Source organism: Deinococcus murrayi DSM 11303, assembly GCF_000482805.1.
GTDB lineage: Bacteria > Deinococcota > Deinococci > Deinococcales > Deinococcaceae > Deinococcus > Deinococcus murrayi.
This window is the reverse complement of sequence record NZ_AXWT01000016.1, coordinates 1-56,296: the sequence shown is the minus strand read 5'-3', so window position 1 is coordinate 56,296 and position 56,296 is coordinate 1. Positions and strand designations below refer to the sequence as shown.

Annotated in this window: 49 protein-coding genes, 1 tRNA gene, 3 pseudogenes and 1 riboswitch (1 of these 54 cut by a window edge); of the genes and pseudogenes, 21 read left to right on the top strand and 32 right to left on the bottom strand. The window is 69.1% G+C overall.

Annotated features, from left to right (window positions below):
• Nucleotides 1–2,034, top strand: the 3' portion of a protein-coding gene (gene lon / locus H565_RS0102375) for an endopeptidase La (RefSeq protein ID WP_027459630.1). It extends 414 nt beyond the left edge of the window; 2,034 of the gene's 2,448 nt are visible here — the last part of the coding sequence; its start codon lies beyond the left edge, outside the window; the stop codon is at nt 2,032–2,034.
• A gap of 82 nt (nt 2,035–2,116) precedes the next feature.
• On the opposite strand, the gene H565_RS0102370 is transcribed toward lon, so the two are convergent.
• Nucleotides 2,117–2,542 (bottom strand): thioesterase family protein, encoded by a 426-nt coding sequence (locus H565_RS0102370; protein WP_027459629.1) that lies wholly within the window; start codon nt 2,540–2,542, stop codon nt 2,117–2,119.
• A 101-nt stretch (nt 2,543–2,643) separates the two neighbouring features.
• Between H565_RS0102370 and H565_RS0102365 the strand changes: the two genes are divergently transcribed.
• Nucleotides 2,644–3,825: a YihY/virulence factor BrkB family protein gene (locus tag H565_RS0102365; RefSeq protein WP_027459628.1), complete on the top strand. Its 1,182-nt coding sequence runs from the start codon at nt 2,644–2,646 to the stop codon at nt 3,823–3,825.
• A 65-nt stretch (nt 3,826–3,890) separates the two neighbouring features.
• On the opposite strand, the gene hisA is transcribed toward H565_RS0102365, so the two are convergent.
• Nucleotides 3,891–4,625 carry a 1-(5-phosphoribosyl)-5-[(5-phosphoribosylamino)methylideneamino]imidazole-4-carboxamide isomerase gene (gene hisA, locus H565_RS0102360; RefSeq protein WP_027459627.1) on the bottom strand — a complete coding sequence of 245 codons (735 nt, stop codon included), beginning with the start codon at nt 4,623–4,625 and terminating at the stop codon, nt 3,891–3,893.
• Between the two features lie 54 nt (nt 4,626–4,679).
• On the opposite strand from hisA, the gene H565_RS0102355 reads away from it, so the two are divergent.
• A complete protein-coding gene (locus H565_RS0102355; RefSeq protein WP_027459626.1) occupies nt 4,680–5,855 on the top strand; it encodes a glycosyltransferase family 4 protein in 1,176 nt (391 codons plus the stop codon).
• A gap of 54 nt (nt 5,856–5,909) precedes the next feature.
• Here H565_RS0102355 and H565_RS0102350 read toward each other — a convergent pair.
• From H565_RS0102350 to H565_RS0102335, 4 genes are all read right to left on the bottom strand, one after another.
• Nucleotides 5,910–5,994: transfer RNA gene (locus tag H565_RS0102350), tRNA-Leu, on the bottom strand.
• A gap of 49 nt (nt 5,995–6,043) precedes the next feature.
• Nucleotides 6,044–8,137, bottom strand: coding sequence for a prolyl oligopeptidase family serine peptidase (locus tag H565_RS14055; protein WP_084542866.1), 2,094 nt, complete (start codon nt 8,135–8,137; stop codon nt 6,044–6,046).
• An 87-nt stretch (nt 8,138–8,224) separates the two neighbouring features.
• Nucleotides 8,225–9,217, bottom strand: a complete 993-nt coding sequence (locus tag H565_RS0102340; protein WP_027459625.1) for a malate dehydrogenase — start codon at nt 9,215–9,217, stop codon at nt 8,225–8,227.
• A 134-nt stretch (nt 9,218–9,351) separates the two neighbouring features.
• A complete protein-coding gene (locus tag H565_RS0102335) occupies nt 9,352–10,188 on the bottom strand; it encodes an enoyl-CoA hydratase/isomerase family protein (RefSeq protein ID WP_027459624.1) in 837 nt (278 codons plus the stop codon).
• Between the two features lie 92 nt (nt 10,189–10,280).
• Between H565_RS0102335 and H565_RS0102330 the strand changes: the two genes are divergently transcribed.
• Entirely contained in the window at nt 10,281–10,898 is a 618-nt protein-coding gene (locus H565_RS0102330) for a CAP domain-containing protein (protein ID WP_027459623.1), read from the top strand.
• A 7-nt stretch (nt 10,899–10,905) separates the two neighbouring features.
• Here H565_RS0102330 and H565_RS0102325 read toward each other — a convergent pair whose 3' ends face one another.
• From H565_RS0102325 to H565_RS0102295, 7 genes are read right to left on the bottom strand one after another with little or no spacing between them, the layout of a single operon-like run.
• Nucleotides 10,906–11,502, bottom strand: a complete 597-nt coding sequence (locus H565_RS0102325; RefSeq protein WP_027459622.1) for a hypothetical protein — start codon at nt 11,500–11,502, stop codon at nt 10,906–10,908.
• Nucleotides 11,503–11,530: 28 nt separating this feature from the next.
• Complete coding sequence (locus H565_RS0102320; RefSeq protein WP_027459621.1) at nt 11,531–12,187, bottom strand: hypothetical protein; 657 nt, start codon at nt 12,185–12,187, stop codon at nt 11,531–11,533.
• A gap of 18 nt (nt 12,188–12,205) precedes the next feature.
• Entirely contained in the window at nt 12,206–12,844 is a 639-nt protein-coding gene (locus H565_RS0102315) for a hypothetical protein (RefSeq protein ID WP_027459620.1), read from the bottom strand.
• On the bottom strand, nt 12,841–13,440 hold the full coding sequence (locus H565_RS0102310) for a DUF1700 domain-containing protein (protein WP_027459619.1): 600 nt from the start codon (nt 13,438–13,440) through the stop codon (nt 12,841–12,843). The genes H565_RS0102315 and H565_RS0102310 overlap by 4 nt, the downstream gene beginning before the upstream one ends.
• Complete coding sequence (locus tag H565_RS15605) at nt 13,437–14,087, bottom strand: hypothetical protein (RefSeq protein WP_051363368.1); 651 nt, start codon at nt 14,085–14,087, stop codon at nt 13,437–13,439. The genes H565_RS0102310 and H565_RS15605 overlap by 4 nt, the downstream gene beginning before the upstream one ends.
• Nucleotides 14,084–14,662: a hypothetical protein gene (locus H565_RS0102300; protein ID WP_027459618.1), complete on the bottom strand. Its 579-nt coding sequence runs from the start codon at nt 14,660–14,662 to the stop codon at nt 14,084–14,086. The genes H565_RS15605 and H565_RS0102300 overlap by 4 nt, the downstream gene beginning before the upstream one ends.
• Nucleotides 14,659–14,973 carry a helix-turn-helix transcriptional regulator gene (locus H565_RS0102295; protein ID WP_027459617.1) on the bottom strand — a complete coding sequence of 105 codons (315 nt, stop codon included), beginning with the start codon at nt 14,971–14,973 and terminating at the stop codon, nt 14,659–14,661. The genes H565_RS0102300 and H565_RS0102295 overlap by 4 nt, the downstream gene beginning before the upstream one ends.
• A gap of 66 nt (nt 14,974–15,039) precedes the next feature.
• Here H565_RS0102295 and H565_RS0102290 point away from each other — a divergent pair, with 66 nt between their 5' ends.
• A complete protein-coding gene (locus H565_RS0102290) occupies nt 15,040–15,555 on the top strand; it encodes a DinB family protein (protein ID WP_027459616.1) in 516 nt (171 codons plus the stop codon).
• A gap of 3 nt (nt 15,556–15,558) precedes the next feature.
• On the opposite strand, the gene H565_RS0102285 is transcribed toward H565_RS0102290, so the two are convergent.
• Together H565_RS0102285 and H565_RS14045 are read right to left on the bottom strand one after the other, a co-directional pair.
• Entirely contained in the window at nt 15,559–16,146 is a 588-nt protein-coding gene (locus H565_RS0102285) for a histidine phosphatase family protein (protein WP_027459615.1), read from the bottom strand.
• Nucleotides 16,147–16,187: 41 nt separating this feature from the next.
• On the bottom strand, nt 16,188–16,655 hold the full coding sequence (locus H565_RS14045) for an acyl-CoA thioesterase (protein WP_034403432.1): 468 nt from the start codon (nt 16,653–16,655) through the stop codon (nt 16,188–16,190).
• Nucleotides 16,656–16,846: 191 nt separating this feature from the next.
• On the opposite strand from H565_RS14045, the gene H565_RS0102275 reads away from it, so the two are divergent.
• The 6 genes from H565_RS0102275 to sugE all read left to right on the top strand — a co-directional run bounded on the left by H565_RS0102275 (nt 16,847) and on the right by sugE (nt 22,008).
• Nucleotides 16,847–17,983 (top strand): ABC transporter substrate-binding protein, encoded by a 1,137-nt coding sequence (locus H565_RS0102275; RefSeq protein ID WP_027459614.1) that lies wholly within the window; start codon nt 16,847–16,849, stop codon nt 17,981–17,983.
• 134 nt (nt 17,984–18,117) lie between these two features.
• Complete coding sequence (locus tag H565_RS0102270) at nt 18,118–18,978, top strand: branched-chain amino acid ABC transporter permease (protein WP_027459613.1); 861 nt, start codon at nt 18,118–18,120, stop codon at nt 18,976–18,978.
• Nucleotides 18,979–19,015: 37 nt separating this feature from the next.
• Nucleotides 19,016–19,999 (top strand): branched-chain amino acid ABC transporter permease, encoded by a 984-nt coding sequence (locus H565_RS0102265; RefSeq protein ID WP_027459612.1) that lies wholly within the window; start codon nt 19,016–19,018, stop codon nt 19,997–19,999.
• Nucleotides 19,992–20,804, top strand: coding sequence for an ABC transporter ATP-binding protein (locus H565_RS0102260; RefSeq protein ID WP_027459611.1), 813 nt, complete (start codon nt 19,992–19,994; stop codon nt 20,802–20,804). The genes H565_RS0102265 and H565_RS0102260 overlap by 8 nt, the downstream gene beginning before the upstream one ends.
• Nucleotides 20,797–21,504, top strand: a complete 708-nt coding sequence (locus tag H565_RS0102255) for an ABC transporter ATP-binding protein (RefSeq protein ID WP_027459610.1) — start codon at nt 20,797–20,799, stop codon at nt 21,502–21,504. Before H565_RS0102260 ends, H565_RS0102255 begins: the two co-directional genes overlap by 8 nt.
• A 105-nt stretch (nt 21,505–21,609) precedes the next feature.
• A riboswitch (guanidine-III (ykkC-III) riboswitch) is annotated at nt 21,610–21,676 on the top strand.
• 11 nt (nt 21,677–21,687) lie between these two features.
• Nucleotides 21,688–22,008 carry a quaternary ammonium compound efflux SMR transporter SugE gene (gene sugE, locus H565_RS0102250; RefSeq protein ID WP_027459609.1) on the top strand — a complete coding sequence of 107 codons (321 nt, stop codon included), beginning with the start codon at nt 21,688–21,690 and terminating at the stop codon, nt 22,006–22,008.
• On the opposite strand, the gene H565_RS14040 is transcribed toward sugE, so the two are convergent.
• The 6 genes from H565_RS14040 to ftsH all read right to left on the bottom strand — a co-directional run bounded on the left by H565_RS14040 (nt 21,938) and on the right by ftsH (nt 29,271).
• Nucleotides 21,938–23,374 (bottom strand): flavin monoamine oxidase family protein, encoded by a 1,437-nt coding sequence (locus H565_RS14040; RefSeq protein WP_051363367.1) that lies wholly within the window; start codon nt 23,372–23,374, stop codon nt 21,938–21,940. The genes sugE and H565_RS14040 overlap by 71 nt on opposite strands.
• Nucleotides 23,375–23,542: 168 nt before the next feature.
• Nucleotides 23,543–24,490, bottom strand: coding sequence for an acetyl-CoA carboxylase carboxyltransferase subunit alpha (locus tag H565_RS0102240; RefSeq protein ID WP_034408099.1), 948 nt, complete (start codon nt 24,488–24,490; stop codon nt 23,543–23,545).
• Complete coding sequence (accD, locus tag H565_RS0102235) at nt 24,487–25,350, bottom strand: acetyl-CoA carboxylase, carboxyltransferase subunit beta (protein WP_027459607.1); 864 nt, start codon at nt 25,348–25,350, stop codon at nt 24,487–24,489. Before accD ends, H565_RS0102240 begins: the two co-directional genes overlap by 4 nt.
• A 108-nt stretch (nt 25,351–25,458) precedes the next feature.
• On the bottom strand, nt 25,459–25,917 hold the full coding sequence (locus tag H565_RS0102230) for a hypothetical protein (protein ID WP_027459606.1): 459 nt from the start codon (nt 25,915–25,917) through the stop codon (nt 25,459–25,461).
• A 62-nt stretch (nt 25,918–25,979) separates the two neighbouring features.
• Entirely contained in the window at nt 25,980–27,287 is a 1,308-nt protein-coding gene (locus H565_RS0102225; protein WP_027459605.1) for a thymidine phosphorylase, read from the bottom strand.
• Nucleotides 27,288–27,402: 115 nt separating this feature from the next.
• Nucleotides 27,403–29,271 carry an ATP-dependent zinc metalloprotease FtsH gene (gene ftsH, locus H565_RS0102220; RefSeq protein ID WP_027459604.1) on the bottom strand — a complete coding sequence of 623 codons (1,869 nt, stop codon included), beginning with the start codon at nt 29,269–29,271 and terminating at the stop codon, nt 27,403–27,405.
• A gap of 165 nt (nt 29,272–29,436) precedes the next feature.
• On the opposite strand from ftsH, the gene H565_RS0102215 reads away from it, so the two are divergent.
• On the top strand, nt 29,437–30,840 hold the full coding sequence (locus H565_RS0102215) for a tetratricopeptide repeat protein (protein WP_027459603.1): 1,404 nt from the start codon (nt 29,437–29,439) through the stop codon (nt 30,838–30,840).
• A gap of 63 nt (nt 30,841–30,903) precedes the next feature.
• Here H565_RS0102215 and H565_RS0102210 read toward each other — a convergent pair whose 3' ends face one another.
• Nucleotides 30,904–31,665, bottom strand: a complete 762-nt coding sequence (locus H565_RS0102210) for an ABC transporter substrate-binding protein (protein ID WP_027459602.1) — start codon at nt 31,663–31,665, stop codon at nt 30,904–30,906.
• Between the two features lie 66 nt (nt 31,666–31,731).
• On the bottom strand, nt 31,732–34,128 hold the full coding sequence (locus H565_RS14035; protein ID WP_034408096.1) for a glutamine--tRNA ligase/YqeY domain fusion protein: 2,397 nt from the start codon (nt 34,126–34,128) through the stop codon (nt 31,732–31,734).
• A gap of 73 nt (nt 34,129–34,201) precedes the next feature.
• Here H565_RS14035 and H565_RS14030 point away from each other — a divergent pair, with 73 nt between their 5' ends.
• The 8 genes and pseudogenes from H565_RS14030 to H565_RS17005 all read left to right on the top strand — a co-directional run bounded on the left by H565_RS14030 (nt 34,202) and on the right by H565_RS17005 (nt 42,912).
• Complete coding sequence (locus H565_RS14030; protein WP_034408094.1) at nt 34,202–34,891, top strand: GNAT family N-acetyltransferase; 690 nt, start codon at nt 34,202–34,204, stop codon at nt 34,889–34,891.
• Between the two features lie 32 nt (nt 34,892–34,923).
• Nucleotides 34,924–36,024 carry an ISAs1 family transposase gene (locus H565_RS16225; protein ID WP_157468853.1) on the top strand — a complete coding sequence of 367 codons (1,101 nt, stop codon included), beginning with the start codon at nt 34,924–34,926 and terminating at the stop codon, nt 36,022–36,024.
• 12 nt (nt 36,025–36,036) lie between these two features.
• Nucleotides 36,037–36,837: pseudogene (hutI, locus tag H565_RS16220) on the top strand (imidazolonepropionase); the annotation flags it as partial.
• Entirely contained in the window at nt 36,834–38,375 is a 1,542-nt protein-coding gene (gene hutH, locus H565_RS0102190) for a histidine ammonia-lyase (RefSeq protein WP_027459601.1), read from the top strand. The pseudogene hutI and the gene hutH, both read left to right, overlap by 4 nt.
• 112 nt (nt 38,376–38,487) lie before the next feature.
• A complete protein-coding gene (locus H565_RS0102185; protein WP_027459600.1) occupies nt 38,488–40,056 on the top strand; it encodes a catalase in 1,569 nt (522 codons plus the stop codon).
• Between the two features lie 52 nt (nt 40,057–40,108).
• A complete protein-coding gene (locus H565_RS0102180) occupies nt 40,109–41,362 on the top strand; it encodes a glycerate kinase type-2 family protein (RefSeq protein ID WP_027459599.1) in 1,254 nt (417 codons plus the stop codon).
• 37 nt (nt 41,363–41,399) lie between these two features.
• Nucleotides 41,400–41,849, top strand: a pseudogene (locus H565_RS17010) (GAF domain-containing protein); the annotation flags it as partial.
• A gap of 523 nt (nt 41,850–42,372) precedes the next feature.
• A complete protein-coding gene (locus H565_RS17005; protein WP_027459597.1) occupies nt 42,373–42,912 on the top strand; it encodes a GGDEF domain-containing protein in 540 nt (179 codons plus the stop codon).
• On the opposite strand, the gene H565_RS14020 is transcribed toward H565_RS17005, so the two are convergent.
• The 9 genes from H565_RS14020 to H565_RS14010 form a co-directional block, all read right to left on the bottom strand.
• Nucleotides 42,894–44,633, bottom strand: a complete 1,740-nt coding sequence (locus tag H565_RS14020; protein ID WP_245576150.1) for an HD domain-containing phosphohydrolase — start codon at nt 44,631–44,633, stop codon at nt 42,894–42,896. The two genes, H565_RS17005 and H565_RS14020, sit on opposite strands and share 19 nt — an antisense overlap.
• A 331-nt stretch (nt 44,634–44,964) precedes the next feature.
• On the bottom strand, nt 44,965–46,257 hold the full coding sequence (locus tag H565_RS0102160; RefSeq protein WP_027459596.1) for a S8 family serine peptidase: 1,293 nt from the start codon (nt 46,255–46,257) through the stop codon (nt 44,965–44,967).
• 502 nt (nt 46,258–46,759) lie between these two features.
• Nucleotides 46,760–48,943, bottom strand: a complete 2,184-nt coding sequence (locus H565_RS0102155; protein ID WP_027459595.1) for an APC family permease — start codon at nt 48,941–48,943, stop codon at nt 46,760–46,762.
• Between the two features lie 66 nt (nt 48,944–49,009).
• Nucleotides 49,010–50,068 (bottom strand): galactokinase, encoded by a 1,059-nt coding sequence (galK, locus tag H565_RS0102150; RefSeq protein WP_027459594.1) that lies wholly within the window; start codon nt 50,066–50,068, stop codon nt 49,010–49,012.
• Nucleotides 50,065–51,165: a galactose-1-phosphate uridylyltransferase gene (gene galT, locus H565_RS0102145; RefSeq protein WP_027459593.1), complete on the bottom strand. Its 1,101-nt coding sequence runs from the start codon at nt 51,163–51,165 to the stop codon at nt 50,065–50,067. Before galT ends, galK begins: the two co-directional genes overlap by 4 nt.
• Nucleotides 51,158–52,654, bottom strand: coding sequence for a glycoside hydrolase family 36 protein (locus H565_RS14015; protein ID WP_034408090.1), 1,497 nt, complete (start codon nt 52,652–52,654; stop codon nt 51,158–51,160). The genes galT and H565_RS14015 overlap by 8 nt, the downstream gene beginning before the upstream one ends.
• Nucleotides 52,644–54,602 (bottom strand): beta-galactosidase, encoded by a 1,959-nt coding sequence (locus H565_RS0102135; RefSeq protein WP_027459592.1) that lies wholly within the window; start codon nt 54,600–54,602, stop codon nt 52,644–52,646. The genes H565_RS14015 and H565_RS0102135 overlap by 11 nt, the downstream gene beginning before the upstream one ends.
• A gap of 44 nt (nt 54,603–54,646) precedes the next feature.
• Entirely contained in the window at nt 54,647–55,537 is an 891-nt protein-coding gene (locus H565_RS0102130) for a carbohydrate ABC transporter permease (protein ID WP_027459591.1), read from the bottom strand.
• Nucleotides 55,534–55,947 (bottom strand): carbohydrate ABC transporter permease, encoded by a 414-nt coding sequence (locus tag H565_RS14010; protein ID WP_245576147.1) that lies wholly within the window; start codon nt 55,945–55,947, stop codon nt 55,534–55,536. Before H565_RS14010 ends, H565_RS0102130 begins: the two co-directional genes overlap by 4 nt.
• A 59-nt stretch (nt 55,948–56,006) precedes the next feature.
• Here H565_RS14010 and H565_RS16210 point away from each other — a divergent pair.
• A pseudogene (locus H565_RS16210) lies at nt 56,007–56,153 on the top strand (IS982 family transposase); the annotation flags it as partial.
• Between the last annotated feature and the right edge of the window lie 143 nt (nt 56,154–56,296).

The following is a 56,296-nucleotide window of genomic DNA, read 5'->3' as shown; positions in this document are numbered from 1 at the left end:
CAGCGCCAGAACAAGAACCTGCGGCTGGACAACTACCAGCTCGAAGGGCTGAAAAACCTCACGGACGCCGGGGCGCTCGCGGACGCGGTCGCGCACCACGCCACCTGGACGCCGGAGGAAAAGCAGGAAGTGCTTTCGGCGCTCGACGTGCGGGCGCGGCTGGAGACGGTCTTGCGGCTGCTGACCCGCGACACCGAGCGCTTCAATATGGACAAGAAAATCGCCGGGCGCGTCAAGGAACAGATGGACGCCAATCAGCGCGAGTACTACCTGCGCGAGCAGATGAAGGCGATTTCCAAGGAACTCGGCGGCGGTGAGGACGGCCCCGCCGAGATTGAGGCCCTGCGCGAGAAGATTGAAGCAGCCGGGATGCCGGACTCGGTCAAGGACAAGGCCCTCAAGGAACTGGCTCGGTTGGAGCGTACCCCCGGCGGCAGCCCGGAGAGCACCGTCGTGCGCAACTACATCGACTGGCTCATCGACGTGCCCTGGAGCAAGCGCGACGAGGAAATCCTTGACATTGGCCGCACCCGCGAGATTCTGGACGCTGACCACTACGCCCTGGGCGACGTCAAAGACCGCATCCTGGAGTTCCTGGCCGTGCGGCAGCTCACGCACAAGCCCGGCGAGACCGACGCCGAGCGGCAGGAGCGCACCGCCGAGGAGCGCACCGATGACGCCGAGCTGCGGGCACCCATCCTGTGCCTCGTGGGGCCTCCGGGCGTCGGCAAGACCAGCTTGGGCAAGAGCATCGCCCGCAGCCTCAACCGCAAGTTTGTGCGCATGGCGCTGGGCGGGGTGCGCGACGAGGCCGAGATTCGGGGCCACCGCCGCACCTACATCGGCTCGATGCCGGGGCGCATCATCCAGGCAATGAAGACGGCGGGCGTGACCAATCCCATCATCCTGCTCGACGAGATCGACAAGATGAGCAGCGACTGGCGCGGCGACCCGTCGAGCGCGATGCTCGAAGTCCTCGACCCTGAGCAGAACCACACCTTCCAGGACCACTACCTCGAAGTGCCCTACGACCTCTCACAGGTCATGTTCATCACGACGGCCAACACCCTCCAGACCATTCCCCGGCCCCTCCTCGACCGCATGGAGGTCATCCAGATTCCGGGCTACACCCAGCCGGAGAAGGTGGAAATCGCGCGGCGCTACCGGGTGCCCCGGCAACTCAAGAGCCACGGTCTGACCGGGCGGCTAGAAATCACCGACGCGGCCCTGCACCGCATCGTGGAGGAGTACACCCAGGAGTCGGGCGTGCGCAACCTCGACCGCCAAATCAGCAAGCTCTGCCGCAAGGCGGCCCGTGAGCTGCTGGAGCGCCCCTGGGAGGGCGTACGGGTGATTGACGCCCCGGATATTCCTGCCTTCCTCGGCGTGCCGCAGCACCGCCCTGACCGCATGGAAAAGGAACCGCAGGTGGGCGTGGCGCAGGGCCTGGCCTGGACCAGCGTGGGGGGCACCATGCTGCTTGTCGAAGCGCTGGCGACTCCTGGCAGCGGCAAAATCAACATGACCGGCAGTCTGGGTGATGTGATGAAGGAGAGCGTGGCTGCCGCCATCGCTTACCTGCGGGCGAATGCGGCCCGCTACGGCGCGGACCCCGACTTCTATAAGACGATGGACCTGCACGTGCACTTCCCCGACGGGGCCACCCCCAAAGACGGCCCCAGCGCGGGCATCACCATCGCGACCGCCGTCATCAGCGCGATTACCGGACGCCCGGTGCGGCTGGACGTGGCCATGACGGGCGAAATCAGCCTGCGGGGGCGGGTGCTCCCCATCGGCGGTGTCAAGGAGAAGCTGCTCGCCGCGCATCAGGGCGGCATCCGTGAGGTCATTATCCCCAAGGACAACGAGCCAAACCTGCAAGAGGTGCCTGGCGCCATTCGCGGCGACCTGCGCATTCATCCCTTCGAGCAGGTAGGACAGGTCCTCGACCTGGTGCTGCTGCCCAAGCCCGCGCTGGAAGCGGCGGCCATCCCGCCCACCCAGGGCCGGGATGTGGCGCAGCCGGGGGCGTGAGGGAAGCCTCCTTCAGCGAACAGCCGCCAGCAGACGGCCCACTCCCCTGCCCCGGCGGGGGTGTTTTTTTGCCGTTCCTCGTTTACGCCTGTTCTCGGTGGGCCTGCCAGCGGTCGCGCAGGGCCGCGAAGTTGGCGTCAATCTTGGCCTGGGGCAGCACCATCTGGGTCGTCGTGCCGTGCCCGATCTCGTCGCCCAACTCGGAGACGGCGCGGAGGTCGCAGATAATCCGGCGGCCTTCCATGCGCTGAAAGGTCGCCGTCACGGTGACGGTCATACCGGGCAAGGCCGAGGCAGTGTGGGTGACCTGCACCTCGGTGCCAATGCCGCCCTCGCCGTCTTCGAGAAAGGGCAGGATAATCTTGCGTCCCGCTTCCTCGAAGTGCCGGGCGAGCCAATAGGTCGCATAGACGGGGTGCACCGCGCCGAGTTCGGCGAACTGCACGGTCATGTCGTCGGTGACCAACACCGTCAGGGTCTGGGTGAAGCCGGGCGGAATGGGGCGCATGGGGCGAGGCTAGCAGAGAGCGGCGAGGCAAGCTGAGCGTGAAGAAACCCGCCCCGGTACGGGGTCCGGCAAGCTCAGGCCCCCCCGCTACACTGCCTCCCATGAAGCTCAACCTGACTGACCTCTTCACGCTGGTCCGGGAAGCGGCCCTGGCCTTCGGGCAGGACAAAGCCCCCCGGCTGGCGGCGGCGGTCGCGTATTACTCCATCTTTGCCATTGCGCCCCTGCTGTTTTTTGCCCTGGCGGTCGCCAGCGGCCTGCTCGCCAACGTGGACGTGCAAGAAAGGCTCTTTGCATTTCTGGCCGAGAACATCAACGAGAGTGCGGTGGAGTTTGTACAGGGGCTGCTGCCATCAGACTCTCAGCTTCAGCAAAGCAGCCTGATTGCCAGCATTATCGGTTTTGTCACCCTGTTTATGGGTGCGACGGGCCTGTTCGTGCAGGTGCAAGACGCCCTCAATACCCTGTGGGGCGCCGAGCCGGGACCGCTGGGCGGCATCGTCAACATCGTCAAAGCGCGGCTCAAGGCCTTTTTGCTGATTCTGGGCTTTGGGGTGGTCATCATCGCCTTTTTGATCGGGAATACCTACCTCTCGGCGATAGCGCGGGACCTGGGCGACCTGATTGGCCTGGGGGCCTTTTTCGTGCGGCTGGTGACCCTGGCGGTCGCGGTGGGCGTGCTGACGCTGGTGTTTGCGGGAGTCTTTAAGGTGCTCCCCAACGTCAAGCTCCAGTGGCGCGAGGTCTGGGTGGGCAGCGTGGTCACGGCCCTGCTGTTCGGGCTGGGGCAACTTGCCATCAGCTGGTACCTCGCCCGTTTCGCGCCGGGGAGCGCGTTTGGGGTCGCCGGGGCGCTCGTGCTGCTGCTGCTGTGGGTGTACTACTCCGCGATGATTTTCTTCTTCGGGGCGGAAGTAACGTGGGTGTACTCGCAAAAGTACGGCTCCGGCGCGGGCGGAGCCGTCAGCGTCACGAAGAAAGAGGAACTCGTGAGCAAGGGCGCGGCCTTAGACCCCACCCCCTCCGAGCAGGAACTGGAGGGCCTGCGCCGCGCCGCCGAGCAGGGCAAGCCCATTCCGGGGCGCTGGGCGCGGCTGGTGCAGGGCGTGCAGGAGCGCCGCGCCGAGCTGCCCCGCGTGCTGCCGCAGGTGCCCACCCGCGAGGAAGGCCGGATGCTGCCCACCGTGCGCGGCACGCTGTGGAACGCCGTGACCGCGCTGCTGGCCGTGCCCGCCGTCGTGGTGCTGCGGGTGCTGGGCTGGACGGGCGGGCGGCGCAGGTAACCGCAGCGGAGTAAGGGAAGGGGGACGCGGGCGAGGCTTCTCCCCGCGTCCCCCTTCCCTTGGGGTCAAAGCTCTGGCACCGGATACGGCAATGTGCCCTCATAGATGGCCCGGCCCACGATGGCTCCCTCGATGCCTTCTTCAGCGAGGAGGCGCACATCTTCTCGGTCGGCTACCCCTCCGCCCACGATGAGGGTCCCGGACCACAGCCCGCGCACCCGCCGCATCAGCTCGCGGTCGAGGCCCCTGAGGGTGCCGTCGCGGGTCACGTCGGTGAAGATAAGGGTTTGGAGTCCGGCATCGGCCAGGGCCGGGGTGAGGTCGCCCACCGTGACCCCGCTGCCCTCGGCCCAGCCGTGGGTGGCGACCTCCAGCCCGCGCGCGTCGAGGCTCACGACCACCCGACCCGGACCGTGCGCGGCTATCAGCTCACGCACCAGCGCCGGGTTCTTGACCGCCGCCGTGCCGATGACCACCCGCTCAGCTCCGGCTTCCAGCAGGGCCTCGGCGGCGGCGCGGTCGCGGATGCCGCCGCCCACCTCGACGGGCACGCCCAGCTCGGCGGCGATGCGGCGGATGACCGCTCGGTTCTCGCCGCGCCCGGTCGCCGCGTCGAGGTCCACGAGGTGCAGCAGCCCCGCGCCCAGGCTGGCCCAGTGCTGGGCCGCCTCCAGCGGAGAGTCAAAGTAGACCGTCTCCCGGTCGGGGTCGCCCTCATACAGCCGCACGGCGCGGCCCGACTGGATGTCCACACAGGGAATGAGTTGGGGCTGGGAGCGGGAGGGGGAGGCGGGCGTCATGCGGGTCAGGATAACGGCCCTGGGAGCCGCTTCCGGGGGTACACTCCGGGAGCCGTGCGTATCGGGATTGTGACCGCCACCTATCTGCCGTCCCGCAACGGCGTCGCCACGAGTACGGCGCTGTATGCCCGTGGCCTGCGCGAACGTGGCCACGAGGTCCGCATCTTCGCGCCGCGCCACCCCCAGGCGCGGGGGCAGGAGGAGGGCATCTACCGCCTGAACTCGTCTTTCGCGGGGGCGCGGGCGCTGGGGGCACCCGCCGACTATCCGGTCATGCTGGCACCGGGGCCGCTGCTGACCTCACGGTTGCCGCTGCGCGACCTCGACGTGCTGCACACCATGCATCCCTTTCTGGCCGGGCGGCTGGCGCTGCGCTGGTCTCGCTTGTCGGGCGCTCCGGTCGTTTTTACGGCCCACACCCAGTACGACCAGTACCTGCACTACGCGCCCATGCCAAAACGGGTGGGCCGGGCGATGCTGCGCCCGCATGTGGCGGCTTTTGCCCGGCGGGTCGACACCGTGCTCGCCCCTGGCCGCGCGATGGTCGAGATGCTGCGCGAATACGGCTACGGTGGCGAGGTCGAGCTGTTTCCCAACCCGGTGGACCTCGCCAGCTTCCGGGGGGCGCGGGGCGAGACCTTCCGCGCCGAGTACGGGGTGCCGGGAGACGCGCCGCTGGTGATGTACCTGGGCCGCCTCGCCGCCGAAAAGAATCTGGACGTGATGCTGCGGGCCTTTGCGCGGGCGCAGGCGTCGCGGCCAGAGCTGCGCCTGCTCGTCGTCGGCGACGGGCCGGGGCGGGCGGCGGCGCAGGCGGCGGCCCCCCCCGGCGTCACCTTCACTGGGCCGGTGCCCTATGCCCGCGTGCCCGAAGCGCTCGCTGCCGCCGACGCATTTCTCACGGCGAGCACGACCGAGGTTCTGCCCATGAGCATGATTGAGGCACTGGCCGCCGGAGCGCCCCTGGTGGCCGCGCAGAGTCCCGCGGCCCTCGACCTCATTCAGCCGGGCGTCAACGGCCTGGTCACCGACCCCACCCCGGACGCCCTCGCCGCCGGGCTGCTGGGGGTGCTGCGCCCGGACCGCCTGCCCGCCCTGCAAGCCGGAGCGCGGGCCAGCGCCGAGCAGTACGACCTCGGCACGCGGGCGGCGGCGCTGGAGGCCGTCTACGAACGCACCGCAGCGCGGGGCCGCACCCGCAGCCGCTTTGGGTCGGGGCGGGGAGGCTAAAGCCGGAAAGCCACCTCAAAGAAAAACCCCCCGCCTCTTTCGCGGGGGTTTCTGTGGTGCCGAGGATGGGATTTGAACCCACACGCCTCGCGGCGCTAGTCCCTGAAACTAGTGCGTCTACCAATTCCGCCACCTCGGCTTTCCTTGGCTGCGCCCGCGCGGGGGCGCGTTTCAGAGGCTCGCTTACTTTAGCGGGGGCGGGGGGGGCTGTCAACCGCCGCCCCGGGGCGGGGGCCGCCCAGCCGCGCTTCCAGGAAGGCCCACACGTCGGCAGCCTCCTCGATGAGAAGCGCGGTGGGTTTGCCCGCCCCGTGTCCGGCCCGCGTCTGGATGCGGATGAGGACCGGGGCCTCTCCCCCCTGCGCGTGCTGGAGGGCGGCGGCGAACTTGTAGGAGTGCGCGGGAACCACCCGGTCGTCGTGGTCGCCGGTGGTAATCAGCGTGGCGGGGTAGGTCGTGCCTTCCTTCAGGTTGTGGAGCGGCGAGTAGGCCAGCAAGGTGTGCAGCATCTGCGGGTCGTCGGCGCGGCCATAGTCGGACGCCCAGGCCCAGCCGATGGTGAAGTGCGGGTAGCGCAGCATGTCGAGCACGCCGACCTGCGGCACCGCCGCCGCGAAGAGGTCGGGGCGCTGGGTCAGGCAGGCGCCCACCAGCAGGCCGCCGTTGCTGCCGCCCTGAATGCCCAGGTGCGCGGGCGAGGTCACCCCAGTGGCGATTAGGTGCTCGGCCACCGCGATAAAGTCGTCGAAGACATTTTGCTTCTCGCGCAGCGTGCCCGCCCGGTGCCATTCCTCGCCGTACTCGCCGCCCCCGCGCAAGTTGGCCTGCACGTACACGCCGCCGCGCTCCAGCCACGCGAGGCGCGAGGGGCTGAAGGCGGGCGTCAGGCTGATATTGAAACCGCCGTAGCCGTAGAGCAGGGTGGGATTCTGACCGTCGCGGACCAGGCCCTTGCGCGCCACGAGGAAGTAAGGCACCCGCGTGCCGTCCCGGCTGATGGCGAACTCCTGGGTGACCTCGTAGCCAGAGGCGTCAAAGGTGAGCGCGGGTTCGGCGAGGGCCTGCGGCTCGCCGTCCGGCAGGAGCAGGCGGTAAGGCCGCGCCGGGGTCAGAAAGGACGTGAAGCCGAAAAAGACTTCGGGGTCGTCCTCCTGGGTGCTCAGGCCGCTCAGAGAGCCGAGGCCGGGCAGCGGTATCTCGCGCCCGCGGGTACCGTCCCGCCCGTAGAGGGTCAGGCGGTGGCTCGCGTCCTCCAGCGTGACGGCGAGGAGGCCGCCGGGCACCGCCGCCGCGAAGTCCAGCTTGTGCGGCCCTTCGGGGATGAGGTCGCGGCGCTCGTCCGTCGCCAGATTCCAGGCGATGACCTTTTCGCGGGGGGCGTCCTCGTCGGTCTTCAGCAAGAGCACGTCGCCCTCGCTGCCCACCAGCTCGAAGCGGGCGCGGAAGTCGGGGGCGAGTTCGCGCCAGGGGCCGTCCGACTCCAGCGGGCGCACCCACAGCAGGTTCTTGGGGTCGGTGCCCTTCCAGACGTGCAGCACGAGGAAGCGGCCATCGTGCGTCACCTGCGGGCGAAAGCCCCAGTCGGGTTCGTCGGGGCGGGCGACGACGAGGGTATCGGCGGCCTGCGGAGTGCCGACCCGGTGGAACATCAGGCGCTGGTTCTTGTTCGCCCCAGTCAGGACGCCGCCCTCCCCCGGCGCGTCGTAGGCGCTGTAGTAGAAGCCGGAGCCGTCCGGGAGCCACTCGGCCCCGCTGAACTTGCTCCACTCCAGGCGGTCGGGGAAGTCCTCGCCGCTGGCGACGTCGCGCACCCGCCAGGTCACCCAGTCGCTGCCGCCGCTCTGGAGGCCGTAGGCGAGCCGCGTCCCGTCCTCGCTGACGGACGCCCCCGCGAGCGCGACGGTCCCGTCCCCGCTGAGGGCATTGGGGTCGAGCAGGGTGCGCCACGGCCCCTGCGGATGCTCGGCCACCTCCAGCACGGGCTGGTTGAGCAGCCCCGGATTGAACTGCCGGAAGTAGCGCCCCCCGCGTTTCCAGGGGGTGCCTTCCTTGGGGTAGTTCCACAGGGCGGTGAGGCGCTCGCGGTAGGCGGCGCGGGCGGGCAGGGTGTCGAGGTAGGCCTCCGTGACCCGGTTTTGCGCCTCCACCCAGGCGCGGGTGTCTGCGGAGTCGGGGTCTTCCAGCCAGCGGTAGGGGTCGGGGACGCGGACCTCGCGGCCCTGGGGGTCGGTGTACACGTCCACGTGCTCGCCACGCGGAGACGCCGGGGAGGTGGGGGTCACGGGGGCATTCTGGCACGGCCAAAGCGGGGAGGGCAGCGGGGCCGGGCATCTCCTCCCCGGCTCCGCTGCCCCCAGCCTGCCCCGCGCCTACTTCACCAGACCGAGTTTGCGAACCTCGTCGCGCTCCTCTTCGAGTTCTTTCGCCGTGGCGTCCATCTTGGCGCGGCTGAACTCGGAGACCTCCAGGCCCTGCACGATTTCGTATTTCCCGCCCTGGCAGCGCACCGGGAAACCGTAAATCAGGCCTTCGGGCACCCCGTAGGAGCCGTCCGAGGGCACGCCCATGCTGACCCACTCGCCTTCGGGGGTACCCAGCGCCCAGTCACGCATGTGGTCGATGGCCGCCGAAGCCGCCGAAGCCGCGCTGCTGGCCCCCCGCGCCTTAATGATGGCCGCGCCGCGCTTGGCGACGGTGGGGATGTAGGTCCCCTCGTACCACTCGCGCTCCACGACGCCCAGCGCGGGCTGGCCATTCACGGTCGCCTGCGAGAGGTCGGGGTACTGGGTCGAGGAGTGGTTGCCCCAGATGGTGACGTTCTTGATGGCGGTCACGGGCTGCCCGGTCTTCTCGGCGAGCTGCGAGACGGCGCGGTTGTGGTCGAGGCGTACCATCGCCGTGAACTGCTCCGGCTTGAGGTCGGGCGCGTTCTGCTGCGCGATGAGGGCGTTGGTGTTGGCGGGGTTGCCCACGACCAGAACCTTCACGTCCCGGCTCGCTACCTTGTTCAGCGCCTCGCCCTGCGGCTTGAAGATGCCGCCGTTCGCGCCCAGCAGGTCGCCGCGCTCCATCCCGGCCTTGCGGGGCATCGCGCCCACCAGGAGGGCGTAGTCGGCATCCTTGAAAGCGACCATCGGGTCGTCACTGGTCACGATGTCGGCCAGCAGGGGGAAGGCGCAGTCGCGCAGCTCCATCACGACGCCCTGAAGCGCCTTGAGGGCCGGGGTAATCTCCAGCAGTTGCAGGATGACGGGCTGGTCCTTGCCCAGCATGTCGCCCGCGGCGATGCGGAACAGCAGGCTGTAGCCGATTTGCCCGGCGGCGCCGGTGACGGCCACGCGGACGGGTTGCTTGGTGGTCATGGTCATGGTGATGCCTCCTGAGGAGTGACGTGTTTCGGCCCACAATAGCTCAGCTCTCAGCGGTCAGCCCCCAAGGGCTATGGCTCCAGCGCTTTGGCTTCCCGGCGCTAACGGCTGACGGCTGACCGCTCCCCTCAAATCGGCGCGTCCTCCTGAAACCTCGGCTCGCGCTTCTCGCGCAGGCTCGCTAGCCCTTCGCGCACGTCGGGACCTGTGAAGCCCAGGAACTCCAGCGCGAGGCTGGTGTCGAAGGTCGGCCCCATCGCCCGCAGCCAGTTGTTCAGGGCGTACTTCGTCCAGCGGACGGCGGTTGGGCTGCCCGCGGCGAGGGTGCGGGCGACCTTCCAGGCGCGGTCGAGCAGCTCGTCGTCGGGGACGCACAGGCTGACGAGGCCGATGCGCTCGGCTTCCTCGCCGGAGACGGGTTCGCCCGTCATCAGGTGGTACTTGGCCTTGTTCAGCCCGCACAGCAGGGGCCAGACCATGGCCGCGTGGTCGCCCGCTGCCACCCCCAGCCGCACATGCCCGTCCAGAATCCGGGCCGACTTCGCGGCGACGCTCACGTCCGCCAGTAGCGCCACCGCCAGCCCCGCCCCCACGCAGGGGCCGTGGATGGCGCTCACGACGGGTTTGCCGCAGTTGACGAGGTTGTACACGAGGTCGCGGGCTTCCTTCCACACGCGGGCGAGGGCCGTGAAGTCCCCGCTCATCTCCTCGATGAGGGCAAAATCTCCGCCCGACGAAAAGCCCCGGCCCTCCCCGCGCACGAGCACGCAGCGGACGCCCGCAGCGGCGTCGATGTCGCGCCAGATGTAGGTCAGGGCGCGGTGGGCTTCGGCGTCCACGGAGTTCAGCGTCTTGTCGTTGCGCAAGGTGACTTCGAGGATGCCGCCCTCATGCAGGGTGAGGTGCAGGCCGGGGTAAGCGCCCGGCGCGGTGAGCTGTTCGGCGGTGAGGGGTTGTGGAGGCATGGGGGGAGGCTATAACACCCCCCGGCAGGGGGGACGCGCCCGGCCCCGCCCGCGCCCTACGCTGGGGCGAAGCTGGCCCCGGAGGTTTTCCCATGCGCCCCATCCTGCCCGCCGTGCTGCTGCCCCTCCTCCTCGCCGCCTGCGGGGGCGACCCCGCCGCGCCCGGCCCCCGCGCGGTGCTCGTGACCGTGAATGACCCCGACCACGGCGACACCTTCACCTACGAGGCTCCGGCGGGCTTTCGCCCCGCGCTCAGCCCCCAGCCCGGATTCCCGCAGTCGGCGGCAGAGCGGACCATGCTGGAGGCCGTGAATGCCGAGCGCGGGCGCGGCGGCACCTGCCCGGATGGCCGGAGCTTTCCGTCCCGCCCCCCGCTCACCTTTGAGGGCCACCTGCACGAGGCGGCGACCCGCTACGCGGCGGTGCTGGCCGGACGGGGCACCCTGGACCTTCCCCACCGCCTTGGCACAAGCACCCCGGCGCGGCGGATGGTGGAGGCGGGCTTCAGACCCGCCCCGCCCGCCGGGGCCGCCCTGCTCTTCGGGGAGAGCCTCGCCGCCGGAATGACCGACCCCGCCGAGGTCATCGCGGTGTGGAAGGGCAGCGCTGGCCACTGCGCGGCCCTCTACAGTCCGGTCCCCTACGGGAGCGCGGCGCGGGCAGACGGGGCGGGGCGGGCCTACTGGGTGCTGAACACGGCGGGCTGGTAATCCCGCTTCAGGGCAGCCCCACCACTCCCCGCCCGTTGACCAGGGCCGTGGGCACCCCCAGCTCGGCGGCGAGGGCGGGGTCGGGGTGGCCGGGGGCACCCGCGAACAGCAGCACCGGGCGGGCTTCCAGACCCACGCTGCCCTGGGTGTCCAGCCGTTCCAGCATGGCCGCAAAGGTCCAGTCCCGCGCCCACAGCCGCTTGAGGGCGTGCAGGGCCGCCGTGCCGGGGGGGGTCACCCGCGCTGCCTCCGCCTCCCGCTCGCCGGGCCGCCGCAGGTGCAGTTCGCCCCCCGCCAAGCCCGCGTTGCCCAGCGCCCGGTAAAAGAGCTGTACCGCGTCGTCCGACAGGGCGCTCGTGCGGACGAGGTCGGCGGCGCGGGGGGCCAGGGCTTCCAGCAGGTCCTCGTCCAACCGCGCCGGGTTGAGGCCCGCGAGGAGCCGCCGAAGCTGTTCGGGCAGGTTGTTGCCCCGGTAGAAGGCTTCCTCGTAGCTCGCGGGCAGCACCATTCCGGCCCCCAGGCGTCCGGCGTTCGCGGCCAGCCGGTGCGTCTCGGCCCCGACCACGGCGGCAGGCTGCCGGGCGGCCTCGGCAAAGGTCAGCATGGAGGGGAGCTTAGCAGGAGCCGGGGATTCAGCGGGCACCGCGCAGGGCTTTGGGGAGGTAGGGCCAGAGGGGGCGGAGGGCAGCGGCCTCGGCCAGCGCGACTCCTGCGGTGATGCCCGCGACCACCACCCACCCCTGTGGGTCTGCACCGAACCAGACAGGCGACAGGCTCGCGGCACCGAGCACATGCCACAGCGACTTCAAGGCCCTGTGCAACACCCGCCCGCTGCGGGGGGCAACGCGGCGCGGCACCCACCGGCTCAGCGTGCCCAGCAGCAGCAGGCCCACGGCGTAGACACTGTACGCCGCCCACCCGAAGCTCAGCCACCCCAGCATCCCGGCCACGGGGGGCAGTGCCAGGGCCAGCACAGTCCCCAGCGCGGCCCTGCGGGGACTTTCCGGGTCTGCCACGGGCCAGAGGGGAGCCGAACGCAGTGCCTCGTCCTCCAGCCGGGTGAAATACGCGTGCTTCAGCGCCTCCCGGACCTCCGGCACCGGCCCCAGTCCCGCCAGCGCCGCGCCCTCTGGGTCGGGGTGCCCGGCTTCCCGCAGGGCGGCCAGGGCCTCGGCATGGTGGGCGCTCAACTCGGCCCGCAGCCGCTCCGCCGTGTCGTCGGGAAAGGGCGCGACGACCGCCTCCAGCCAGGCATCAAAGGTCTTTGGTGAAGGAACGGGGTAGGGCACTGTATCGCCTCCGGAGATTCAGCGAGCACCGCGCAGGGCTTTGGGGAGGTAGGGCCAGAGGGGGCGGAGCCAGGTCAGGAGGCCAATCACCGCGCCTAGAGCAATCCCAAGGATGGCTGCCCCGAACGCGGAACTCTCCGAAAGCCAGATGGTGTAGAGGCCGAGCATAGCGAATATCCCCCGGCCCGCCCGCAGCAAGACCAGCAGCGTACGGGCGCTGCGAGCAGGCCAGCGGCGCGGGATGGCCCCTTCCAGCATGCCGAGGACCAGTATTCCAGCCACATACACTCCGTAAGCCACCCAGGAAAAGCCCCAGCCCACGAGAAGGGATATGAAGGGCAGAGCCAACCCGATGACCGCATCGAAGACGAGTCCACCCGGTTCTCGCGGCTCCGCTCGCCGGTAAGCCCGGTTCGCCCACAGCGCCTCTTCCTCCGCCCGCGTGAAATGCGTCTGCATCAGCGCGTGCTGCACCTGGGTCGCGGACCCCAGCGCCGTCAGCGCCGCGCCCTCCGGGTCGGGGTGCCCCGCTTCGCGCAGGGCGTCGGCGTGGGCGAGCGCATGTTCCTCCAGCTCGCGGCGGATGCGGCGGGCCGTGTCGGGCGGAAAGGGAGCGGTCACGGTGTCCAGATAGCGGCTGAGCGGCGTGGGGGTCATGGGCGGCCCTCCTTCAGGGCGAGGGTGCGGCGCAATCGGCGGTCGTCCCAGGCGGTCCAGCACACGAGACCCAGCAGCATCCCGCCAAAGACTGGAAGACCCCAGGGCCAGACGAAGGGTTCACCGTGCCAGGTCTGGAGCACCCACTGGAACCACAGCATGAACTGGAGGCTCAGGCCACCCACAGTGCTGCGCCAGAGCACTCGCCGCTCGGCGGGCAGGCGGCGGGTGAGGTGCCACAGCAGGGCCGTTAGTCCCAGCGACAGCGCAGGCGCGAGCAGCCGCCACCAGGGAAAGGGCGCAGCGACGGCGTAGTTCCAGGCCAGAAAGAGCGCGTACAGGGGAGGCATGACCCACACCACGGCGGCGACCATGGGGACGCCCGCCCCGTCCCGCAGCGTTCGCAGCCGCTCCTCGCCCAGATACGTGCGCCCCAGCGCCCGCCGCACCCGCCCCGGCTGACCCAGCGCCGCGACCGCCTCGGCTTCGGGCAGGCCGGATGCGGCGACGTGGGCGGCGTATTCGGCCTGCACGCGCTGCACCACTTCAGGCGGTAGGCCAGCGGTGGCCTCATGCAGCCAGCGGTCGAGGGTCACGCGGCCTCTCCTTCCAGCTTGGCAGCGGCGCGGAGGGCGGTGGGGAGGCTCCAGAGATGCCCGAACGCCAGCACAAGACAGGCCAGCGGCAGCAGGACATCCGCGCTCAGTTCGGCGGGCAGCCGGAAGTTTTTCCAGACGGTCCGCAGCTCCCAAAGGCCCCAGAGCCAATACAGCAGCAGGCCCGTTTTCGCTTGCAAGGCCCAATAACTCAAGGCCCGCCAGCGCCCGGCATCCAACCGCGACACAGACAGCCACCGCGCCAGCGTCAACATCAGGAGACCAGAGAGCAGCAGCGCGAAGCGACCCCAGGGGACCGTAGCTCCCTGCCACGTATCCCAAAGAGCATCGCCCACAACCAGTCCAAAGAGGAACAGGTCCTCCCCCAGCGCCCGCCGCAGCCCGGCCCAGGTCGGCGCGTAGCCGGGGTGCAGGGCGCGGGTCTCGCGGCCTGTCAGGTGAACGGGGCGCAACTCGCGGTTCACCCGGTGGGGGTCGCCCCAGCCTGCCACCACGTCCCGCTCGCCCGCGTCGTGGGCGTCGTGAAAGGCGTCCGCGTACTCCCGCCGCACCCGCGAGGCTGCCTCCGGCGCGAGGCCGTGCGTGGCAAGGTCCAGCCAGCGCTCCAGGGTCAGGGGCGGGGTCATGCCCGGCCCTCCTCGGCCTGGAGGGTGCGGCGCAGGCGGGCGTCGCGGCGGAGGTGGTTGTGGGCCACGTAGACAACGATGAGGGTGGAGAACAGAGGCGCGTAGACCATCGGCCACCCGGTGTATTCCCAGACTCTGGGCAACCAGTTCAGCCACGACACAACAAGCAGCATGAGCATCAACCGCCACTGCCGCCGCCGCGCCGGGTGCAAGTCCCAGGTCAGCGCGACCCCAGTCAGCAGAACGGCAACCCCCAAGCCAGAGGCCAGAACACCGGAGCGTAGGGCCTCCCACAGCAGAATGGCGGGGACGACTAGCCCCGCCAGCCACTCCGAGAGGTTCCAGCCTGTCCGCAGGCTCCCGCCCGTCGTCACCTCCTCCAGTTCCTTGGCCGTCAGGTACAGCCGCCGCAACCCCTCATTCGTTGCCTCTGGGTCGCCCAGCACCGCCCGCACGTCGGCATCCTCCGGCCATCCAGCGTCCTGAAGGTGCGCCCGCGTCTCGCGCTCTACGCGTCCGGCCACGCCCGCGGGGAGGTCGCGGGTGGTCCGCTCCAGCCACTGCTGCGCGTTCATGCCGGGCCTCCCAGCACCGCCCCGACCGCCCGCACCCGCTTCTGCCAGTCGCCCCGCGCCCTGGCCAGGGCCTTGCCGCCCTTCTCGGTTAGGCGGTACTCGCGCCGCACCCGCCCGCCCGCCTCGCGCTCCTCGCTCTCAACCAGGCCTTCGGCCTCCAGCGCGTGCAGGGCCGGATAAAGGGTGCCTTCTTTGGCCGTCAGCAGCCCCTCCGAGCGGGCCTTGATGGCCTGCGCGATGGCGTAGCCGTGTTCGGGTTGCCGCTCCAGCACCGCCAGGATGAGCATGCGCAGTTGGTCGCGGGAGTTCATGGCCCCAGCATACCTCTCGTTTCGATGTATCGGGAAGAGAGGGATTCAGGCAGGTGATACTGGCCCATGACGGACGACATCCGCCGCTTTCCCATCGGCCCGATTCAGGACCTGCCCACGCGGGACCGGGCGGCGCTGGAGGCCGTCGCTGCGCGGATGGAGGCCACCGGTCGCGAGTGGCGGGAGGCGGTGACCGGGCTGGACGCCGCCGGGCTGGCCCGCACCTCGCGCCCCGGCAGTTGGACGGTGGTCCAGCTCGCGCACCACACGGCAGACGCGCACGTGCACGGGCTGAACCGCTTGAAGTACGGGCTGACGGCAGAGGGCTACGTCATCCAGCCCTTCGCGCAGGAGGCGTGGCTGACGCTGGCGGACGCGGCGCTGCCGGTGGAAGCGGCCCTCGCCCTGATGGAGGCCGCGAACGTGCGCTGGGCGGCCCTGCTGCGCGGCACCGACCCCCAGCGGTTCGCCCGCCGGGTCACCCACCCACAGGAGGGCGAACAGGACCTGTGGCGGCTCGTCGCCAAGCACGACTGGCACTTGCGGCATCACCTCGCCCAGGTGCGGCTGGCGCTGGCGTAACTGCTAGTCCTCCAGGTGGGCGTGGTCGTTGTAGCTCAGCAGCGTCCACTGCCCGCCGCGCCGCTCCAGCCGGGTGATGCCGGTGTGGGCGTGGAGGTAGGGAAAGGGAAGCACGTAGCCCGGCTGCGGGGTCGCGGGCCAGCCGAAGAGGGCGCACAGCAGCGCCCGCAGCGCCGCCCCGTGGGTAAAAGCCGTGACGGTGCCGCCCGGCAAGCCTTCTGCCCAGGCCCGCATTCTCTCTCCCACCGCTTCCAGGCTCTCGCCGCCGCCGGGGGCCGGAAGTCGCCAGGGGTCGCGCTGCCAGGCGAGGTAATCGGGGTCGTGGAGCACCTGTTCCGAGGTCGCCCCCTCGTAGCGCCCAAAGTGCAGCTCGCGCAGGCGGGGGTCGGCGGTGATGGCGGCACCGGGCAAGGCGAGGCGGGCCGTCGCGAGCGCCCGTTGCAGGTCACTGGCGTACACCCGTCCGGGGTCGCGTCCGGCGAGCCGGGCCGCCAGCCGCCGCGCCTGCGCCTCGCCCACCTCGCCCAGCGGCGTGTCGGTCCAGCCCTGCCAGCGGCCTTCTCCGTTCCAGACGGTGGCCCCGTGGCGAATCAGGGAGAGGCTCAGCTCCTCTGCTGCGGCTCTCGCGGCGCTCAGGGGCGGGCCTCCGCGTCGGGCTGCGGCGCTTCCGGCTCGTCCCGCAGCGGCGGCACCGGGCGGGGGGTGCCATCCTCATCCAGCGCGACAAAGACGAAGAAACCCGTGGTGGCGAGTTCCTGCTCGCCGGAAGCCATGTGCTCGCGGTACACGTCGACCTGAATGGTCATGGACGAGCGCCCCACCCGGACCACGCGGGCGTCGAGGGCCACCGCGTCCCCCACCCGGATGGGGGTGCGGAAGTCCACCCCGTCCATGCGGGCCGTGACCACCGCGCCGCCGGGACCCGCGTGCCGCACCGCCGCCACGCTCGCGGCCTTGTCCATCAGCGAGAGCACGAAGCCCCCAAAGGCCGTGCCCAGGTAGTTGGTGTCCTTGGGAAACACCAGCTCCAGCATCCGGGCGCGGCTGCGCGGGGCAGGGGTGCGGGACTGGGGGGGTGGCACGGGCACAGAATCCTTCATTGCGCCCGGCAGTGTAGCCCGGCGGTGCTCGCCCCCCCCAGCAGACGATGAAGAAATGGAAGCTAGACATTTGACACCCCCCGATGTCCGTGCCAGCATGCGCCTTACCCACAACTCTGCTCGGTTCGGCTGCCAGCTTTCCTGGCAAACGCCAAGTCTCGTGCGGCCTTGTCTGCTGCATCGGAGGTCCTATGAACAAGCGTGTGCTGCTCTCGCTCGCCCTTGCGCTCTCGTCTCCCGCCCTGGCGCAAAAAGTCGTCAGCATCGGCTTTAGCGGGCCGCTGTCGGGGGGCGCGGCCTTCTACGGCAAGGATGTCCAAAGCGGCATCGAGATGGCAATTAACGAAATCAACAAGGCCGGGGGCATCACGGTCGGCGGGGAAAAGGTGACCTTCCGGCTGGTGTCGCTCGACGACCGCTACCTGCCCAACGAGACGGCGACCAACGTGCGGCGCCTGACCTCGCAGGGCATCGACGTGATTTTCGTGCCGCACGCGGGCGGCATCCAGGCGGTGCAGCCGCTGACCACCCGCGACCCCAGCTTCCTGCTGGTCGCCTACTCCAGCGAACCCAAGATTCTGGAGGCAAAAAACCCGCTGACCTTTATGCTGCCGCCGCGCTACGACAACTACGTGCAGCCCTTTGTGCAGACGCAGATGAAGGCCTTTGGCAAGCGGCTGGGGCTGATTGGAACGACAAGCGCCTACGGCAAGCAGTGGACGGAAGCCATCAGCGAGGAGTGGAAAAAGCAGGGCGGTACGGTGGGCACCAACAATGGGGTGGATTACAACACCACCGTGGACTACTCCAGCGCCGTGACCAAGGCCCTGGCCGAGCGCCCCGACGTGCTGTTCGTGGGGGGTCCCTCGCAGCCCACTGCGCTGGTCATCAAGGCCGCGCGGGAACAGGGCTTTAAGGGCGGCTTTATCGTGATGGACCAGGCCAAGTTCGAGCAGATGGACGACGTGATTCCGCGCAGCTACCTCGACGGCAGCGTGGGGGTCTTGCCCACCATCGAGTACCCCGGCACCCAGCTTTTCCGCACCAAGTACGTGCGGGCCTACAAGAAAGACCCCACCAGCGAGGCCGCGCTGAACTACATGGGCATGAACATCATCGCCCGCGCGATGACGCTCGCGGGCACCACCGACAACCCGCAAGCCATCCGCGCTCAGCTCAACGCGGCGGCGAGGGCGCTCCCGCAAAGCCAGACGGTCTACAAGCTGGCGGGGGTCACCCCTGGGGGCCACGTCGACGCCGAGTTCGTGATTGCCAGTGTCAAGAACGGCCAGTACACCCGCCTGCGCGTGAACAAGGTCTACAAGTAAGCCCGGTGGGAAACAGCCGACCCGTGCCGCTTTTCTGCAGGCTCCTTTCCTAACCCGTCCGGGCCGCGCTCCTCCCCCTTCCCTGGAGCGCGGCCCATTTTCTCTGACGTACCCGTCTCTCAGGAGGCCCGACCTTGACCATCCTCTTTCAACAACTCTCCAACGCGCTGGCGCTGGGCGGGGTGTACGCCCTCGTCGCGCTGGGGCTGACGCTGGTGTACGGCGTGATGCGGGTGCCCAACTTCGCGCACGGCGGGCTGTACATGCTGGGGGCTTACTTCACCTACGCGGTCCTCAACGGCTTGGGCGTGCCCTATGTGGTGGCCCTTCTGATCGCGGCGGTTGCGGTTGCGCTGCTCGCGGCGCTGCTCGAACGGTTGGTGTTCTATCCCCTCCGCAACGCCCCGCACGTCCACGCGATGATTGCGGCCATTGGGGTGCTGTTTTTCTTCGAGGCGGTCGTGCAGCGCATCTGGGGGGCGGACTTCAAGCAGATTGCCGAACCCATTCCCGGCATTCTGAACGTGGGCGGGGTGGTCATCACCTGGCAGCGGCTCCTCGTCATCCTGGCTTCGGTGCTCGCCATGCTGGGGCTGAACTTCTTCCTCAAGCGCACGCTGACGGGCGCGACCATCGAGGCGATGAGCCAGAGCCGCGAAGGAGCGCGGCTCGTCGGCATCGACGTGAACCGGGTCGGGATGCTGACCTTCGCCATTTCGGGGGCGCTCGCAGCGGTCGCGGCGGCCCTCATCGCCCCCATCGTATCGGTCGCGCCGTCGATGGGCGAGGTGATGAACCTCAAGGTCTTCGCCATCATCATCCTGGGCGGCATGGGCAGTGTGCCGGGGGCCATCGTGGGGGCTTTTCTCCTCGCCTTTGCGGAGGTGTTCGGCGGCTTTTACATCAATCTCGACTTCGCGGACGTGATTGGCTTCGCGGCGTTGGTGCTCGTGCTCGCGATTCGTCCGCAGGGGCTGTTCCGGAGGGGGACGTGAGCCGGATGAGTGGACTTCATCACCGGGAGGGCACCCGATGACCCGCCCCGCTTTCAAACCCGGCCCCCTCGTGTGGGTCGCCCTCTTCGTGCTCGCCGCGCTGCTGCCGCTGCTGCAACCCGGCGGTTTTGTCCTCGACGTGGCGATCAACGTGATGATTTGGTCGATGTTGGCCTATGGCCTCAACGTGATGCTGGGCTACACCGGGCAACTGCCCCTCGCGCACGCGGGCTTTTTCGGCATCGGGGCGTACGCGGTGGGCATCCTGACCCTGCGGGAGGGCTGGAACTTCTGGCTGGCGTGGCCCGCCGCCGTCGCGCTGTGTGCGCTGGGTGGGCTGCTGCTGGGGCTGGTCGCCTTTCGCACGCGGGGCGACGCCTTTTCCATCTTCACGCTGGGCGTGGGCGTCATCATCGCGCTCGTCATCAACAAGTGGGACGACCTCACCGGCGGCAACGACGGCCTCAACGGAGTGCCGCCCGCTTCCAGCTTGCTGGGCATCGATTTTTCCAAATCGGCCAACTTTTACTACGTGGCGCTCGCGGCCCTCGCGCTGACGGTGCTTGTCGTGGCCCGCACCCGCCAGAGCGTGTTCGGGCGCTCGCTGGTCGCCATTCGGGGCGGCGAGGACCTCGCCCGCAGTGCGGGCATCGACGTCTTCTCGCACAAGCTGCGGGCCTTGATGCTCTCGACGGCCATCGCGGGGCTGGCGGGCGGCGTGTACGCGGCCTACGTGGGCTTCCTGGGGTCGGCGGTGACCGGCCCGACGACCACCTTCACCGTGCTGCTGTACCTGCTGGTCGGCGGGGTGGGCACGCTGGCGGGGCCGCTGCTGGGCACCGGGCTGATTTATGTGGCGCTCCAGTTCATGAAGGGACTCCAGGACTACCAGTACATCGTGTTCGGGCCGCTGCTGGTGCTGCTCGTGCTCTTCGCGCCGCAGGGCCTGGCCGGGCTGTGGAACCGCGCCCAGATGCGCCGGGCGAGCGCCCGCACCGAGAGGGCGGTGGACCATGCCTGAGAGCATCCTGGAGGTCGAGGGGCTGGGCATCCGCTTTGGCGGTTTGCACGCCGTGCGCGACGTGACGGCTCAGCTTCCGGCAGGAAAAATCACCGCGATTATCGGGCCGAACGGGGCGGGCAAAAGCACCTTTTTTAACCTGATTTCGGGCTTCTACGCGCCGACGTCGGGCCGCATCCGTTTTCAGGGCGAGGACATCACCCGCTTAAAGACCCATCAGGTTGTGGGGCGCGGCATCGCCCGCACCTTCCAGACGACCACCATCTACCGGGAACTCAGCGTGCTGGAGGGCGTGATGATCGGCCACCGGGTCCGCACCCGCGCTGGGCTGTGGGACGCCCTGCTGCGCACGGGCCGCGAGCGCCGTGAGGAGGCCGAAAGCCGCGAAGCGGCGCTGCGGGCGCTGGAGCGGGTGGGGCTGGCGGCGCAGGCCCATCGGCCCGCCGGAGCCTTGACCCAGGAGGGCCAGAAGCGCGTCGGCATCGCGATGGCGCTCGCCAGCGACCCCCGGCTGCTGCTGCTGGATGAACCCGCCGCCGGGATGAACCCGGAGGAGACCGTCAACCTGATGGGCCTGATTCGGGAGTTGGTGGGGGGCGGCCTCACGGTCGCGCTCGTCGAGCACAAGATGAGCCTGGTGATGGGCCTGGCCGACGAGATTTTGGTCCTGCACCACGGCCAGAAGATTGCCCAGGGCACGCCTGGCGAGGTCAGCCGCGACCCCGCCGTCATTGAGGCTTACCTGGGCGGGCACGCCCACGGCGGGCAGATGGGTCAGCCGGGCCGGGAGGGTGCCCATGCTTGAAGTGCAGCGGCTGAGCGTGAACTACGGCCCCTTCCGGGCGCTGCACGACGTGGACCTCACCGTGCAGGAGGGCGAAATCGTCGTGCTGCTGGGAGCGAACGGGGCGGGCAAGAGCACCCTCTTCCGGACGCTGAGCGGCCTTCAGCGCCCCTCGGCGGGCACGGCGACCTGGCGGGGGGTGCCGCTCACGGGCGGGCGGCCTGAGTTCAACGTCGCGCGGGGCGTGGCCCTGTGCCCCGAAGGCCGCCTGCTGTTTCCCGACCTCAGCGTCGAGAAGAACCTGCGGCTGGGGGCCTTTGTGCACCGCCGGGACGCGGCGGGCACCGAGCGCGAGTTGGGGCGGGTGTATGACCTCTTTCCCGACCTGGTGGGCAAGCGGCACGCTCCTGCCGGGAGCCTGTCGGGCGGGCAGCAGCAGATGGTCGCCATCGCCCGGTCCCTGATGGCGCGGCCCCAGCTTCTGCTGCTCGACGAGCCGTCGCTGGGGCTGGCCCCGCTCGTGGTCGAGCAGGTCTTCGCGGCCATCTCGCGGGTGAATGCGAGCGGAGTCAGCGTGCTGCTGGCCGAGCAGAACGCCTTTGCCGCGCTGGGCATCGCGCACCGGGGCTACGTGCTGGAGGGGGGGCGGGTGTCGCTGCAAGGCTCGCAGGAAGCGCTGCTGGGCGACGACCGGGTGCGGAGCGCGTACCTGGGCGTCTAACCTTCCAACCCCCCGCAGGAGCGGCGTGTCACGGGAGGCTGACACGCCGCTCCTCTTCTGCTTACGCGGGGCCGCTACACTGCTCACCGTCGCCCCCCCTCCCCCCGTGGGCCGGGGGGCCGAACTCCGAACGAGAGGACCGCCGTACCCGGTCAGGACAAGACGGCGCGGGGAGGTCTTTGTATGGCATGGACACTGCTCGTGATTGCGGGCCTGCTGGAAGTCGGCTGGGCGGTCGGCCTCAAGTACACCGAGGGCTTTACCCGGCCCGTGCCGACGGTGCTCACCCTGCTGAGCATGGTCGCCAGCATGGGCCTGCTGGGGCTGGCGGCCAAGACGCTGCCCATCGGCACCGCCTACGGGGTGTGGGTGGGCATCGGGGCGGTGGGGGCGGCCATCCTCGGCATCGTGCTCTTCAAAGAACCCGCCACCCTCAGCCGCCTGCTCTTTTTGGGGATGATGATCGTAGCGATTGTCGGCCTAAAGGCGACGAGCGGGCACTGAGCAGCTCCGCCGCCGCCCGCTCGCCACTCTCGATGGCCCCGTCCATATAGTTCATCCAGACGCGGGCGGTCTCGGCCCCCGCCCAGTGCACCCGCCCGACCGGGGCACGCAGCGCCTCGCCGTAGCCGGTCCAGGTGCCGGTGCCAAACAGCGCCCCGTAACACCCCCCGCTGTGGGGCTGGGCGGGCCAGTCGCCCTCCACGGTTTCCAGCGGGGCGAGGGCCTGGGGACCAAACAACTCGGCGAGGCTGTGCAGCGCGGCGGCGCGGCGCTCCTCCGGGGAGCGGTTCATCCAGGCGCGGGCCTCTGCGCCCTCCAGAAACCCCAGCAGCACCCCCGGCTGACCCTGGGGCGGGCTGCTGTCAAAGGTGACGGTGACGGGTCCCCGGTCGCTGATTGCCATCCCGCTCAGGCCCGCCTCCCGCCAAAAGGGGCGCTCGTAGACCGCCAGGAACTTGACGACCGCGCCCATCGGCAGCCGCTGCTGAAGCTGGGCGCGCCGGGGCGGCAGGGGCGGGTCGAAGGGCACCCCGGACAGCAGCGCCGGGGGCACGGCCAGAATCGCGTGCGCGGCGCGGTGCTGGCCCTGCGGCGTGTGCAGGGTGACGCCCGATGCGTCCTGCTCGACCCGCAGGACGGGGCTGCTCAGCCGCACGTCGGGCAGGGCGTCGGCCAGCCGCTGGGCGAGGCTCTGCGCCCCGCCGAGAATCCGGTCTTGCAGGGCGTGCCCACGGGTCAGGGTGTGGCCATGAATGCCGCCCCCGTGCGCCGTGTAGGTCAGGACGTGCAGCAAGCTCAGCTCGGCGGGGTCCGCGCTGAAGACCGCCCCGGCATACAGCCGCAGCAGGGCGCGGGTCTGGGGGGTGCGGGCGTGACGGGTGATCCAGGTGTCAAAGGTCTGCGCGTCGAGCCGCTCGGCGTCGGGGGCCGTCCAGGGGGCCTCCAGCGGCACCCGCCGGGCCAAGCGCTCCAGGCGCGAGGAGAGCCGGGCGTAATCCAGCAGCACCCACAGGGGCAGCGGCGGAATCAATCCCCGGTAACGCCGGGTGCGCCCCAGCAGGTGGGCGAGGTTGTGGCCCGCGTCGTGGGTGGGGTAGGTCTCCAGCCCCAGCTCGCGCAGGAGGGCCGTGACGTGCGGCTGGTTCGGCCCCACCCACTGCCCGCCCAGGTCCACGCTCACGCCGGTCACGGGCAGGCGGACCGTGTGGGTGCGCCCGCCCACCCGGTCGCGGGCTTCCAGCACCCGCACCCGCCGCCCGGCTTGGGTCAGCCGCCGCGCCGCCGTCAGCCCGGCGAGGCCCGCCCCGACGACCAGCACGTCCGGGGCGGCGTCCCCGCCCGGCCTGCCTTCCGCATCAAGCGTCATGCACCAGCGTATCCCCTGATACGGACTCCGATTGAAAGGTTGACTTGTCAACCTGCAATCCGAGCGAAGCGAGGAGGAGAAAAACGGATTCCGGGAGTGGAATGAACAAATCGGCGCCCTTCCGATTTGTTCACGAAACAGACGGAAGCCGTATGGGAACCCGCCCGGTCACACCTCTCGAAAAGCCCCCATCGCCCGGAAGCGGGCCGCCCGCCCGGCCTTCAGCTCGTCCGGCCCCAGCGCCGACAGCTCCGCGAGGTGGCGCGACACGGCCTCGCCCAGCGCCGCCGCCGCCGCGTCCGGGTCGCGGTGGGCACCCCCCAGGGGTTCGGGCACGACCTCCTCGACCAAGCCCAGCCTCAGCAGGTCGGGGGCGGTCAGCTGGAGGGCTTCGGCGGCTTGGGGGGCCTTGGCCGCGTCCTTCCAGATGATGGAGGCGGCTCCCTCCGGCGAAATCACCGAGTACCAGGCGTTTTCCTGAATCAGGACCCGGTTGCCCACCCCCAGCGCGAGCGCCCCGCCAGAGCCGCCTTCCCCAATCACGGCGCACACGGCGGGCACTCGCAGGCGCACCATCCGCTGAATGCTCCCCGCGATGGCCCAGCCCTGGCCGCGTTCCTCGGCCTCGATGCCGGGGTAAGCGCCCGGCGTGTCGATGAGGGTGACGACGGGCAACCCGAAGCGGTCGGCGAAGTCCATCAGCCGAATCGCCTTGCGGTAGCCTTCAGGGTTGCTCATCCCGAAGCGGCGGCGAATCTTGCTCTTGGTGTCGCGGCCCTTTTGCTGCGCGAGGAGCATCACCGGGACGCCCCCCCAGCGGGCGGGGCCGCCAATCAGGGCGGGGTCGTCGCCGTAGGCCCGGTCGCCGTGCAGCTCGGCAAAGTCGGTGCACAGCCGCTCCACGTAATCGAGCGCGGTGGGGCGTCCCGGTGCGCGGGCGAGGCCCACCCGCTCCCAGCGGGTCAGGTGGGCTTGGCACTCCCCGCGCAGACGCTCGACCTCGGCCCGCAGTGGGGTCAGCGCGACGCTCAGGTCTTGCCCGGTGCGCTGCGCTGCGTCCTCCAGGTCGCGCAGCCGGGCTTCGAGTTCGCGCAGGGTATCGGCGGGCGTGCTCACGCGCTCGCCTCCCCCGCGGGCTGCCGGGTCAGCACGCCCAGCAGCGAACGCAGATAGGTCCGGTGCTCGCGGCGGTCGACGACCGCGTCCACCATGCCGTGTTCGAGCAGGAACTCGGCCCGCTGAAAGCCTTCGGGGAGGTTTTGGCGAATGGTCTGCTGAATGACCCGTGGCCCCGCGAACCCGATGAGGGCACCCGGCTCCGCGACAATCACATCCGCGATGGTGGCAAAGGAGGCGGTCACGCCCCCGGTCGTCGGGTCGCTGAGGATGGAAACGTAGGGCAGCCCCCGCTCGGCCAGACCCTCCAGCGCCACGGTCGTTTTCGCCATCTGCATCAGCGACAGCGCACTCTCCTGCATCCGCGCCCCGCCGCTCGCGGCGACGAGGACGAAGGGCGTTCCGGCCCCCGCCGCGTGCTCGGCGGCCCGCGCAATCTCCTCGCCGACCACGCTGCCCATGCTGCCGCCCGAAAAGGCGAAATCCATCGCCGCAACGGTGACGGGCAAGCCCAGGATGGTCCCGGTGCCTGTCAGGATGGCGTCGGGACGGCCCGTCTTCTTCTGCGCCCGCGCCAGCCGGGCCGGGTAGGGTTCGGTGTCCTCGAAGCCCAGGGGGTCGACGGGATGCACTCGCCCGGACCGCTGCTGAAAGCTGCCGGGGTCCAGCAACACCTCCAGCCGCTGCCCCGCGTCCAGCCGCAGGTGATGGCCACAGCGCGGGCAGACGTGGGCATTCAGGTCGAGGTCACGGTTGTACACCCCCTCCTTGCACTGGGGGCACTGGGTCCACAGGTCCGGCAACTCCGCCCCGGCTTGCTGCTGCGGGCGGCGCCTACGAAAAAAACGGTCGAGCGCCATAGCCTATACACTCCTCTTTTCTGGACAACCAGCGTTCCGGCGCATTCTAGACGCGCCGGAAAGGAACAGCCCCGCGCTCTGAACCGGGTGCAAGGAGGGCGGGGCCCGTCAGCCCAAGCGCCGCTTGAGGTAGTCGTCCATCTGCGCGAGTTGCAGGTTCAGGTCGCGTTGCAGGGCGTCGAGGCGGGCACTGACCTCCGCGAGTTCGGAGGAGGGGAGCGCCGGGCGACTCACGCTCTGGCCCAGCGTCTCGAAGCGCTCGTCGATATAGGCCTGGAGCTGCGCGAAGCGGCTGCCCTCCTGCGCGTCGATGTTGGCCCGCAGCGCCTCCATGTCGCGCAGCAGCCGGGCGCTGTCGGCCTGACCCCGCAGCCGCTCGACATTGGCCCACAGGAAAAACAGCAACGCCAAGAGCAGCCCAGTCAGCAGCAAAATCAGCCCCAGCGGCACCCCCGTGTAGGTCACGAAGCCCAGGTTCAGGGTGTGCCCGAACATCAGCGCGTGACGGTTGAGCACCGCGAAGATGGCCGCGAGCACGACAATGAGGAGGAGCACGACCGTCCGCATGGGGTGAGAGTACCCCACCCCCCACCCCATGCGGCAGGGGGGGAACGTTTACCCAGCGGTGGCTAGTTCACCCGGCCCAGGAGAAGGGGCTGGGGCTGCGGAGCCGTGCCCGTCACGCTCAGGCCCCCCTCCAGCAGGGCGCGGGCGGCGTCCAGGCCCCGCCCCCCCCGGTGGAAGAGGCGCAGCACGGGTTCGCCCGCCGCGACCGCCTCGCCGGGCTTTTTCAGGACTTCCACGCCGACCCCGTGGTCGATGGCCTCCCCCTTGCGCTCGCGCCCGCCCCCCAGCGCGAGGACCGCCCGGCCCACCGCGAGGGCGTCGAGGCGCCCCACGAAACCGGAAGCGGGGGCCACCACGTCCGCCCGGTCGGGGGCCACGTCCAGCCGTTCGGGGTGGTCGACAAGGGAGGCGTCCCCGCCCTGCGCCGCCACGAAGGCGCGGAACTTCGCCAGGGCCGAGCCGTCTTGCAGGGCAGCGCGGGCGCGGGCTTCTGCCGCGGCTTCGTCCTCGCCGTGGGCCACGAGCGCCTCGACCGCGAGGGCCACGCACAGCTCGGTGAGGTCCTCCGGGCCTTCGCCGCGCAGGGTCCGAATGGCCTCCTGAACCTCCAAGCTGTTCCCGGCCATATGCCCCAGCGGGGTATCCATGTCGGTCAGCACGGCCCGCACCTGCCGCCCCGCCCGCGTGCCGATGTCCACCATCGCACGGGCGAGCGCCTGCCCATCCTCCAGGGTCCGCATAAAGGCCCCGGCCCCGACCTTCACGTCGAGCACGACCGTGTGCGCCCCTGAAGCGAGCTTTTTGCTCATGATGGAGGAGGCAATCAGGGGCAGGCAGTCCACGGTCGCGGTCACGTCGCGCAGCGCGTAGAGCTTGCCGTCGGCGGGGGCGAGGTCCTTCGTCTGCCCAATCAGGGCGAGGCCGAGGTCCCGTGCCTGGGCCAGGAAGCGCTCTTCGGGGAGGTCCGGACTCCAGCCCGGAAAGCTTTCCAGTTTGTCGATGGTGCCGCCCGTGTGGGCCAGCCCGCGCCCGCTCATCTTGGCGACGGTGAGGCCCAGGGCCGCGAGCATCGGCGTCAGAATCAGGCTGGTCTTGTCGCCCACGCCGCCCGTCGAGTGCTTGTCTACGGTGCGCGGCAGCCCCGCGAGGTCCATCTGGTCGCCACTGGCGGCCATCACCAGCGTCAGGTCAGCGGTCTCCTGCGGGGTCATGCCGCGCAGGTAGACGGCCATCAGCCACGCGCTGACCTGATAGTCGGGCACGTCGCCCCGCGTGTAGCCCAGCACAAGCTGCTCGAGTTCGGCGCGGGTGTGCTCTGCGCCGTCACGCTTCTTGCGAATCAGGTCGGGGATGGTGAGGGTGGTGGTCATACGGCAGTGTAGCGGGCCGAGAAGCTGGCCCCCTTTGTCCTCTCTGCTGTGTCCTCGCCGCCCCCTACGGCAAAAGCCCCCGCCACTCGGACGGGGGGAAGAGGTGACGGGGCGGTTACAGCGCGGGCTGCGGGGTCGGCTGGCCGGGCTGCTGGCTGCCGCCCACCCGCGAGACGGCCTCGCGGACGACGTCCCCGGTAATCAGTTCTTGGGTCAGCAGCGCCTCGGCGACCTCGTGCATGGCCTGGCTGTACTCGGTGACCAGGCTCCTGGCCCGCTCGTAGGCGCGGTTCAGGATGCGCTTGACGTCCTCGTCGACGAGCTGCGACGTGTGCTCGGAAAACATCTTGGGCTTGGCCATATCCTCGCCCAGGAAGACTGGGCCGGAGTCGGTCGTGAGGGCCATGTTCTTAAAGTTGTCGCCCATGCCCCACTCCAGGACCATCTTGCGGGCGATGTTGGTCGCCTTGCGGAAGTCGTCGGCAGCCCCCGACGTCACGCTGCCCATAAACACTTCCTCGGCGGCGCGCCCGCCCAGCGCCACGACAAGCTGATTTTCCAGCCGCTCCTTGCTCATGAGGACCTGCTCTTCGGGGAGGTAGAACGCGGCCCCCAGCGCCCGCCCACGCGGGATGATGCTGACCTTCTGAAGCTTGTCGCTGCCCGGAATCACGGCGGCGGTCACGGCGTGCCCGGCCTCGTGGTAGGCGATGGCCTTTTTTTCCTGCGGGCTGACGGTCAGCGAGCCGTTTTCCAAGCCCAGGGTGATTTTGTCGAGCGCCCGGTAAAAGTCGCTCATGTCAATCTGGGTCTTGCCGAGCCTCGCGGCTTCCAGCGCGGCCTCGTTGGTGACGTTCTTGAGGTCGGCCCCGGAAAAGTACGGGGTGCTCTTAGCAATCTCCGTCACGTCGACGCCGGGGGCCAGGGGCTTGTTGCGCAGGTGCACCTTGAGGATGGCCTCGCGCTCCTTGAGGTTGGGCAGGTCGATGGTGACCTGGCGGTCAAAACGGCCAGGGCGCAGGAGGGCCGGGTCGAGGACGTCGGGACGGTTGGTCGCGGCGAGCACGATGACGCTGCTCGACTTGTCGAAGCCGTCCATCTCCGAGAGGATTTGGTTGAGGGTCTGCTCGCGCTCGTCGTGGCCGCCGCCGATGCCCGCGCCGCGCTTGCGCCCGATGGAGTCGATTTCGTCGATGAACATGATCGCCGGGGCCGACTTGCGGGCGTCCTCAAAGAGGGTCCGCACCCGGCTGGCGCCGACGCCCACGAACATCTCCATGAACTCGGAGGCACTCACCGAGAAAAAGGGCACGTCCGCCTCGCCCGCGATGGCCCGCGCGAGCAGCGTCTTGCCAGTGCCGGGAGGACCGACCAAAAGCACGCCCTTGGGGATTTCCGCGCCAAGCTGATGGTACTTGGCCGGATTCTTGAGGAAGTCGACGACCTCAATCAGCTCGCGCTTGGCTTCCTCGTGGCCCGCCACGTCGGTGAACTTGGTCTGGACGCGGTTTTCTTTGCCGTACTTCTTGGCCCGCGACTGCCCGAACTGCATGACCCCACTCTGGGCGCCCTGCGCCCGCATGAAAAAGAAGTACATCAGGCCAATCAGGAGCAAGATGGGCAGGAAGTTCAGCAGGATGGCGAGCCATTGGCTGGGAGCCTCGAAGCGGTAATCCACCCCCTGCTGCTCCAGTTGTGAGATGAGCGTGGGGTCGGGCGTAGCCTGGTTGCCGGGCAGCCGCACGGTAAAGCGGTCGGTCTGAATGGGCTGCTGCCCGTTCACGACCGTGACCTCGGTGGGTTCGGTCAGACGCACTTGCGCCACGTTGTCGCGCACCACGACCTGCTCAACTCGGTCTTGCGCGAGGAGGTTCTTAAAGACGTTGTAACTGACGGTCGCTCGCGCCCCATTGGGGGCCTGAGAGAACATCAGAAAGAGAGCCAGGACAAACAGGACGATGAGCCAGGGATTGAGCCGCCTCAAGGGTGCCTCCAGAAAAAATGAAACGAAGGGGACGGCCTCCGTCCCGCCGGGGTTGAGTCTACCAGACTCAAGATGTGTGGGCGTATCCCGCGTCACACCTGAGCTTCATGGAGGGGAGAGACACCCGCAGGGCGTAGTCCCCTCCCCGCGCTATCCTGGGGGGTGATGATCGATGTCGCCACCACCTGGCAGCAGGCATGCACGGCGCTCGCGGGGGACGACTACGACACGGCCTTCAGCGTGCTGGAGGGTGCCCTGCACGAGGCTGACCGCCCTCAGAAGGCGCGGCTCTCGCTCTATCTCGCCAGCGTGCAGGCCCTCTACGGCGACCCCGCCACTACCGAAGTCGGCTTGGCGCTGCGCGATGCCCGCACCGCCGACCCAGCGATTCGCAGCGACCCCCTGTACGTGTCTCTGAGTGCCGAACTCGACGCCCGGCTGCGCGGCCCGGACGCAGCCCCGCCCCCCCCGGAGGTGCGGGAAGCCGCCGAGCCGCTGGCCCGTTACCACGCCCTCGCGGCGCTCTCGATCGCGGGGCACCCCGCGGAAGCCTTAGAGATTCACCTGCCCCTCACGGAGCTGCCCCCGCACCTGCGCTGGCGGCTCAGGAGCTGGCAGGCCGATGCGGAAGAGAGCCTGGGCCATCCAGCAGAAGCGCGGCACCTCTACGCGGAAGCCGCCCACCACGCTTCCGGCCTCAACCGGGCGGTCATGCTGCAAGAGGGCGCGGCCTTAGAGCTGCAACTGGGAGACACCGAAGCGGCGCTCTCGCTGCTGGAGCAGGCCCGGCCCCTCTACGGCAGGCTGGGCGCGGAGGAAGAGGGCCTCAACCTCGCCACCTGGCACTATCTCCGGGCGCAGGCCCTCTTGCAAGCGGGCAAGCCGGACGACGCGCTCACCAGCATCCGCGAGGCCGACCGGCTGGAGCGGCAGCACGGCGACCCCAGCTACGGGGTGGCGCTGGTGTGGGGGCAGGTGCTCACCCACCTGGGCCGCCACGACGAGGCGCTCGCGCAGTTCACGCGGGCGCTTGACCTGGCCGGGGACGGTGACCGCCCCTTTGCCCAGCACGAGCTGGGGGTGGCCCTGCTGGACCTCGACCGCCCGCTCGAAGCCCGCGAGCACCTGGAAGCCGCCCTCGCGGACCCCGACTACCCCTACCGCCCGGAGGTCCTCGCCGACCTCGCTGAGTGTGACTACCGCCTAGGCCGCCTTCAGGAAGCGCAGCTCGCCGCCGAGCAGGCGCTCGCACAGGGCGCAGTGATTCCAGCGAGCATGGTCCTGGGCAATGTGGCGCTGGAGTACTACCACCTCGACGAGGCGCTCGACCACTTCGAACGGGTGGTGCGCGAAGCCGCTCAGGGCAGCCGCGACTGGGTCATGGGCCACCAGATGGCCGCCGACGTGATGGCCCAGCAGGGCTTTCGCGACCCTGCCGCCGCCTACGCCCACGCCCAGCAGGCCCTGGAGTTCACCCCCGAAAGCGACGACTGGCGCGGCACCCTCGAAGATCACCTCCGCAAGGCGGGAGCGCTGCTGGGGCAGGGGGGCGGGCGCACGCTGAACTAGCGGGAGGCCGACGGCAAAGAGCAGAGGGCCTTGGCGGCCTCTGCTCTTCGTATGGTCCTGTATCTACTTGCAGCGGATGTCTTCGCCGAAGTACTTCAGGGAAATCTTCTTGTAGGTGCCGTCGGCCATCAGCTCCCGCAGGGCCGCATTGACGGCGTTGCGCAGCGGCGCATTGCCCTTTTTCACGGCGATGCCGATTTTCTCCTGAAAGAGCATCTCGCCGAGCTTGAGGTTCGCCTGCGGGAACTTCTTGCGGGCTTCCAGGGCGACGAAGCGGTCGGTGATAAAGGCGCTGACCCGGCCCGACAGCAGCATCTGGAGGGCGTCGGCGTTGGTGGGGTAGGTCTTCACGCCCCCCAGACCGGGCAGCCCCTGCGCCCGCTGCGCGTAGGTCGTGCCGAGCTGCACGCCAACGGTCTTGCCCTTCAGGGCCGCGACGGTGAGGGGACCATTCGACTTGGCGAGCACCACCCCGCCGGAGCAGTAGTGCGGGTTGGCAAAGTCCACCGCCTTTTGCCGTTCGGGGGTGATGCCGTGGCTGGACACGACCAGGTCGAAGCGGTCCTGGTCCAGGCCAATGAGGAGCGTGTCAAAGCCGCTGGGCCGCCACTCCACCTTGACGCCGAGCTTGCGGGCAATGGCCTCGGCGAGTTCGGCCTCGAAGCCCACAATCTTTTTGCCCTGGGTGTAGGTGAAGGGCGCGTAGGTGGGTTCGGTGCCCACATACAGCACCCCCGACGCCTTAATCGCCGCGAGGTCACGGGCCGAGGCGCTGCCGAGGGCGCAGGAAAGGAGGGTCAGGGAGGCCAGGGCATACTTATGCATCGGTCTGGGGTTATAGCGCGTGGGGCGGACGCGCCGATGTGAGGGACCGGGGAGGCGGGACGGGCCTCAGCCCCCCAGCCCCTCCCGCAGCGCCGCCGCCACCTTCGCGGGGTCGGCCTTGCCCCCGGTCGCCCGCATGACCTGCCCGGTGAAAAAGCCCAGCAGCGCCGTCTTCCCGCCCCGATACGCCTCCACCTTGTCGGGATGGGCGGCGAGCACCTCGGCCACCGCCGCCGCGAGCGCCCCCTCGTCCAGGCCCGCGCCCAGGCCCTCGCGCTCGATGATGGCGAGGGGGGCCTCGCCGGAGGCCGCCGCCCGCGCCAGCACGTCGCGGGCCACGCGGGTGGTCAGCTCGCCGGAGGCCAGCCGCTCGGCGAGGGGCGCGAGGTCCGCCACCCCCACCCGCACCGCGCCCGCCCGCAGCGGCCCCGCGAGGTCATTGACCGTCCAGGAGGCGACCTGCCCGAAGGTCGGGCCGGGCCGCGCCCCCGCCAGGAACGCGAGCAGCGCCGGGTCCCGCGCCACCGTGCGGGCGTCTGCCGGGGACGCGCCCAGCCCCGTCAGGCGGGCGACCTCGGCCTCCTGTTCGGGGGTGAGGGGGGCGGGCTGGGGCTTGTGGCCCGTGGTCTGCGGGGCTTCCGCCTTCGGAGCAGGCTGGGGCGCTTTGGCCCCTGCCTTCGGCGCGTCCTTGCCCGCCTCCTTTGCCCAGGTGTCCTTGAGGGTGATGATGCGCCCAAAGACCAGCGCGTCCTCGCGGCTGTCTACAGGGTCCCGCCAGAAATAGCCCTGGCGCTCGAACTGGTAGCGGGTGTCTTGGGGGTCGCCCGCCACGCTGGGTTCGACGTAGCCCCGCGTCACGCGCAGGCTTTGCGGATTCAGGAAGCGCAGGAAGCCCGCGTCGAGGGGCGCGGCCTCGTTCTCATGGCTCAGGCGCTCCGGGTCGAAGTCGGGGGCGAGGTCGTCCGGATGGTCGCCTTCGGGGTGGGGCACTCGGAAGAGGCGGTCGTAGAGGCGGAACTCGGCGGGGAGGGCGTGGGGGGCGCTCACCCAGTGGATGACGCCAGCGGCCTTCGCGTCCTCGCCCAGCAGGGTCGCGTAAATGGTGGTCACGTTCCCCGCCTCGTCCGTCTCCACCTCGTCGGCGCGGATGATGCCCGCCCCGCGCAGGCGCACAGTGCCGCCCCGCGTGAGGCGCTTGTACCCCTTGGGCGGGTCGGGCGAGAAGTCCTCGCGCTCGATGTACAGCTCCCGCGAAAAGGGCACCTCGCGCACGGCCCGTTCGGGGGGGACGCGCTCGCCGCTCGGCAGCGCAACGAGGCCGTCCGGCGAGTCGCGAATCACGTCGTGGGGCCAGTAGGGCAGAGAGAGGACGCGGGTCTCCCCTTCCCCTTCCGGCAGGTTGGTCAGCACGACCAGCAGGGGGTCGAGTACCGCCATCACGCGGGGGGCGCGGTGGTTGAGGTCATCGCGCACGGCGTTCTCGTAGACGGCGATATCCACCGTGCGGTTGGTGCGGCTGACCCCAATCTGGGCGGCAAAGGCCCGCACCGCTTCGGGCGTCACCCCCAATCGGCGCTGTGCCCGCAAGGTGGGCATGCGCGGGTCATCCCAGCCAGAGACGTAGCCTCCCTCGACGAGCCGCCGCAGCTTGCGCTTGCTGGTCACGGTGTACTCCAGTCCCCGGCGGCCAAACTCGTACTGGTGGGGACGAGGGTCAAAGCCGAGCCGCTCCATCAGCCAGTCGTAGATGGCGCGGTTGTCCACGAACTCCAGGCTGCACATGGAGTGGGTGACGCCTTCTAGCGCGTCTTGCAGCGGGTGCTGGAAGTCGTACATGGGATAGATGCACCACGCGTCTCCGGTGCGGTAGTGGTGCCCGCGCAGGATGCGGTAAAAGACCGGGTCCCGCAGCTTCATGTTGGGCGAGGCGAGGTCAATCTTGCCGCGCAGCACGTGCGCCCCGTCTGCGAACTCTCCGGCCCGCATCCGGGCAAAGAGGTCGAGGTTTTCCTCCACCGAGCGCGAGCGGTACGGGCTGGGCGTGCCGGGGGTGGTCGCGTCGCCGCGCAAGCGGGCCATCTCCTCGGCGCTCACCGAGTCGACGTAGGCGTCTCCCTGCCGGATGAGCTGCTGGGCGTACTCGTAGTAACGCTCAAAGTTGTCGGAGGCGTAATACAGGTGCTCGCCCCAGTCCCACCCCAGCCAGCGCAGGTCGTCTTGGATGGCCTCGGCGTACTCCATGCTCTCGCCTTCGGGGTTGGTGTCGTCCATCCGCAGGTGGTAGCGCCCGCCGTACTGCACCGCCGTCTGGAAGTCAAGGAAGGAGGCGAAGGTGTGCCCCAGGTGCAGGTAGCCGTTCGGTTCGGGCGGAAAGCGGGTCACGACCTGCGGGTATTTGCCCGCCGCGAGGTCGCGTTCGATGATGTCGGTGATGAAGTTGGGAGCCACCCTGGGCGCACGCATGGGGGCAGGATAGCGGCCCCCGCGTGCTCACCTGCGCCGTCGCGGGCCGGAGCGCGGGCGTAGGCTGCTCCCCATGAATGGCCCCGTTCGCGTTCGCCGGGTCACCGACCCGCGGGACCCCGCCCTCGCCGCCTTCGGAGAGATTCAGGAGCGCAGCTACTACGCCCCTGAGACGCTCATTCCGCCCGCCGCCTTCCCGCGCCTCGTCGCGAGCGGGGACCGGGGGCCGCGCCGGGACCGCATCCTGGTCGCCCAAGACCCTGCCGGGCGGGTGCTCGGCGGCACCGTCTATCACCTGCTGCCGCAGGCGGGCTTCAGCTCCTTTCTCGCGGTGGCCCCGGAAGCGCGGGGGCAAGGGGTCGCCCACGCGCTGAACGCGGCGCGGTTGGAGGACGTGCGCGCGCACGGGCTGGCGGGCCTCTTTGCCGACAGCGTGTTCGCGGGCCGCCAGAGTCCGGAGGCGCGGGCCGCCGAAGCCCGCATCGGCACCGACCCCCAGGCCCGCCGCCGCGCCCTGCACGCGCTGGGCTACCGCACCGCCGACCTCCCCTACTGGCAACCCGTGGGGGGCGAGGACGGCGGCCCCGTCACTGACCTCGACCTGCTCTTTCACCCGCTAGGTGGGGCCGACACGGTGCTCACCGCCCTGGTCGCCGCCACGCTGGAGGCCTACTGGTCGGGCTGGCTGGGCCGGGAGCGTGCCCGCCAGGAGGCCGAGGCCCTCGCCCAGCGGACCGGGCAAGAGCCAGGCTTTATATCTTGACTGAGACCAAGAAAAAGGGCTGATAGGGAGTTGTGCAACCACCCATCAGCCCACTGCCCTTTTTAACCCAAATCCCGGACTGGCGCGACCAGAAGCGCATCACATACCCCTGGGAGACGCTCTGGACGGTCATTCTGGTCGGCCTGCTGTCTGGGCCGGAAAACATCCTGGCGCTCTCTCAGTGGCTGCAAGGGCAGCGCGAGGTGCTGACACAGCACCTCGCGCTCGATCGAATCCCACAGCAAGCCATGATTTACCGCTTCTTCTGGTCCCTGGATAGCCACCTGGCCCAGCTCCAGACTGCCCTGTTGGCCTGGGTCAAAGCCCACCATCCTGCGGCGCACGACCGGCTTGTCCTCTTGGCCGGGGATGGCAAAGTGCTGAAGGGAAGTGGGCGAGAGGGCCAAGCGGCCCTCTCGTTCCTGTCGGTGTTTTTCCACGAGTTGGCGTTGACGGTGACGCAGACAGATCAGGCGGGACGACACGAGGCCAAAGGGATGGGGGAACTGCTGGCGACGATCACAGCCGTCTTCGGTGAGCACTGGTTGCTGACCTTGGATGCCGCGTACACCGAGCGTGGCTTCACCACACAGGTGATTGAGGCAGGCGGAGCCTACCTTGTTCCCCTCAAAAACAACGTCAAAGGGCTGAAGGAGTGGGCCGTGCTGGCCTTCAGCTACCCCGTCCAGAACGGCGTCACGGACGTGGAACACCGTAGTGGAGAGGTGTGGGAGCGGCGTACCGAAGTCATCACGGACATTCCCGAAGCTATCTCTCAAGCCCTTCCCGAAGTAAAGACGCTGATCCGCCGCGAACACCGCATCACCCGCCGAAACGGCACTCAGACGAGAGAAGTCCGCTATGCCGTCAGCAGCAGGCTGCTGACGGCCAGAGAGGCCGAGGATGTCTGGCGAGGACATTGGGGAATCGAAAACCGCTCGCACCATCGTCGCGACACTGTCCTTCACGAGGACCGATGCCGTCTGCGCAAAGGTGCTCAAGGACGCGCTGTCCTCAATGGCGTGGTCCTGGCCCTGCTGTCCTCACAGACGCGTCACGTCACCGCACTGGTTCGCCAGCTCCGCCTCAACCCCCTGGCTGCCCTCCGTCTCCTCAGCCCTCAACCGAGTTGAGATAAAAGCCTGGTCAAAAGCGGCTACGGCCTCGACTTCGGAGCCGAGCGGCGCATGCTGGAAGCGGTGCGCGAGCTGGAGGCCGAGTTCGACCTCATTCCCACTCTGCTGCTGCACGTCCCACCACAGGAGGGCCGCGCCGAGTACGTCCGCGCCGTCTGCGAGGACCTGATTCCGGGGGTGGCCCGTGAGGGGCTGGCCCAGGCCGCCGACGTGTTTTGCGAGCGAGAAGCCTTCAGCGTCGCGGAAACGCGGACCATCCTGGAGGCCGCCAGGGCGCACGGCCTGGCCACCAAACTCCATGCCGACCAGTTTCACACCCTGGGCGGGGTCGAACTTGCCTGCGAGCTGGGGGCGCTCAGCGTGGACCACCTGGAGGCGAGCGGCCCCGCACAGGTCGCGGCGCTGGCCGCCTCTTCCACGGTGGCAACCGTCCTCCCCGGCGTGACCCTGCACCTCGGCCTGCCCACCGCCCCCGCCCGCGCCCTGGTGGACGGGGGGGCGTGCGTGGCGGTGGGCACTGACCTCAACCCCGGTTCTTCGCCCCTTTTCAGCGCGGGGCTGGCCCTCGCCCTTGCCGTGCGGCTGTGCGGCCTCACCCCCGCCGAGGCGCTGACCGCCTGCACCGTGAACGCCGCCGCCGCGCTGGGCTTGGGGGACCGGGGGGCGCTGGTGCCCGGCGCGCGGGCCGACTTCCTCGCCCTGCATTCCGCCGACTGGCGCGACCTCGCCTATACGCTGGGGGTCAACCCGGTGCGCGGGGTGTACGTGGGCGGCCACCCCATCAACCCCAGCAAGGAGACTCGCCCGTGATTCTGGACCGACAGCTTGACCTGGCAACGTTTCTGGCCGTAGTGCGCGGCGGCGAACCCGTCGCCCTCGCGGATGCGGCCCGCGAACGCGTGCGGCGGGCGCGGGCCGTCGTCGAGCGCATCGTAGACGGCGAGGAGGCCGTTTACGGGGTGAACACGGGCTTTGGCAAGTTTGCCACCGTGCGGGTAGACCGCAGCCAGCTCGCCCTCCTGCAACACAACCTGCTCGTGTCGCACGCGGTCGGGGTGGGGGAGAGCCTGCCCAGCGAGGTCGTGCGCGGGATGCTGCTGCTGCGGGCGCAGTCGCTCGCGCTGGGGCATTCGGGGGTGCGGCCAGAGGTCCTGGAGCGCCTCCTCGCTCTGCTGAACGCCCGCGCCCACCCGGTCGTTCCCGCGCAGGGCAGCGTGGGCGCGTCGGGCGACCTCGCGCCCCTGGCGCACCTCGCCCTTCCCCTCGTCGGCCTGGGCGAGGTGGAACTGAGCGGCAAGGTCCGTCCCGCCGCAGACGCGCTGGCTGAACTGGGCCTCGCACCGCTCGTGCTGGAGGCCAAAGAGGGCCTCGCCCTCATCAACGGCACCCAACTGATGGGCAGCCTCCTCGCCCTCGCCCTCGCCGACGCCCGCACCCTGCTGGGCACCGCGAACCTGGCCGCCGCGATGACGGTCGAGGCCCTCTTCGGCTCGCACCGGCCTTTTTCGGCGGGGGTGGTGGCCCTGCGGCCTCACCCCGGCGCGGTCGCCGTGGCCGCGGAGGTCCGCGCTTTCCTGCGTGGCTCGGCGATTGCCCCCGCCCACGCCGAGTGCGGCAAGGTGCAGGACGCCTACAGCCTGCGGGCGGTGCCCCAGGTGCATGGAGCCACCCACGACGCCCTCGCGCAGGCCGGACGCGTCCTCGCGGTCGAGTTCGCCTCCGTCACCGACAACCCCCTTATCTTTCCGGACACCGGGGAGGTCATCTCTGGCGGCAACTTCCACGGCCAACCTCTCGCCCTCACCGCCGACGCCCTTAAGGTCGCGCTGAGCGAACTCGGCAGCATCAGCGAACGGCGTACCGAGCAACTGCTGAACCCGGCCCTCTCTGGCCTGCCCGCCTTTCTCGCGCCGCAGGGGGGCCTGAACTCCGGGTTGATGATTGCCCAGTACACGGCGGCGGCCCTCGTAAGCGAAAACAAGGTGCTCGCTCACCCCGCCAGCGTGGACTCCATCCCGACCTCGGCCAACCAAGAAGACCACGTCTCCATGGGGGCGCACGGGGCGCAGCAGCTGCGGCACATCCTGGAAAACGTCGCGTCCGTGCTCGCAGTAGAGGTGCTCGCGGCGGCGCAGGCCCTCGACCTCGGTGCCGGAGCACGCGGGCTGCGGGCGGGCGCGGGCGTACAGGCCGCCTGGGAGCGGTTGCGCCGCGAGGTCCCCTCCCTAGAGCACGACCGCCTCTACCGCCCTGACCTGCTGCGGGTGCGTGAGCTGCTCGTCAGCGGGGAGCTGCTGCGGGCGGCGCGGGAGGCGGCGGGCGCGGACCCCGAACTTCATCCCGCTTAAAGACTGTTCCCCGCCGAGGGAACACCCCCGCAGGGTATGGCAGTCTGGAGGTGGGACGCCGGAGCTGCCCGCAGCCCCTCGCTCGGCTTGGCCCGGCCTCCCAGGAGGATTCATGAGTGACCAGAACCTTCCCCAGTCTCCCGCCACCGAACAGACCCTGACCACCCGGCAGGGGCATCCCGTTCGCAACAACCAAAATCAGCGCACCGTGGGGACCCGTGGCCCCGCCACGCTGGAGAACTACCACTTTCTCGAAAAAATCAGCCACTTTGACCGCGAGCGCATCCCCGAACGGGTCGTGCACGCCCGTGGGGCCGGGGCGCACGGCTACTTTGAGGCTTACGGCAAGGTCGGCGACGAACCCGTCTCCAAGTACACCCGCGCCAAGCTCTTTCAGGAACCCGGCAAGCGCACCCCCGTCTTCGTGCGTTTTTCCACCGTCATTCACTCCAGCCACTCGCCCGAAACCTTGCGCGACCCGCGCGGCTTCGCGGTGAAGTTCTACACCGAAGATGGCAACTGGGACCTCGTCGGGAATAACCTCAAGGTGTTCTTCATCCGCGACGCCATCAAGTTCCCGGATGTCATCCACGCCTTCAAGCCCGACCCGGTGACCAACCGTCAAGACGGCGGGCGCATCTTCGACTTCCTGAGCCAGACCCCCGAAGCGATGCACATGGTGACCCTGCTGTTCTCGCCCTGGGGCATCCCGGCAAACTACCGCCAGATGCAGGGCAGCGGCGTGAACACCTACAAGTGGGTGAATGACCGGGGCGAGGCAGTGCTCGTCAAGTACCACTGGGAACCCCTTCAGGGAGTGCGGAACCTCACCCAGCGTGAGGCCGAGGCGATTCAGGCCAAGAACTTTAACCACGCCACTCAGGACCTCTATGAGGCCATCGAGCGCGGCGACTACCCGCAGTGGGAACTCTTCGTTCAAATCATGTCGGACGGCGAGCATCCTGAACTCGACTTTGACCCCCTCGACGACACCAAAATCTGGCCCCGCGACCAGTTCCCCTGGCTCCCGGTCGGCAAGATGACCCTCAACCGCAACCCGGAAAACTACTTCGCCGAGGTCGAGCAGGCTGCCTTCGGCACGGGGGTCCTCGTCGACGGCCTGGACTTTAGTGACGACAAGATGTTGGTGGGCCGTACCTTCTCGTATTCGGACACCCAGCGCTACCGGGTCGGCACCAACTACCTCCAGCTCCCCATCAACGCCCCCAAAACGCATGTCGCCACCAACCAGCGCGACGGCCAGATGGCTTACCGAGTGGACACCGCGCCGGGCCAGAATCCGCACGTCAACTACGAACCCAGCACCATGAACGGCCTGCGGGAGGCCCCGCGGGATGTGGCCGAATACACCCCCTGGGTGGAAGGCCATCTCCAGCGTGCTTCGATCGAGCGCACCAACGATTTCAAACAGGCAGGCGAGCAGTACCGCGCCTTCGAGGACTGGGAGCGCGACGACCTGATTTCGAACATCGTCGAGAACCTCTCTGTCGCTACCCCGGAAGTGCAGGCCAAGATGGTCGAGCTGTTGACCCAGTGCGACGAGGACTATGGCCGCCGAGTCGCCGAGGGCCTCGCCGAGGTGCGCCGGGGCCGCGAGGACCGCGAGCGCGAGGCCGTTGCGCAGGCGCAGGAACGCAGCCGCGAAGCGCAGCCGTACTGACCCCCTTTCCCCCCTCTCCCCGGTCGGAGGGGGGGTTTTCTATGCTCTCACCATGAACTGGCGGGCCGTGCTGGGGGACACCTACCGGGAGGCGTTGGCGGCGGTCTCCCCGGCACGGCTGCTCGCGCCGCACCTTACCGGGCCGCCGCCCGACCTGGTGGTCGCCTTTGGCAAGGCGGCCCTGCCCATGCTGCGGGCGGCGCTGGAGGCCTATCCGGGAGTGCCGGGCCTGGCCGTGCCGCCCCGCGACGCGGCGGACCTGAGTGCCCCCCCCAGGGCCGAGGTCTATCCCGCTTCCCACCCGGTGCCGGGGGCGGACAGCGTGCGAGCGGCGCGGGCAGTGCTGGCCCGCGTGGCGGCCCTCCCGGCAGGGAGCCGCCTGCTGGTGCTGGTGTCGGGGGGCGGCAGCGCCCTGCTCGCGGCCCCCTGGGGGGTGACCCTCGCGCAAAAGCAGGCGCTGACCCGCGAACTTTTGGCGGTGGGGGCCGACATCACCCAGGTCAACACCGTTCGCAAGCACCTCTCGCGGGTCAAGGGCGGGCGACTCGCCGCCGCCACGCGGGCCGAGCTGCGGGCGCTCCTGATTTCGGACGTCATCGGGGATGACCCCGCTGTCATCGCCTCTGGGCCGACCGTGCCCGACCCCACGACCTTTGCGGACGCCTTGGCAGTCCTGGACCGCTGTGGCCTGGTGGCCCCCGCCGCCCGCGCCCACCTGGAGGCCGGAGCGCGGGGCGAGGTCCCGGAAACCCCCAAACCCGGCGAGCTGCCCCACGCCCAGGCGCAGGTCATCGGCTCCGGGCGGGTGCTGCTGGAGGCGGCCCGCGACGCCCTCGCCCGGCGCGGTGTGGCCGCCCGCTTGCTGTCGGCCACCCAGGGCGGCGACGTGCGCGACCTCGCGGCTTGGCACGCGGCAGAGCTGCGGCGGCAGTGGCCCCACCGGACAGCCCCGCTGGTCCTCCTCTCCGGCGGGGAGGCGACCGTCACCCTGCGCGGCGACGGGGTAGGCGGGCGCAATCAGGAGTTCGCCCTGTGGCTGCTGCGCGACCTGGGGGCAGCGGGCATCTACGGACTCTCGGCGGGGTCCGACGGGCGGGACGGCAACAGCGCGGCGGCGGGCGCGTTCCTGACCCCCGATTCGCTCGCGCGGGCGCGGCGGCTGGGCCTCGACCCCGACACGTTTCTTGCTCGCAACGACTCTGGCACCTTCTTCGCCCGCTTGGGGGACGCCCTCGTCACTGGGCCGACCGGACACAACCTCGGTGACCTGCGGCTGCTCGTGCTCTCCCCGCCGTCCCCTTTGTGAGAAGACGGTGACAGGGGGCGGTGTACCTTGCCGGAGCATGTCTCCCCTCCTTCCTCCAGAGGAGCTGGCCCGGCTGGAGGCCCTGGCCCGTTACTCGGTCCTGGATGACCTTCCGGCGGAAGCGTTTGCCCGGCTCGCCACGCTGGCAGCCCAGTTTTTTCGGGTGCCCATGGCGTTGGTCAACTTCGTCACCGAGGACGCGGCCCGTTGCCAAGCGGGGATTGGGGTCGACCTGCGCACCGTCGACCGCTCGGTGTCGTTTTGTACCTACACCCTGGGCCAGTTGGAGGTCTTGGCTGTGCCCGACCTGACGCGGGACGCCCGCTTCCTGGACAACCCCTTGGTGACTGCGCCGGGGGGGTACCGCTTCTATGCCGGAGCGCCCCTGACCACCCCCAGCGGGCACAACATCGGCACCCTCTGCGTGCTGGACACCGAGCCGCGAGAGGCCGTCACCCCCGCCGAGCGTGAAGCCCTGCGCAACCTCGCGGCCCTCGCCGTCGACGAGCTGGAGCTGCGGCGGGTGGCCGCCGAGCTGGAGCGCGAAGCCCGCGACCGCGACCGCCTGATGCACGACCTGCGCCGGGTGACCCGCCACAGCGAAACCCTGCTCGCCATCTCCGAACTCGCGGACCTCGACCTGCTCCCGCACGAGCTGGCTGAACACGCCGTCCGCTTGCTGGCGGAGGTCGCCGACCTCGACTGGGCCGGGCTGGTTCTCTTGGATGGCCCCGCCGAGCCGCGGCCCCTTTGGCAGACTCCAGGGCTGCCTTTCTCTCTGACAGGCTGCCTGACGCGCCCCTGGCCCTGGGCCACCGCCCTTGGCAGCGAGACGGCGCGGTTTTGGAACACCGGAGCGGACCTCGCCCGCTGGCGCCCGGACCTCGCCGGGGCAGGGGCTTGCGTGGCTGCGCAGATTGCGCTGGGCACATCCGGCGAGCAGGCGCTCTCGCTCCTTGCCGTACGCACTCGCCCACTGCCCTGGACCGCTGCCGAGCGGGCGCTGCGTCATGACAGGAACGCGCCGCCGCGCCGAACTGAATGCCGCCCAGCGCGAAGCGAATTTCGACGCCCTCACGGGCTTGCCGGGACGCCGCGCCTTCGAGCGCGACCTGGAGGCGCGGGTAGCCGGGGGGCAGCCGTTCGTGCTGGTGCGCTGCGGGTTCACGAACTTTGGGGTTCTCAACGGGGCGCTGGGCCATGTGGAGGGCGACGCCCTGCTCGCGCGGTGCGCGGCGACATTGGCTTCTGGTCTCTCCGGCGACGACCGGGTCTACCGCCTCGACGGGGTGCAGTTCGCTCTGCTGCTCTCGGTTTCCCCGGAAGGCGACCGGGGTGCCGCCGAAGGTCAAGCCCGCGAGGCCCCCGCCCGCGCTCTGGAGGCTGCCAGAGACGCCGGATATGAGTTGCCGGGCATCAGCGTGGGCGCAGCTCTCTGGCCGCGTGATGCCCGCTCCGCCCGCGCCCTGCTGCACCTTGCCAACCAACGCCGCCAAGCTGACGAACGCCGCAGCCCCGCCGTAACGTCTGGTCAGCGGGAAGAGGGCTGATGCGGGGGGGCGCTCAGGCCCAGGCGTGGAACATCAGCACGCCCTCGTCGAGGCTGCCCCCAGCCTCCAGCGGTGGAACCCCCCTTAAGCACCGCCAGGGCCTCACGGACCACTGCCGGGTCAAACTGCCGCCCGGCCTGCGCTTCAAGTTCCGCGAGAGCCGCTTCTTTGGTCCAGGCAGCCTTGTACGAGCGGCGGTGGGTCAGGGCGTCGTACACGTCGGCCACCGCGACGATGCGGGCGACCAGCGGAATCTCTTCGCCGGACAGCCCGCAGGGGTAGCCCCCGCCATTCCAGTGCTCGTGGTGGTGTTGTGCGATGGCTTCGGCCATTTGCAGCAGGTGGCTTTGTCCTCCCGCCAGGATGCGGGCACCAATCACGGTGTGGCGCTGCATTTGGCAGTACTCCTCCGGCGACAACGGCCCCTCCTTAAGAAGAATGCTGTCGGGAATGCCAATCTTGCCCACATCGTGCAGCCGCGCCGCAATCCGCAGCAGCTCGACTTCCTCTGCTGGCATGCCCAGCCGCTCCCCGATGGCCGCGGAGAGTTGTCCGACTCGCCGGGTATGGTCTCCGGTGGTGTCGTCGCGGTATTCGGCAGCCACCGCCAGCCGGGTGACGACCTCGATTTGCGCGAGTTCAAGGCTGAGGGTGCGGTCGCGGACCTCGGCTTCGGCGGTGGCACGGGCTTCCTCGGCGGCCACCATCCGCAGGCGGTTGAGTTCTGCCTGATGCTGCGCCCGTTCAACCTCAAAGCGGGCGGTCATGCTCTCCACCCGCTCATCCACCTCGGCATTCAGCAGAGCACGCTCCCGCTCGTAGAGGGTTTCGAGCCGCTGAAAGGCCGTTTCCAACTCGCCCCGGTCCGCGTACAGGCGGTACAAGGACCGCAACGCGTCGCATGCCGACTTGGGCCGCCCGATTTCGTCGGCCAGTTGCAGCGCTTGCTCCAGCGTCGCGATGGCTTCCGGGGCTGTCTGCCGCCGCAGGTGCGTTTCGCCCAGATGCAGCAGCACATCGAGCCGTCCCTCGATGTCCCCCGTTTCTATGGCAATTTGTTCGGCGGCCCACAGCGCGTGCAGGGCATCATCCATGCGGTCCCAGGCCATCAGTACGCGGGCGAGGCCATCCAGAGCGGACAACTCGCCGTACCGGTTGTGCAGCTCTCTGGAGAGGTCAAGGGCCTCGCTGTAATGGTCATGCGCCGCTTCCAACCGCCCCAGCTCATACTCGACGCTGGCGATATTGAGCAGCGCGATAGATTCGACATTCTGGTTCAGGTGCTCGCGGGCGGACGCTAGGGCTTCGGAAAAATATTGGAGCGCCTTCTCCAGGTCCCGCATGTCCTGGTAGAGATTGCCCATGTTGAGGAGAAGGTGACTTTGTATTTTCGTAAGACGCTTGTATTTTGATTCACCATTTACTAATATTCTATAGGCGTCGGTTAGGCACTCTGCGGCCTTGGTATAGTTGCCAATTTTAGTCAAGAGATCCCCCATATTTCCCAGGGTCTTGACCTGTCCATACAAATCCTGTTCATTCAAATATGATTTTAGGACCGTCTCTAGCTCCCGCAATGCACGTAAAGAGTCTCCAGTTGCGTGATAAACACCCGCCAACAAGCCTCTAATTTCTGTATGTTTCTCTGCTTGTGCCTGTGAATTCAATGCTCTCTGTGCGTGTTCACGAGCTGCGTGCCATTCACCCAACTTGGTTGACATTACAGCTAGGGAGTAGTTTACTTCTGCCGTTCCATCCTCAGCTTGCATTTGCTCATATAGCGCTAGAGCTGACCTATACCGCTCCTTAGCCGCAGCATAGGCTTCGCGGGCAGCTTCCAACCGACCGAGTTGCAGCTCGGCATCTGCCATCGCCCGGAGGTCTCCCTGTTCCTGAGCGTGCGAGAGCGCGGCGAGCGCAGCCTCATACTGTTGATCGTTGCCCACGCCCGTCAGCTTAGCCGCAGCGCCTCTCAAAATTCTTACGATTTTTCAACAAAGCACCCAGTCCCGTGGCGGGGCAGCCACGGGGCTGGGCGTCTTGCCAGAAGGGTTAGAGCACGTCGCGCAGGAACGCCGCGAGGTTCAGCAGGCCCTTTCGGCCCAACTTGTCCTTGTAGGACTGGTTCTGGCCATTGTTGTAGACATCGAAGCCCGTCTCGGCCATCTTCTTGGTGACGTCCTTGAGGGGCACGCGGACGCCCTGCCCCAGCGCCAGGGCGAGGCCGCCCGCCACCATCGGAGCCGACATCGAGGTTCCGGTCCAGGCGGCCATCATGCCGTCGGGCGCGGGCGAGTAAACCGACTCGCCAGGGGCGTTCAGCTCCAGGTTGGCGTGATAGTTCGAGAAGGACGACTTGTTCCAGCTCGTGTCGAGGCTGCCCACACTCAGGCTGCGCTCTCCCGAAGGACCAGCGGCCATGTCATAGGCCGGGTAGCTGATGGACGCACGGTTGTCGTTGCCCGCCGAGGCGACGACCAGGACGTTGTGTTTCTCGGTGGCCCTCTTGATGGCCTCTTGGACCACTGCCGAGCGCGTGGTGCTGCCGAGGCTCAGGTTGATGACCTTGGCCCCCCGCGCCACAGCCCAGTCGATGGCCTGGGCGACATGCAGCACATCTCCGGAGCCATCCGGCCCCAGCACTCGCAGCGGCAGAATCGTCGCCTTCGGGGCCACTTGCAGCACGATGCCCGCGACCCCAGTGCCGTGCCCGTAGCCACCTTCGCCCAGCACACCTTCCTCATCGGGGTTGTTATCTGCGGCATAGAAGTCACGCCACTCGCTGGCGGGCGCGAGCGACCCGGCAAAAGCGGGGTGGTCTACATCCACGCCCGTGTCAATCACGGCGACCTTGACCCCTGCGCCGAGCTTGGGAGCCAGGCTGTGGGCCTGCTCCAGACGGATGGTCTGGAAGTTATTGGTGTTTTCGGGGATGGGACCGTATTGGCCAGTGATCCATACGGAGCGCCCCTCAGCCCAAGTGCTGAAATCACTTGTGATCCACACCGACCGTCCCTGCATGGTCGCTATCGTGTCGGCGGAGAAGGCGTTCAGGTTGCTCTCCGGGGTGCCCGCGAGGTTTAGTGCTCGCAAGCCAGAGCCGCTCGCCTGCGCATCCGAGAGGCCCAGCACGGCATACCCTTCGGCAGCGTCAAACATCAGGGCCGGAGCGCCGTACATCGCCTCAACCTGCTCGCGGGTGCTGCCAACCGGCACGCGCACCTGCATCACGTGGCTGGGCCGCACCGCCGCCTCTGGCGCGGTGCCCGTAGGCCGCTGCTGTGAGCAACCCGCCAAAAGCAGAGCGGAAAGTAAGAAGAAGACCCCGTGAGAGCGCTTAACCATGACAACCTCCGTGAGAATAGACTAGCGTAGCCGCTTCGTTTCTCAGAATCCTAACCCACTCTGGCCACCTGGGGTGGCGTAGGGAACCGAAGGCGTCTTCAGAATGCGGGGGGGTGGGTGGGGGTGGGGAAGGCTCCCAGTCCCGCTGGGCATGCGCCCACAGACGCCACTCTTGAACGGTCAGGGCCACTTCTTCACCAAGCACCTCCTGAACTTTTCCCGAATCCTCCGCGACCTTACCAAGCGGCTCGGCCAAGGAAAATGTGGGTGCAGCTCGCAGTGCTTAGAGGTTCTTTAGTTTACTCACACAAACCGCTCAACGGCGTTCAGGGTTTGGGGGGTGGTTCCCCCATCATCTCCTCACCGGGGATGAAAAGATGACGGAGGTCGGGCGCGGGGGGCGCGCCTGGGCTGGTCGCTTGGCCAGCAGGAGCCAAGCCGGAGCAGGCAGCCCCTTCTATGGGCATGCTCGGCTGACGCTCAGGAATCAGCGCAAGTGGGCTTATCCTCCAACGTGGACCACCGGACGCCGGGTGACATCCGGCTCGGCCACCCGCAGCACCTCGTGGGTCAGCGGCGGAATATCGCCCTCGCCCGCCAGGAGGAAGCGCAGGGCATTTTGCGCGGGGCCTTTTTCGCTCCATTCGAAGTACACGTGGGGCGGAACACCCGTTTGGTCACGCACCCACAGCAAGACAGCGGCGAGCGTGTTGGGCACGCTGCTGCCCCGTGCCCGCAAGACGGCGTGCGGCCCCACCCACACCCCGCACACCGGCACCACCGTGCTGAACTCGCTCGCGTCGGTGACCGCCACTTCCAGAAAGAGGGCCGCCTCCCCCGGTGAGAGGTGGTTGTCAAGACGCACTTCCAGCGCCTTGAGGCGGTATTCCTCCGCATCGCCCTCGTTGAGGCGATTGGCGATAAAGCGCACCGGCAGCCCCCGCGCCACCACCTCCTGCACCATCTGCTGCGCGGCGTCGTCCAGCACGACCTGCTGCACCCGCAACTCGGTGCTGCGCCGCACGCGCGAGGCCGCGCTCACCAGCACGATGGCGAGCACGAACAGCAGGGCAATCCACAACCCTTCGGGGCGGTCGCGCACCGTGACCACGCTGGTGTAGATGAACAGCAGGCTGATGAGGCCAAAGGCCAGGGCCGCGCCCCGGTGCCCCCGCCCGCGCTCGGTCAAAAAGACCGCAATCGCCGCCGAGGTCATCAGGGCCAGCACACCCGTTGCGTATGCCCCGGCCTGGGCATCCACGTCGGCCCGGAAGAGCAGGGTGACCACGGCGCTGACCCCGACAAACAGCACGACCAAAGGCCGGGTTGCCCGCGCCCAGTCGGGGGCCATCCCGTAGCGCGGCAGGTAGCGCGGCACGATGTTGAGCAGCCCCGCCATCGCCGACGCACCCGCAAACCACAGAATCAGGATGGTTGCGAGGTCATACAGGCTGCCGAAGCCGTCGCCCAGCCGCTCATGGGCGAGGTAGGCCAGGGCGCGGCCATTGGCCTTGCCGGGAGGGGTCTCCACCGTGACGCTCGCCGCCCCCCCCTGTGGCGTCACGGTGACCGTAAAGGGCACCCGTCCCCCCACCGTGTCGGCCTCCAGCGTGTAGGTTCCGGTGCGTCCGGCGGGCAAGACGAGCGCGTGGACCTCGCGGGGGCGGGTGGGATGGTCCAGGGGCACATTCGCGACGGCGCGGCCCGCCCGCAGGTCCGCCGTGCTGACGGTTTTGGTGATGGTGGTGGAGGCCCAGAACTCGTGGCGGGGAATCAGCAGGGTAGTCACCAAGCTGGACCCCAGCAGCATCACGCTCATGACCAGCGCGGCGGTCGTCAGCAGCTTGCGGGTGTTGCGAATGCGTCCCTGTGGCCGCTCTGGGCGGTCGCCCGGCTCGCCGCGCACGAGTGGCATCACGACAACCCCGGTTTCGAACCCTGACAGCCCCAGTGCCAGCGCCGGGAACGCCAACAAGGCCGCTCCTGCAAGCGCGAGCGGGGAGGGAAAAGCCCCCGTCAGTGCCCCCCACCACCCACCGAGCAGGTCGGGCCGCGTCAGCACCTCCGTCAGGCCGTGCGCCACGACCACCAGGCTGAGGCCCAGGTAGACGGCCACAATGCCCACCGCCAGCCCGATGGCTTCCTTGAACCCCTTGAGGAATACCCCCCCCAGCAACCCCAACAACAGCAGGGTCACGGCAATCCGCTGGCCCTCCAGCACGTCGCGCAGCAGCGGCGTCTCCAGCAGGTGCGCGGTGGCGTCCGCCGCCGAGAGGGTGATGGTGATGACAAATCCGGTGGCGACAAAGCCCAGCAGCGAGAGCACCAGCAACTTGCCCGGCCAGTAGGCGAGCAGGCGCTCCAGCATGGAGAGGCTGCCGTCCCCGTGCGGACTCTCGCCCGCGACCCGGCGGTACATGGGCAAGGCACCAAAGAGCGTGACGAGCACCAGCACGAGCGTCGCCACGGGGGCCAGTGCTCCCGCTGCCAGCGCCGCAATCCCCGGCTGATAGCCCAGGGTGGAAAAATAATCCACCCCGGTCAGGCACATCACCTTCCACCAGGGCTGGGTGCGGTGCTCGCGCCTCACTTCCTGCTCGCCCTCGTAAAAGCCTTCCGGTTCCGGCGTCTCGGTTTCTAAAAACCAGCGCCGAACGGCACCGGAGAGGACGTGAGACGAACTCATGGGCGGAGTCTAGGTCCGCTTCCTGCCCCCGCCCACTGGCCAAGTGGCCAGTGGGCGCGTGCCCGTTCAGCCCGCCCGCGGGGGGGGAACCACCCGCCGCGCCCGGCCATCCCCCGCCGCCAGGGCCGCGTCTCCGACCGCCGCCGCCGTGCCCGCCCGCACGAGCGCGACGAGCGAGCCGCCGAAGCCCGCCCCGGTCATCCGCGCCCCGTACACGTCCGGGTGAGCTTGCAGCGCCGTGACGAGCGCGTCGACGACCGGGTGCGAGACCGCGTAGTCGTCCCGCAAGCTGGCGTGCGAGGCGTTCATCAGCCGCCCGAAGTGCTGCGGGGTCACGCCCGGCACCACCGCCTCCAGCACCCGCCCGTTCTCGGTGACGACATGCCGCGCCCGCTCGCGCAGGGGCGAAGGCAGCCCCTCCACTGCCGCCGGGTCCGTCACGTCGCGCAGTTCGGGCACGCCGAGCAGCCGCGCCGCCTCCTCGACCTCGGCGCGGCGCTCGTTGTAGCCGGACTCCGCGAGCTGGCGGGGCACCCCGGAGTCAATGACCAGCACCTCGGCCCCCTGCGGCAGCGGCAGCGTCTCGCGATGCAGGGTGCGGGTGTCCAAAAAGAGCATCTGCCCCGCCCGCGCAAAGGTGCTCGCCATCTGGTCGAGAATCCCCGACTTGACCCCGACATACTCGTGCTCGACCCGCTGCGCGAGGAGGGCCAGCGCCTCGTCATCTACGTTCAGCACGCCGAGGTCACGCAGCGCCCGCAGGCAAGCCACCTCCAGCGCCGCGCTGCTGGAGAGGCCCGCGGCCATCGGCACCTCGCTCGTCACGTGGACATCCAGGCCCTCGCGCGCTCCCCCCAGTGCGAGCGCCCCCGCCACGTAGCGGGCAAAGCCCCCGGCGGCGTTCTCGCCGACCCCGAAGGTGGCGTGCTCGTCCAGGTCGGCGGCATAGGCGTGGTGCTCCCGCGTGCCGTTGGGCGCGAGGCGCACGGTCGTCTGCTGCGGGATGGCGGTCGGCAGGACGTACCCGCCCTGGTAGTCGGTGTGCTCGCCGAGCAGGTTGACCCGGCCCGGAGCGCGGGCGGTGACCCTGGGCGGGTGGCCGAAGACCTCCTCGAACGTCTTCATGGAACCTCCAGCCCCCGCAGCTCGGCGGCGGCAGCTTCCGGGAACTTGTCGTTGGCGAACTCGCCCGCCCCCTGCTCGGTTCCGGCGAGGTATTTCATCCGGCCCGGTGCCCGCAGGTAAGGGTACAGTTCGATGTGCAGCGGAAACTCCGGGTGCGCTTCCCCCCCGACCGGGGCCTGATGGACGGTCAGCAGGTAGGGCATCCGCACGCCGAAAAGAGCGTCGAGCCGCGTGAGGGCGTCTTTGAGCACGCGGGCGAAGGCCAGCCGCTCCGGGCCAGTGAGGTCCGAGAGCTGTCCCACCGGGCGGGTGGGCAACACCCACGTTTCGTAGGTGTAGCGGGCAAAGGGGGGCACCACGCTCAGGGCCTCCCCCTCGTCGCGGAGGATTCGGCTTCCGGCCTCCCGCTCGGCGGCCACGAAGTCCGCGAGCCAGGGCCGCCCCTGCTCCTCGAGGTGTGCCTGCGCCCCCGCCAGCATCCGCGCCTGCACGGGCGGGATATGGTCGTAGGCGTAAATCTGCCCGTGCGGGTGGTGCAGGGTCACGCCGACCTCCACGCCCCGGTTCTCAAAGGCGAGGACGCTGCGAATCTTGCCGGTTGCCGCCAGCCGCGCTGTGCGGTCGGCCCACACCGCGAGCAAGAGGGCGGTCTGCGCTTCCGAGAGGTCCGCGAGCCGCCCCACCGGGTCCTGGCTAAACACCACCACCTCGCACTTCCCGGTACCCGCCCGCTCGGAGGGATGGGCCGGGTGCGGCGGCGGCGGCGCGTCCAGCGTGAGGCTGGGAAAGCGGTTGTCGAAGACGGCGAGGTCATAGTTCCCCTGCGGCAGCTCGGTGGGATGTTCGGGGGTCGTCGGCGCGAGCGGGTTGTACTCCGGCGGCGGGAGGAAAGTGCGGCCCAGGCGGTGCGCGGCGTACATCACCCACTCGCCGCGCAGGGGATGCCAGCGCATGGTGGGGCGCGGGACCGGGGGGTCCCCGGCGGGGCTGGGCACGTCGCCCCGGACCTCGATGGGACGTAAGCCGTAGAGGGTCAGCGCCCGGCCATCGGGCTTGGTGAAGTCGGCGGCGTAAAAGGGGAGGGGTGCGTCAGCCACGGGACACCTCGCGGTAGCCGTGAGCGGGAATCTCCTCGGCCTCCGCCCCAGTCAGGTTAAAGGTGCCGCGCCCGAAGTGGGTCACGGCTCCGCCAAGGCTCTGAGTCAGGGTACGGGGGCGGTCGGGCGTGCTGGGTTCCAAGCAGCGCCGCAGCAGCGCCAGCTCGCGCTCGTCCAGCCCGCCGAGGGGGTCGCTGCTCGCCCGCAGGCCGCCGATGACATCCAGCATGCCGGCGAGTGCCCCGCGCTCCTCGTTCCCCAACAGGCTGAGTTCCCGCCGAGCGATCATCACGTCCGGGTCAGGCTGGTACCACGCGTGCTGGTACCAGCGCGAGAGGGCCGTGTGCAGCGCGTTGCGGGCCGAGGGGCCGGTTGCGTCCCCCAGCCACACCCGCCGCGACTCCTCATCCCAGAAAGGGGCCACGTCCGGCCCGGTCCGCATGGCGTCCACCAGCCCGATGCTGCTCGCCAGCGGTGCCCCGCAGCCCAGCAAGAAAGCGTCCTCGCCCGCCCCGTCGCGCAGGGCCTGCATCCCCATGCGGTACGCCCCCGCCCGGCTCACCGTGGGGTCGTGCCGCACCCCCGGCAGCGCCCCGCCAAACAGGAAATCGAGCTTAAGGTAGTCGTACCCCCACCCCCGCGCCGTGGCCGCGAGGTCGCGCAGCCAGGCGAGCACCTCCGGGTGCGTCGTATCGAGGGCGTGATACGGCCCGCCCCAGTTGTGCCCCGCCAGGAGGGGCGTGCCGTCCTCGCCGCGCAGCAGCCACTGCGGGTGCTCGGCGGCCAGCCGCGAGGTCGGCGCGGCCAGAAAGGGGGCCAGCCACAGCCCCGCTCGAAACCCCAGCTCCGCGAGTGGCCCCGGCAGGTCGCGGGCGTGCCCGCCGAAGCTGGGGGCGGGGTCCAGCCAATCCCCGATGTCCGCCTGAAAGCCGTCGTCGAGCTGAACTACGTCGAAGGGGAGGGTGCGGGCGCGGGCGAGGCGGGCATTGTCCAGCACAGCCTCCAGCGTCACGTCCCGGTAGTACGAGTACCAACTGCACCACACCCGCAGCGGGGGCGGGGTGCGGGCGTGCATCTTTTGCCCTAGCCGCGCCGCGAGGGCCTCCACCGTGCGGATGACGTCCCCCGTCTCCTCCCAGAAGACGTCTGTGGGCGGCCCCTCCTGGGTGCAGGTGACCTCGGTGACCCCTTGCCCGGCACGGGCCTCCCAGCCGGTAAAGGTGCTCGTGGCGTCCCCCGCCGCCCCCACCCAACCCCCCCCGTCCGGGCGAATCAGAGCCATCAGCGTGTGCGAGCGCCACACGCCCGCCTCGCCGCTGGGGAGGAAAGCAGGGTCGTGGCCCTGCTCGTGCCGCCAGCGCATTAGCGGCACGGCCTGACGTTCGGTCAGGAACCGCAGCTCGGCCTCGCTCCAGGACTGGTACCCGCTCACGAGCACGCGCAGCTCCTGCGGCGGGACCGCCAGAAGCCAGCGGCGCTCAGCGCTCATGGTGCACCTCGAAGCTCACCGGCGGCAGGGTCCGGCCCTGCCAGATGACCGGCTCCGGGTTCCAGTTTTGTACCAAAGTGACCCCGGCGCGGCGGCTGAGCCGCACCCCCTCCGGCAGCTCGGTGTGGGGCACCCCGGCCTCGTCGAGGACCCCCCGCAGCACGTCGCGGACGAGGGGCGGGCTGTGCGCCCCCACCACCACCGCGTTCCCCTGCCGAATCACGGCGGGTTGTCCATTCAGCGGCCCCCCCTCATACGTGTGCGTGGCCCGTGCGCCCCGCAACCGGTAGCTCTCGGCCCACAACTGCGCTGCGTACCCGCCGCTGACCGCCTGGGTCAACCCCGGACGCAGCGAGTCGTACTGCTGCAACTGGGCACCGACCAAGGACGTCAGCGGCCCAAACTGGCCTTCTTCCCAGGTGGCTCCGCTGGGAGTACGGAAGGCCGTCCGTGGCCCGCAGACCAAGTGGGCACCCCCCGCCAAGGCCGCCCCCCACTGCTGCGCCATCTGCACCGTCACGAGGGTGATGGCGGGCGCGACGATGACCGCGTAGCCGCTCAAGTCGGTCTTCGCACTGGTCACGTCCACATCTACCCCCAGGGAACGCAGCGCGGCGTAATAGGCGACCGTCTGCGCCCAGTAGCTCAGGGCCGCGCTGTGCCGCTGTTCGTCATAGAGCCACAGGCTCTCATAGTCATGCAGCAGGGCCACCCGTGCGCGGACCTCGCCCAGCGGAAACTGGTGGGGGTCCAGCCCGGCGACCTCGGCATACCCCCGGTCGGGGGTCTCGTCGTGACGCAGCAGGCCGGAGTGCAGCACCTCCTGAGCCATCGTGGCCGCTCGCCAGCGAAAGTAACTCACCCCGTCGGCCCCATGCGCCCATGCCTGCGCGGTCCAAAGCTGCACGGCCCCGTCTGCGGGGAGGGGGTTGTACGGTGCCCAGTTCACCTGCCCGCACTGTTGCTCCATCACCCAGAAGCTCCCCCCTGACCCCCCGACCAGCCCCCGGTACAGGTCATGGTTAAACGCGACCAGGTCGGGGTGTCCGGTGCGGGCGTAGCGCGTCTTGAGGTTTTCCCCCGTTCCCGGCGGCGCGAAGAACTCCAGCATCCCGGTCGGGTAGTTGTCCCAGCTGGCGAAATCCAGCTCCCGCGCGACCTCGTAATGGTCGAACCCCGACTCAAAAATCATGAAGTTGTGGGTGACGAAGCGCCCCGGCGACCCTTCGCGCAAGATGGCCACCTGTTCCGCTTGAAAGTCCCGAATCAGGTCGGACGCAAAGCGGAAATAGTCGAGGACGTGGGCTGGGTTGGGTTCAGTGACGGTGAGAACCGGCGGGCGAATCTGTGCCCAGTCGCTGTACTCCATGCTCCAGAACACATTGCCCCAGGCTGCATTGAGCGCTTCCAGCGTGCCGTACTTCTGCCGAAGCCAGCCGGGAAAGGCTTCCGCGCTTGCCCCACCATACGAGCGGCCCGTGCCGTGACAGGCGAACTCGTTGTCGGTTTGCCACCCCACGACCGCCGGGTGCCGTCCGTACCGTTCGGCCAGCGCCCGCGTGATGCGCCGGGAGTGCTCGCGGTACACCGGAGAAGCGAAATCATAGTGCCGCCGGGAACCAAAGTCGCGCACGCGGCCTTCCTGGTCGTGGGGCAGGATTTCGGGATGGGCGCGAATCAGCCAGGCGGGCGGGGTAGCGGTGGGCGTACACAGCACCACCCCCAGCCCCTCGGCAGCGGCCACCTCTAGGGCGCGGTCCAGCCAAGCCCAGTCGTACTCGCCAGGGCGCGGTTCGAGACGGCTCCAGGCGAACTCCGCCAGACGGACAAAGGTCAGGCCCAACTCGCGCTGTTGCCGGGCATAGGCGCTCCAGCGCTCTGGGGGGACGTGTTCGGGATAGTCGCAAACTCCAAGCTGAAGGTGCAAGGAAGGTCCAGGGTGCTTCATACAGCGTCCTTTGACATCATCATCCTTTCAGGGCACTCCCGCGCTTAGCCTTTGACGGCGCCGGAGGCCAAGCCCCCCTGCCAGAAGCGGCCCAGGGTCAGAAAAGCGAGCAAAAGGGGCAGGATGCTGACGAGTGCCCCCAGCACAATCACGGTGTAGAGGGGTTCTTGCCCGCTAGAGCTGCTCGTCTGGTTCCAGACGCTCAGCCCCAGCGTGAGCGGGAACAGCTCGCTGCGGTTGACCACCACCAACGGCAGGAAGAAGTTGTTCCAGGTGCCCACAAACGCGAACAGCCCCACCGTGACCAGCCCGCCGCGCACCAGAGGCAAGCCGAGCTGCCGGAAGATGGTCCAGTCGCCCGCCCCGTCGATGCGAGCGGCCTCCATCAGCTCGCGTGGAAAGCCTGCGTCCCAAAACAGCCGCATCAGGTACAAGCCGAAGGGGTTGACCAAGGAGGGAAGAATCACCGCCCAGTAGGTGTTCAGCAACCCCAGTTTTTGCATCATCAAAAACAGCGGAAGGACCAGCGCGGTCCCCGGAACCATGATGGTGGCGAGAATGAGGGTAAAGAGGACATTCTTGCCCCGGAAATCGTACGCGCTGAAGGCATACCCCGCCATGGCGCTCACGAGCATGCTGCCCACCGCCGCAGCGCCCGCATACAGCAGGCTATTGAGCAGCCAGCGTACGAAGATGCCGTCCTCGCGGGTGACCAGCGTCTGCCAGTTCTCGGCGAGGTGCCCCGGTGACGCGAACCACAGCCCGAAGGTGGAAAAGAGCTGCCCGTTGTCCTTGAAGATGGTCACGAGCACCCACCACAGCGGCAGCAGCGAGTATGCGGCAAAGAGCGTCAGCGCGAGCAGTTGTAGGGGCGTAAAGCCGGGCCGCCGGGGACGGGGCGCGGGCGGGGCGTGGGCAGGCGGCGACAGCGTCACAGGGCACCGCCCCGCCGGGTGAACCGCAGAAACACCGCACTGAGCAGGAACGTGAAAACCGCGAGCAAAATCGCCAGCGTCGCCGCGTAGCTGAAGTTTCCGTCGCGGCTGGCGACCAGGTAGAGGTACACGTTTGGCGTGATGTTGTCCGGCACGTAACCCAAGGGCCGCAGCACAAAGGGTTCTGCAAAAATCTGCATCGTGCCAATGATGGAAAAAATCAAAACGAGCAGCAGGCTGGGCCTGAGTAGCGGCAGCTTGATAAAGCGGGTCAAGGTCCAGCCTGAAGCGCCGTCTATTCTGGCTGCCTCATAGAGGTCGGCGGGGATATTTTGCAGGGCAGCATAGAGGGTAATCATGTTGTAGCCCGTCCAGGTCCAGGTGACGATGTTGGCAATGCTCCAAAGCACTACGTTGCTCGCCAAGAAGTTGACACAGCTGGGGGAGAAATGCGAAAGGGACGGTGCTGATGTGCCGTCCCGATCTCACTGTACTGCCGCTGTCCACCGCTGTCACCCTGCTCAGCCGCTGGATCACTCCACATATTCCGGCAAAATTGCTGCACCCACACGAGAAAATCTCCGACGCCGATCTCCTGGCCATTGCCCTGCTCCAGACTCAGGAGTTGCACCTTGCAATTTTGAGTGAATAGCCGTGCTGGCGCAGTGGGCTGGCCCCAAAGTTTGGACGGTTTCGAGTAGAGACTCGGCTCAGGAGAAGGGTACACCATGGGCTTTTCCTGCTTGACCAGGGGAAGGT

What these genes read in the sequence shown, in the direction of transcription:
- H565_RS0102370 (WP_027459629.1), bottom strand. Translation starts at nt 2,542, where the DNA reads ATGCGCCCCATTCCGCCCGGCTTCACCCAGACCCTGACGGTGTTGGTC.
- H565_RS0102365 (WP_027459628.1), top strand. Translation starts at nt 2,644, where the DNA reads ATGAAGCTCAACCTGACTGACCTCTTCACGCTGGTCCGGGAAGCGGCC.
- hisA (WP_027459627.1), bottom strand. Translation starts at nt 4,625, where the DNA reads ATGACGCCCGCCTCCCCCTCCCGCTCCCAGCCCCAACTCATTCCCTGT.
- H565_RS0102340 (WP_027459625.1), bottom strand. Translation starts at nt 9,217, where the DNA reads ATGACCACCAAGCAACCCGTCCGCGTGGCCGTCACCGGCGCCGCCGGG.
- H565_RS0102335 (WP_027459624.1), bottom strand. Translation starts at nt 10,188, where the DNA reads ATGCCTCCACAACCCCTCACCGCCGAACAGCTCACCGCGCCGGGCGCT.
- H565_RS0102330 (WP_027459623.1), top strand. Translation starts at nt 10,281, where the DNA reads ATGCGCCCCATCCTGCCCGCCGTGCTGCTGCCCCTCCTCCTCGCCGCC.
- H565_RS0102325 (WP_027459622.1), bottom strand. Translation starts at nt 11,502, where the DNA reads ATGCTGACCTTTGCCGAGGCCGCCCGGCAGCCTGCCGCCGTGGTCGGG.
- H565_RS0102315 (WP_027459620.1), bottom strand. Translation starts at nt 12,844, where the DNA reads ATGACCCCCACGCCGCTCAGCCGCTATCTGGACACCGTGACCGCTCCC.
- H565_RS15605 (WP_051363368.1), bottom strand. Translation starts at nt 14,087, where the DNA reads ATGACCCCGCCCCTGACCCTGGAGCGCTGGCTGGACCTTGCCACGCAC.
- H565_RS0102300 (WP_027459618.1), bottom strand. Translation starts at nt 14,662, where the DNA reads ATGAACGCGCAGCAGTGGCTGGAGCGGACCACCCGCGACCTCCCCGCG.
- H565_RS0102295 (WP_027459617.1), bottom strand. Translation starts at nt 14,973, where the DNA reads ATGAACTCCCGCGACCAACTGCGCATGCTCATCCTGGCGGTGCTGGAG.
- H565_RS0102290 (WP_027459616.1), top strand. Translation starts at nt 15,040, where the DNA reads ATGACGGACGACATCCGCCGCTTTCCCATCGGCCCGATTCAGGACCTG.
- H565_RS14045 (WP_034403432.1), bottom strand. Translation starts at nt 16,655, where the DNA reads ATGAAGGATTCTGTGCCCGTGCCACCCCCCCAGTCCCGCACCCCTGCC.
- H565_RS0102275 (WP_027459614.1), top strand. Translation starts at nt 16,847, where the DNA reads ATGAACAAGCGTGTGCTGCTCTCGCTCGCCCTTGCGCTCTCGTCTCCC.
- H565_RS0102265 (WP_027459612.1), top strand. Translation starts at nt 19,016, where the DNA reads ATGACCCGCCCCGCTTTCAAACCCGGCCCCCTCGTGTGGGTCGCCCTC.
- H565_RS0102260 (WP_027459611.1), top strand. Translation starts at nt 19,992, where the DNA reads ATGCCTGAGAGCATCCTGGAGGTCGAGGGGCTGGGCATCCGCTTTGGC.
- H565_RS0102255 (WP_027459610.1), top strand. Translation starts at nt 20,797, where the DNA reads ATGCTTGAAGTGCAGCGGCTGAGCGTGAACTACGGCCCCTTCCGGGCG.
- sugE (WP_027459609.1), top strand. Translation starts at nt 21,688, where the DNA reads ATGGCATGGACACTGCTCGTGATTGCGGGCCTGCTGGAAGTCGGCTGG.
- H565_RS14040 (WP_051363367.1), bottom strand. Translation starts at nt 23,374, where the DNA reads ATGACGCTTGATGCGGAAGGCAGGCCGGGCGGGGACGCCGCCCCGGAC.
- accD (WP_027459607.1), bottom strand. Translation starts at nt 25,350, where the DNA reads ATGGCGCTCGACCGTTTTTTTCGTAGGCGCCGCCCGCAGCAGCAAGCC.
- H565_RS0102230 (WP_027459606.1), bottom strand. Translation starts at nt 25,917, where the DNA reads ATGCGGACGGTCGTGCTCCTCCTCATTGTCGTGCTCGCGGCCATCTTC.
- H565_RS0102225 (WP_027459605.1), bottom strand. Translation starts at nt 27,287, where the DNA reads ATGACCACCACCCTCACCATCCCCGACCTGATTCGCAAGAAGCGTGAC.
- H565_RS0102215 (WP_027459603.1), top strand. Translation starts at nt 29,437, where the DNA reads ATGATCGATGTCGCCACCACCTGGCAGCAGGCATGCACGGCGCTCGCG.
- H565_RS0102210 (WP_027459602.1), bottom strand. Translation starts at nt 31,665, where the DNA reads ATGCATAAGTATGCCCTGGCCTCCCTGACCCTCCTTTCCTGCGCCCTC.
- H565_RS14035 (WP_034408096.1), bottom strand. Translation starts at nt 34,128, where the DNA reads ATGCGTGCGCCCAGGGTGGCTCCCAACTTCATCACCGACATCATCGAA.
- H565_RS14030 (WP_034408094.1), top strand. Translation starts at nt 34,202, where the DNA reads ATGAATGGCCCCGTTCGCGTTCGCCGGGTCACCGACCCGCGGGACCCC.
- H565_RS0102185 (WP_027459600.1), top strand. Translation starts at nt 38,488, where the DNA reads ATGAGTGACCAGAACCTTCCCCAGTCTCCCGCCACCGAACAGACCCTG.
- H565_RS0102180 (WP_027459599.1), top strand. Translation starts at nt 40,109, where the DNA reads ATGAACTGGCGGGCCGTGCTGGGGGACACCTACCGGGAGGCGTTGGCG.
- H565_RS17005 (WP_027459597.1), top strand. Translation starts at nt 42,373, where the DNA reads ATGACAGGAACGCGCCGCCGCGCCGAACTGAATGCCGCCCAGCGCGAA.
- H565_RS14020 (WP_245576150.1), bottom strand. Translation starts at nt 44,633, where the DNA reads ATGTCAACCAAGTTGGGTGAATGGCACGCAGCTCGTGAACACGCACAG.
- H565_RS0102160 (WP_027459596.1), bottom strand. Translation starts at nt 46,257, where the DNA reads ATGGTTAAGCGCTCTCACGGGGTCTTCTTCTTACTTTCCGCTCTGCTT.
- H565_RS0102155 (WP_027459595.1), bottom strand. Translation starts at nt 48,943, where the DNA reads ATGAGTTCGTCTCACGTCCTCTCCGGTGCCGTTCGGCGCTGGTTTTTA.
- galK (WP_027459594.1), bottom strand. Translation starts at nt 50,068, where the DNA reads ATGAAGACGTTCGAGGAGGTCTTCGGCCACCCGCCCAGGGTCACCGCC.
- H565_RS14015 (WP_034408090.1), bottom strand. Translation starts at nt 52,654, where the DNA reads ATGAGCGCTGAGCGCCGCTGGCTTCTGGCGGTCCCGCCGCAGGAGCTG.
- H565_RS0102135 (WP_027459592.1), bottom strand. Translation starts at nt 54,602, where the DNA reads ATGAAGCACCCTGGACCTTCCTTGCACCTTCAGCTTGGAGTTTGCGAC.